At 72.6% G+C, this 55122-nt stretch carries 54 protein-coding genes and 1 pseudogene (2 of these 55 cut by a window edge); 27 read left to right on the top strand and 28 right to left on the bottom strand.

What is annotated here, in order from left to right:
* Positions 1 to 94: the 3' end of a PAS domain-containing protein gene (locus HEP81_RS21440; protein ID WP_037653499.1), read on the top strand. It extends 1307 nt beyond the left edge of the window; only the last 94 of its 1401 coding nucleotides appear in the window; its start codon lies beyond the left edge, outside the window; its stop codon occupies positions 92 to 94.
* Positions 95 to 280: 186 nt separating this feature from the next.
* On the opposite strand, the gene HEP81_RS21445 is transcribed toward HEP81_RS21440, so the two are convergent.
* Positions 281 to 1036 carry an SIS domain-containing protein gene (locus tag HEP81_RS21445; RefSeq protein ID WP_037662231.1) on the bottom strand — a complete coding sequence of 252 codons (756 nt, stop codon included), beginning with the start codon at positions 1034 to 1036 and terminating at the stop codon, positions 281 to 283.
* A 217-nt stretch (positions 1037 to 1253) separates the two neighbouring features.
* On the opposite strand from HEP81_RS21445, the gene HEP81_RS21450 reads away from it, so the two are divergent.
* Complete coding sequence (locus HEP81_RS21450) at positions 1254 to 1946, top strand: iron-dependent transcriptional repressor DtxR (protein WP_037662230.1); 693 nt, start codon at positions 1254 to 1256, stop codon at positions 1944 to 1946.
* Between the two features lie 270 nt (positions 1947 to 2216).
* Here the strand turns inward: HEP81_RS21450 and HEP81_RS21455 are convergent, their stop codons facing one another.
* Both HEP81_RS21455 and HEP81_RS21460 read right to left on the bottom strand, forming a co-directional pair.
* Positions 2217 to 3770, bottom strand: a complete 1554-nt coding sequence (locus tag HEP81_RS21455) for an ArnT family glycosyltransferase (RefSeq protein ID WP_243279505.1) — start codon at positions 3768 to 3770, stop codon at positions 2217 to 2219.
* A 62-nt stretch (positions 3771 to 3832) separates the two neighbouring features.
* Complete coding sequence (locus HEP81_RS21460; protein WP_037662227.1) at positions 3833 to 4240, bottom strand: hypothetical protein; 408 nt, start codon at positions 4238 to 4240, stop codon at positions 3833 to 3835.
* Positions 4241 to 4348: 108 nt separating this feature from the next.
* Here HEP81_RS21460 and sigJ point away from each other — a divergent pair, with 108 nt between their 5' ends.
* Positions 4349 to 5254, top strand: coding sequence for an RNA polymerase sigma factor SigJ (gene sigJ / locus HEP81_RS21465; RefSeq protein ID WP_037662226.1), 906 nt, complete (start codon positions 4349 to 4351; stop codon positions 5252 to 5254).
* A 12-nt stretch (positions 5255 to 5266) separates the two neighbouring features.
* Here the strand turns inward: sigJ and HEP81_RS21470 are convergent, their stop codons facing one another.
* The 3 genes from HEP81_RS21470 to HEP81_RS21480 are packed head-to-tail and all read right to left on the bottom strand — an operon-like array spanning position 5267 to position 8333.
* Complete coding sequence (locus HEP81_RS21470) at positions 5267 to 6856, bottom strand: hypothetical protein (RefSeq protein ID WP_051850581.1); 1590 nt, start codon at positions 6854 to 6856, stop codon at positions 5267 to 5269.
* Positions 6853 to 7629 carry an ABC transporter ATP-binding protein gene (locus tag HEP81_RS21475; RefSeq protein ID WP_037662224.1) on the bottom strand — a complete coding sequence of 259 codons (777 nt, stop codon included), beginning with the start codon at positions 7627 to 7629 and terminating at the stop codon, positions 6853 to 6855. The genes HEP81_RS21470 and HEP81_RS21475 overlap by 4 nt, the downstream gene beginning before the upstream one ends.
* A gap of 38 nt (positions 7630 to 7667) precedes the next feature.
* On the bottom strand, positions 7668 to 8333 hold the full coding sequence (locus HEP81_RS21480) for a bifunctional DNA primase/polymerase (RefSeq protein WP_037662223.1): 666 nt from the start codon (positions 8331 to 8333) through the stop codon (positions 7668 to 7670).
* A 258-nt stretch (positions 8334 to 8591) separates the two neighbouring features.
* On the opposite strand from HEP81_RS21480, the gene HEP81_RS21485 reads away from it, so the two are divergent.
* Both HEP81_RS21485 and HEP81_RS21490 read left to right on the top strand, forming a co-directional pair.
* Positions 8592 to 9977 (top strand): NsdA family TPR-like regulatory protein, encoded by a 1386-nt coding sequence (locus tag HEP81_RS21485; protein ID WP_037662222.1) that lies wholly within the window; start codon positions 8592 to 8594, stop codon positions 9975 to 9977.
* Between the two features lie 201 nt (positions 9978 to 10178).
* Positions 10179 to 11708 (top strand): hypothetical protein, encoded by a 1530-nt coding sequence (locus HEP81_RS21490; RefSeq protein ID WP_037662220.1) that lies wholly within the window; start codon positions 10179 to 10181, stop codon positions 11706 to 11708.
* A 55-nt stretch (positions 11709 to 11763) separates the two neighbouring features.
* Here the strand turns inward: HEP81_RS21490 and HEP81_RS21495 are convergent, their stop codons facing one another.
* Positions 11764 to 13104, bottom strand: coding sequence for an ABC transporter substrate-binding protein (locus tag HEP81_RS21495; RefSeq protein ID WP_078967679.1), 1341 nt, complete (start codon positions 13102 to 13104; stop codon positions 11764 to 11766).
* Between the two features lie 117 nt (positions 13105 to 13221).
* On the opposite strand from HEP81_RS21495, the gene HEP81_RS21500 reads away from it, so the two are divergent.
* Together HEP81_RS21500 and purU are read left to right on the top strand one after the other, a co-directional pair.
* Positions 13222 to 13722 carry an SCO4402 family protein gene (locus HEP81_RS21500; RefSeq protein ID WP_078967678.1) on the top strand — a complete coding sequence of 167 codons (501 nt, stop codon included), beginning with the start codon at positions 13222 to 13224 and terminating at the stop codon, positions 13720 to 13722.
* A 126-nt stretch (positions 13723 to 13848) separates the two neighbouring features.
* On the top strand, positions 13849 to 14730 hold the full coding sequence (gene purU / locus HEP81_RS21505) for a formyltetrahydrofolate deformylase (protein WP_037662215.1): 882 nt from the start codon (positions 13849 to 13851) through the stop codon (positions 14728 to 14730).
* Between the two features lie 55 nt (positions 14731 to 14785).
* On the opposite strand, the gene HEP81_RS21510 is transcribed toward purU, so the two are convergent.
* On the bottom strand, positions 14786 to 15301 hold the full coding sequence (locus HEP81_RS21510; protein WP_037662213.1) for an EF-hand domain-containing protein: 516 nt from the start codon (positions 15299 to 15301) through the stop codon (positions 14786 to 14788).
* Between the two features lie 168 nt (positions 15302 to 15469).
* Entirely contained in the window at positions 15470 to 15844 is a 375-nt protein-coding gene (locus HEP81_RS21515; RefSeq protein ID WP_037662211.1) for an STAS domain-containing protein, read from the bottom strand.
* Positions 15845 to 16194: 350 nt separating this feature from the next.
* On the opposite strand from HEP81_RS21515, the gene HEP81_RS21520 reads away from it, so the two are divergent.
* Both HEP81_RS21520 and HEP81_RS21525 read left to right on the top strand, forming a co-directional pair.
* Positions 16195 to 16806 carry an RNA polymerase sigma factor gene (locus tag HEP81_RS21520; RefSeq protein ID WP_037662209.1) on the top strand — a complete coding sequence of 204 codons (612 nt, stop codon included), beginning with the start codon at positions 16195 to 16197 and terminating at the stop codon, positions 16804 to 16806.
* Complete coding sequence (locus HEP81_RS21525) at positions 16803 to 18053, top strand: maleylpyruvate isomerase mycothiol-dependent enzyme family protein (protein WP_172636932.1); 1251 nt, start codon at positions 16803 to 16805, stop codon at positions 18051 to 18053. Before HEP81_RS21520 ends, HEP81_RS21525 begins: the two co-directional genes overlap by 4 nt.
* 61 nt (positions 18054 to 18114) lie before the next feature.
* Here HEP81_RS21525 and HEP81_RS42170 read toward each other — a convergent pair whose 3' ends face one another.
* From HEP81_RS42170 to HEP81_RS21545, 4 genes are all read right to left on the bottom strand, one after another.
* A complete protein-coding gene (locus HEP81_RS42170; protein ID WP_078967677.1) occupies positions 18115 to 18357 on the bottom strand; it encodes a DUF397 domain-containing protein in 243 nt (80 codons plus the stop codon).
* An 89-nt stretch (positions 18358 to 18446) separates the two neighbouring features.
* On the bottom strand, positions 18447 to 19298 hold the full coding sequence (locus tag HEP81_RS21535; protein ID WP_037662203.1) for a helix-turn-helix domain-containing protein: 852 nt from the start codon (positions 19296 to 19298) through the stop codon (positions 18447 to 18449).
* Between the two features lie 22 nt (positions 19299 to 19320).
* Complete coding sequence (locus tag HEP81_RS21540; protein WP_037662201.1) at positions 19321 to 19854, bottom strand: DUF6879 family protein; 534 nt, start codon at positions 19852 to 19854, stop codon at positions 19321 to 19323.
* Positions 19829 to 20086, bottom strand: a complete 258-nt coding sequence (locus HEP81_RS21545) for a hypothetical protein (protein ID WP_037662238.1) — start codon at positions 20084 to 20086, stop codon at positions 19829 to 19831. The genes HEP81_RS21540 and HEP81_RS21545 overlap by 26 nt, the downstream gene beginning before the upstream one ends.
* 166 nt (positions 20087 to 20252) lie before the next feature.
* On the opposite strand from HEP81_RS21545, the gene HEP81_RS21550 reads away from it, so the two are divergent.
* Positions 20253 to 21155: a D-alanine--D-alanine ligase gene (locus tag HEP81_RS21550; RefSeq protein ID WP_051850579.1), complete on the top strand. Its 903-nt coding sequence runs from the start codon at positions 20253 to 20255 to the stop codon at positions 21153 to 21155.
* 1 nt (position 21156) lies between these two features.
* Here the strand turns inward: HEP81_RS21550 and HEP81_RS21555 are convergent, their stop codons facing one another.
* Positions 21157 to 22680, bottom strand: coding sequence for a class I adenylate-forming enzyme family protein (locus tag HEP81_RS21555; protein ID WP_398738252.1), 1524 nt, complete (start codon positions 22678 to 22680; stop codon positions 21157 to 21159).
* Positions 22681 to 22787: 107 nt separating this feature from the next.
* Here HEP81_RS21555 and HEP81_RS21560 point away from each other — a divergent pair, with 107 nt between their 5' ends.
* The 4 genes from HEP81_RS21560 (at position 22788) to HEP81_RS21575 (ending at position 27031) form a co-directional block, all read left to right on the top strand.
* Positions 22788 to 23984, top strand: a complete 1197-nt coding sequence (locus HEP81_RS21560) for an amidohydrolase family protein (protein WP_037662195.1) — start codon at positions 22788 to 22790, stop codon at positions 23982 to 23984.
* On the top strand, positions 23984 to 25117 hold the full coding sequence (locus HEP81_RS21565; RefSeq protein WP_037662193.1) for an acyl-CoA dehydrogenase family protein: 1134 nt from the start codon (positions 23984 to 23986) through the stop codon (positions 25115 to 25117). The genes HEP81_RS21560 and HEP81_RS21565 overlap by 1 nt, the downstream gene beginning before the upstream one ends.
* A 2-nt stretch (positions 25118 to 25119) precedes the next feature.
* A complete protein-coding gene (locus tag HEP81_RS21570; protein WP_037662190.1) occupies positions 25120 to 26016 on the top strand; it encodes an acyl-CoA dehydrogenase family protein in 897 nt (298 codons plus the stop codon).
* Positions 26017 to 26557: 541 nt separating this feature from the next.
* Entirely contained in the window at positions 26558 to 27031 is a 474-nt protein-coding gene (locus HEP81_RS21575; RefSeq protein WP_037662188.1) for an ATP-binding protein, read from the top strand.
* A 309-nt stretch (positions 27032 to 27340) separates the two neighbouring features.
* Here the strand turns inward: HEP81_RS21575 and HEP81_RS21580 are convergent, their stop codons facing one another.
* Positions 27341 to 28267, bottom strand: a complete 927-nt coding sequence (locus tag HEP81_RS21580; RefSeq protein WP_037662187.1) for a cyclase family protein — start codon at positions 28265 to 28267, stop codon at positions 27341 to 27343.
* Positions 28268 to 28353: 86 nt separating this feature from the next.
* Here HEP81_RS21580 and HEP81_RS21585 point away from each other — a divergent pair, with 86 nt between their 5' ends.
* From HEP81_RS21585 to HEP81_RS21595, 3 genes are all read left to right on the top strand, one after another.
* Positions 28354 to 29268 carry an SDR family NAD(P)-dependent oxidoreductase gene (locus HEP81_RS21585; protein WP_037662185.1) on the top strand — a complete coding sequence of 305 codons (915 nt, stop codon included), beginning with the start codon at positions 28354 to 28356 and terminating at the stop codon, positions 29266 to 29268.
* 115 nt (positions 29269 to 29383) lie between these two features.
* On the top strand, positions 29384 to 30526 hold the full coding sequence (locus HEP81_RS21590; protein WP_037662183.1) for an acyl-CoA dehydrogenase family protein: 1143 nt from the start codon (positions 29384 to 29386) through the stop codon (positions 30524 to 30526).
* Positions 30526 to 31578, top strand: a complete 1053-nt coding sequence (locus HEP81_RS21595; protein ID WP_037662179.1) for a Zn-dependent alcohol dehydrogenase — start codon at positions 30526 to 30528, stop codon at positions 31576 to 31578. Before HEP81_RS21590 ends, HEP81_RS21595 begins: the two co-directional genes overlap by 1 nt.
* Before the next feature lie 187 nt (positions 31579 to 31765).
* Here the strand turns inward: HEP81_RS21595 and HEP81_RS21600 are convergent, their stop codons facing one another.
* Positions 31766 to 32782 (bottom strand): GlxA family transcriptional regulator, encoded by a 1017-nt coding sequence (locus HEP81_RS21600; protein ID WP_037662176.1) that lies wholly within the window; start codon positions 32780 to 32782, stop codon positions 31766 to 31768.
* A 53-nt stretch (positions 32783 to 32835) separates the two neighbouring features.
* Between HEP81_RS21600 and HEP81_RS21605 the strand changes: the two genes are divergently transcribed.
* Entirely contained in the window at positions 32836 to 34173 is a 1338-nt protein-coding gene (locus HEP81_RS21605) for an MFS transporter (protein ID WP_421673935.1), read from the top strand.
* Positions 34174 to 34175: 2 nt separating this feature from the next.
* Here HEP81_RS21605 and HEP81_RS21610 read toward each other — a convergent pair whose 3' ends face one another.
* The 5 genes from HEP81_RS21610 to HEP81_RS21630 all read right to left on the bottom strand — a co-directional run bounded on the left by HEP81_RS21610 (position 34176) and on the right by HEP81_RS21630 (position 39909).
* Entirely contained in the window at positions 34176 to 34772 is a 597-nt protein-coding gene (locus HEP81_RS21610) for a flavin reductase family protein (RefSeq protein ID WP_037662175.1), read from the bottom strand.
* Between the two features lie 51 nt (positions 34773 to 34823).
* On the bottom strand, positions 34824 to 35555 hold the full coding sequence (locus tag HEP81_RS21615; protein WP_037662173.1) for a DUF6348 family protein: 732 nt from the start codon (positions 35553 to 35555) through the stop codon (positions 34824 to 34826).
* A gap of 43 nt (positions 35556 to 35598) precedes the next feature.
* The gene (locus HEP81_RS21620; RefSeq protein WP_190276022.1) at positions 35599 to 36387 is read right to left on the bottom strand and encodes an enoyl-CoA hydratase/isomerase family protein; all 789 of its coding nucleotides are present in this window, start codon (positions 36385 to 36387) and stop codon (positions 35599 to 35601) included.
* A complete protein-coding gene (locus tag HEP81_RS21625; protein ID WP_037662170.1) occupies positions 36384 to 38603 on the bottom strand; it encodes an acetate--CoA ligase family protein in 2220 nt (739 codons plus the stop codon). Before HEP81_RS21625 ends, HEP81_RS21620 begins: the two co-directional genes overlap by 4 nt.
* Before the next feature lie 106 nt (positions 38604 to 38709).
* Entirely contained in the window at positions 38710 to 39909 is a 1200-nt protein-coding gene (locus HEP81_RS21630) for a flavin-containing monooxygenase (protein ID WP_037662167.1), read from the bottom strand.
* A 146-nt stretch (positions 39910 to 40055) separates the two neighbouring features.
* Here HEP81_RS21630 and HEP81_RS21635 point away from each other — a divergent pair, with 146 nt between their 5' ends.
* Together HEP81_RS21635 and HEP81_RS21640 are read left to right on the top strand one after the other, a co-directional pair.
* Positions 40056 to 40463 carry a Zn-ribbon domain-containing OB-fold protein gene (locus HEP81_RS21635; RefSeq protein ID WP_037662165.1) on the top strand — a complete coding sequence of 136 codons (408 nt, stop codon included), beginning with the start codon at positions 40056 to 40058 and terminating at the stop codon, positions 40461 to 40463.
* A gap of 15 nt (positions 40464 to 40478) precedes the next feature.
* Positions 40479 to 41342 (top strand): GNAT family N-acetyltransferase, encoded by an 864-nt coding sequence (locus HEP81_RS21640; RefSeq protein WP_037662163.1) that lies wholly within the window; start codon positions 40479 to 40481, stop codon positions 41340 to 41342.
* Between the two features lie 6 nt (positions 41343 to 41348).
* Here the strand turns inward: HEP81_RS21640 and HEP81_RS21645 are convergent, their stop codons facing one another.
* Entirely contained in the window at positions 41349 to 42017 is a 669-nt protein-coding gene (locus HEP81_RS21645) for a pyridoxine/pyridoxamine 5'-phosphate oxidase (protein WP_037662154.1), read from the bottom strand.
* A 162-nt stretch (positions 42018 to 42179) separates the two neighbouring features.
* Between HEP81_RS21645 and HEP81_RS21650 the strand changes: the two genes are divergently transcribed.
* A complete protein-coding gene (locus HEP81_RS21650; protein WP_243279509.1) occupies positions 42180 to 43154 on the top strand; it encodes a magnesium transporter CorA family protein in 975 nt (324 codons plus the stop codon).
* A 15-nt stretch (positions 43155 to 43169) separates the two neighbouring features.
* Here HEP81_RS21650 and HEP81_RS21655 read toward each other — a convergent pair whose 3' ends face one another.
* Positions 43170 to 44339: a thiolase C-terminal domain-containing protein gene (locus HEP81_RS21655; protein WP_037662152.1), complete on the bottom strand. Its 1170-nt coding sequence runs from the start codon at positions 44337 to 44339 to the stop codon at positions 43170 to 43172.
* A gap of 95 nt (positions 44340 to 44434) precedes the next feature.
* Here HEP81_RS21655 and HEP81_RS21660 point away from each other — a divergent pair, with 95 nt between their 5' ends.
* Entirely contained in the window at positions 44435 to 45637 is a 1203-nt protein-coding gene (locus HEP81_RS21660) for an acyl-CoA dehydrogenase family protein (RefSeq protein WP_037662151.1), read from the top strand.
* Positions 45638 to 45762: 125 nt separating this feature from the next.
* Positions 45763 to 46239, top strand: coding sequence for a nitroreductase family deazaflavin-dependent oxidoreductase (locus HEP81_RS21665; protein ID WP_243279511.1), 477 nt, complete (start codon positions 45763 to 45765; stop codon positions 46237 to 46239).
* A gap of 12 nt (positions 46240 to 46251) precedes the next feature.
* Here HEP81_RS21665 and HEP81_RS21670 read toward each other — a convergent pair whose 3' ends face one another.
* Positions 46252 to 46869, bottom strand: coding sequence for a LysE family translocator (locus HEP81_RS21670; RefSeq protein WP_037657811.1), 618 nt, complete (start codon positions 46867 to 46869; stop codon positions 46252 to 46254).
* 82 nt (positions 46870 to 46951) lie between these two features.
* Between HEP81_RS21670 and HEP81_RS21675 the strand changes: the two genes are divergently transcribed.
* A complete protein-coding gene (locus HEP81_RS21675; protein WP_037657809.1) occupies positions 46952 to 47404 on the top strand; it encodes an Lrp/AsnC family transcriptional regulator in 453 nt (150 codons plus the stop codon).
* A gap of 126 nt (positions 47405 to 47530) precedes the next feature.
* Here HEP81_RS21675 and HEP81_RS21680 read toward each other — a convergent pair whose 3' ends face one another.
* Positions 47531 to 48166, bottom strand: coding sequence for a TetR family transcriptional regulator (locus HEP81_RS21680; protein WP_037657807.1), 636 nt, complete (start codon positions 48164 to 48166; stop codon positions 47531 to 47533).
* A 350-nt stretch (positions 48167 to 48516) separates the two neighbouring features.
* Between HEP81_RS21680 and kbpA the strand changes: the two are divergent.
* Positions 48517 to 49209, top strand: a pseudogene (kbpA, locus tag HEP81_RS21685) (AfsK-binding protein KbpA); the annotation flags it as partial.
* A 148-nt stretch (positions 49210 to 49357) separates the two neighbouring features.
* Complete coding sequence (afsK, locus tag HEP81_RS21690) at positions 49358 to 51733, top strand: protein serine/threonine kinase AfsK (protein ID WP_037657804.1); 2376 nt, start codon at positions 49358 to 49360, stop codon at positions 51731 to 51733.
* Positions 51734 to 51970: 237 nt separating this feature from the next.
* Here the strand turns inward: afsK and HEP81_RS21695 are convergent, their stop codons facing one another.
* From HEP81_RS21695 to HEP81_RS21705, 3 genes are read right to left on the bottom strand one after another with little or no spacing between them, the layout of a single operon-like run.
* Positions 51971 to 52756 carry an enoyl-CoA hydratase/isomerase family protein gene (locus tag HEP81_RS21695; protein ID WP_037657802.1) on the bottom strand — a complete coding sequence of 262 codons (786 nt, stop codon included), beginning with the start codon at positions 52754 to 52756 and terminating at the stop codon, positions 51971 to 51973.
* Positions 52741 to 53148, bottom strand: a complete 408-nt coding sequence (locus HEP81_RS21700) for a Zn-ribbon domain-containing OB-fold protein (RefSeq protein WP_037657849.1) — start codon at positions 53146 to 53148, stop codon at positions 52741 to 52743. Before HEP81_RS21700 ends, HEP81_RS21695 begins: the two co-directional genes overlap by 16 nt.
* A gap of 6 nt (positions 53149 to 53154) precedes the next feature.
* A complete protein-coding gene (locus HEP81_RS21705; protein ID WP_037657800.1) occupies positions 53155 to 54309 on the bottom strand; it encodes a lipid-transfer protein in 1155 nt (384 codons plus the stop codon).
* A gap of 115 nt (positions 54310 to 54424) precedes the next feature.
* On the opposite strand from HEP81_RS21705, the gene HEP81_RS21710 reads away from it, so the two are divergent.
* Positions 54425 to 55122, top strand: partial view of a FadD3 family acyl-CoA ligase gene (locus HEP81_RS21710; RefSeq protein ID WP_051850294.1) — the start only. 913 nt of this gene lie beyond the right edge of the window; 698 of the gene's 1611 nt are visible here — the first part of the coding sequence; its start codon is at positions 54425 to 54427; its stop codon lies beyond the right edge, outside the window.

The following is a 55122-nucleotide window of genomic DNA, read 5'->3' on the forward strand; positions in this document are numbered from 1 at the left end:
CCCCTTCGAGCGCTCGGACGCGTCGTACGCCGAGGACGTGGCGCTGCGGATAGCGGCGGCACTGGACCTCGCGGGGGCGACGCGGGAGCGCTAGGGCCTGTCTGACCATTCCCGTCTGCCGCGCGATGCCATGCACGCACTCTCGCGGCACCGGGCGCAGACCCGAGTACGTCCAGTACGAGGGCCTACGCCCGGCACCCCGAGAGCACGCACCTGACGCCGCGCGGCCGCCCTCCGGGCGACGACGGGAATTGTCAGACAGGCCCTTAGGGCGGTCGGGTCAGCGGCGGTAGAAGATCCGGTCGCCGTACTCGTCCATCACCCGGTTGTTCCAGTCGTGGCCGCCGTCCACGTTCCCCGAGCGCAGCAGCGGGGGTTCGATGCCGCGGTCGGCGAGGGTGGCGGCGGTGGTGGCGAGGACGGCCTGCATCAGTGCCGTGGTGACCACGGTGGAGGCGGGCGCGAAGGGGGCCGGGATGGTGTCCAGGGTCAGCTCAGCGTCGCCGACCGCGATCTTCGAGTCGAGGACGAGATCGCAGTGGTCCTTCAGGAACGTGCCGGAGGAGTGCCGGGACGTCGTCTGCGCCGCGTACGCCACCGAGGTCACACCGATCACCTTGATGCCGAGGGCGCGGGCGCGCTGGGCCATCTCGACGGGCAGCGCGTTGCGTCCCGACAGGGAGATGATCACGAGGGCGTCGCCGGAGCGCAGCGGCGAGGTGTCGAGCACGGCGCTCGCGAGCCCGTCGACGCGTTCGAGCGCGGAGCCGAGGGTGGCCGGGGTGACGTCCACGCCCACCACGCCGGGGACGGTGAGCAGGTTCATCAGGGCGAGTCCGCCCGCGCGGTAGACGACGTCCTGCGCGGCGAGCGAGGAGTGCCCGGCGCCGAAGGCGAACAGCCGGCCGCCGCTTTCGACGGTGTCGGCGAGCAGGGTCCCGGCGGACTCGATCGCCTCCGCCTCTTCCTCCCTGAGCCGTTGCAGGAGGTTGATGGCGGCGTCGAAGAACAGGTCGGCAGGCGTGCCGTCGCTCATGCGGTGCCCCTTCGCAGCGTCTGTGTCGCGGATCACGGTGCGGTCTGGACCAGTGCGGTGTCAATACAGCGTTGCCCATTCCGCCGCCGGGGCCCGTCGGCACGCCCCGAATCCGCCCCGTTCCCCCGGTGCCACCCGCTTGTCAGTGGGATCCGGCAGAATTGGGTTGAGGCCAGCGCACGCGCCAGGTGCCGGCAGAGGTAATCGAGGGGCACGTATGTCCGGACTGATCGACACCACGGAGATGTATCTCCGCACCATCCTCGAACTGGAGGAGGAAGGCGTCGTCCCCATGCGCGCCCGGATCGCGGAGCGGCTCGACCAGAGCGGGCCGACGGTGAGCCAGACGGTGGCGCGGATGGAGCGGGACGGCCTGGTCGCCGTCGCCAGCGACCGCCATCTGGAGCTGACCGGCGAGGGTCGCAGGCTCGCCACCCGGGTGATGCGCAAGCACCGCCTCGCCGAGTGCCTGCTGGTCGATGTGATCGGCCTGGAGTGGGAGCAGGTGCACGCGGAGGCCTGCCGCTGGGAGCATGTGATGAGCGAGGCCGTCGAGCGCCGCGTCATGGAGCTGCTGCGCCACCCGACCGAGTCGCCGTACGGCAACCCGATCCCGGGCCTTGAGGAGCTGGGCGAGAAGGACGGCGCCGATCCGTTCCTGGACGAGGGCATGGTCTCGCTCGCCGACCTGGACGCGGGCACCGACGGCAAGACCGTCGTCGTGCGCCGTATCGGCGAGCCCATCCAGATGGACGCGCAGCTGATGTACACCCTGCGCCGGGCCGGAGTGCAGCCCGGTTCCGTGGTGAGCGTGACCGAGTCGGCGGGCGGGGTGCTGGTCGGCAGCGGCGGCGAGGCTGCCGAGCTGGAGGCCGACATCGCCTCCCACGTGTTCGTCGCCAAGCGCTGAGCCGCACCGGGCCCCCCGGACGGCAGAGGGCCCCGGCGCCTTTCGGCACCGGGGCCTGTCCTCCCCTGCGCTGACCCGGAGCCCCGAGCTCCCAGGGTCAGTCCCCCTCGGACCGTTTTTCCCCGAGCGGTCCGCCTCCCGCCAGAAAGATCCCCGCCGCGACGGCGATCATTCCTGACGCGGTGTCACTCGAATGAGCGGTGTTGTCCGCAGGGGCAGTATTTTCGAACGCCCATTCGTAAAAACGGTGCGCCGGGATGTGGTGGGCGCTCACGCGTACATCCGCAGCTCCGGCCAGATCTCCCCCCACGCCCGCCGCGGCCCCTCGCACACATACACATGCCCGCCCCGCTCGATGTTCGGCGCGCCCCCGGGATCGGACAGCGTCGCCACCTCCCGTACGTCCCGGAAGTACCGGCGCAGCCTGGCCTCGTACCCCGGGAGATACCGGGGGCCGGGCGCGATCGCCACCACCGTCGTGGCGTGCGCGTCGCCGGGGCCCCACCACCAGTCGGTGTTCTGTGAGCCCACGGCCGTCGGCAGCCCGGTGCCGCGCCCCAGTTCATTGACGGCGCCCGCCTCGCCGTAGTCCGCCGCGAAGATCACCGCGTGCGCGCGCCGCTCGGCCGGCAGCCCGGTCCACACCTGCCGCACGGTCCCCACCAGCCGGGGCCAGCCCTGGGTCTCCCCGGAGATCGGACTGATGCCGTACGTCCAGGCCACGTCGGACGGCGGCAGCACCGGCAGCACGATCACGGCGGACACCGCGGTCGACACGGCGGTGCCGAGCACCAGGCCGCGCAGCCGCTCCCGGCCGGCGTACAGCGTCCCGTCGAGCACCACCGCGCCGGCCGCGAGCAGGCACACGTACAGCCCGGCCAGGTAGTACACCTGCGCCCCGGTCGTCACCGCGAACAGCACGAACAGCACGCCGTACGCGAGCGCCAGGCATCGCCACAGCGGCCGCTCGGACCGCCACAGGAACCGCAGCCCGGCCACCCACACCACGATCATCGCCAGACAGGACATGCCGAGCTGGCCCACGACCCAGGTGACGATGTTCCCCGGCCCGCCGTGCTCGGCGTTCAGCGCCCGCGTCATCTCGAACATGGCCCAGCCGTGCCGCGACTGCCACCACAGATCGGGCAGCACCGGCACTACGGCGATCAGCGCGCCCCACAGCAGCCGGCGGTCGGCCGCGGTCCGCCGGGCCGGGCCGAGCAGCACCGCCGCCAGCAGGACGGCCCCGAAGATCGCCGCGAGATGGTTGAACTCCGCGCCGACCCCGACCAGCGCCCCCGCGGCGAGCCACCACCGGGTGTCGCCGGTACGGCCGATCCGCACCACCACCAGTGCGATCGCCGCCCACGCCAGCGTCTCGTACGACGTGGTGTTGGCGATGTGCGCGCTGCCCAGCAGCACCGGCATGGTGGCCGTCGCGACCGCCGCGAGCAGCTGCGGGCGCCGGGCGCCGCCGAACTCCCGCGCGGTCAGGGCGCCCACCACCACCGTGCCCGCCGCGGCCAGCGCGGGGAACAGCCGCAGGCCCGTCGCCGAGACCCCGAACAGCTCCAGCGAGACCCTGGCCAGCAGCGGCGCCAGCACCGGCTGGTCCACATAGCTCGCCTGGAGGTGCCGGGCGCAGTCGAGGAAGTACAGCTCGTCACGGTGGAGGCCGTAGCGCGCGGAGAACGCCATCAGCAGCGCGAACACCGCTGCCGCGACGCCGTACACCCGCCGGTCCAGCGGCGCGGGCCGCCCGCCGTCCATCTCGCCCTTGTCGCCCTCGTCGTCCGCAGGTCTGGTGACCGCCGCGTCCGTCATCCCCGACACCCCCGTCCCGGATCCCGGCCAGGCCGTCCGCGCGGCTCCGGGCCGCACGTACCTTACGCACCCCGGCCGTGCGGGACGAGGCCGGGGCGCGCCGGGCCCCACTGCCGGGCCAGCGCCAGCACGCTCAGCGCGAACATCAGGACACCGAGCGGGACATGGACCGACGGGACGTGCGCGATACCGAGCACGACCTGGACCGAGGCGAGGACGAGGAAGCCGGTCGCGTGCCAGATGGACCGGGGCGAGCCGCCGCCCGGCTTCCACGCCAGCACCGCCGCGAGCACGTACAGCATCGCCGCGCCGTACATCACCCGGGCGCCGATGCCGTGCACCGCATGCCCGTACGACACCGTCAGCAGCAGCCCGGCGGAGACCGCCTGGCAGAAGATGGTCAGGGTCTGAAGGGCGATCGCGAACCGCAGAAACGACTGAGTCCGCTGTGCTGTCGGCTGGTCGGCCATGTCACGCTCCCCTTGTCCGCCCGTGGGCAGTGGATCGGTGGATCGATAAGGTCCGATCAGCCCGACGACACGGGCCCGCGAAAGGTAAGGCGAGGAGGCGGTCGGGGGATGGGCGCGACGGGGGCGGACACCGACGGGACAGCCGGTGAGCGGCGCCAACTGCTCAACATGGCCTACCGGTTGCTCGGCTCACTGACCGAGGCCGAGGACGCCGTACAGGAGGCGTACGCGCGCTGGTACGCGCTGCCGGGCGCCCGGCGTGCCGAGATCCTGAACCCGGGCGCCTGGCTGACGACGGTGACCGGCCGCGTCTGCCTGGACGTGCTCGGCTCCGCGCGGGCCCGCCGCGAACGCTATGTCGGCGCCTGGCTGCCCGACCCCCTGCCGGGCCGCGACGGGAGCGGCCCGCAGGGCGGCACCGACCCCGCCGACCAGATCGTCCTGGACGAGTCGGTGACCATGGCCTTCCTCGTCATCCTGGAGTCGATGACGCCCGCCGAGCGGGTGGCGTTCGTCCTGCACGACGTCTTCCGGTACCCCTTCGCCCGGATCGCCGAGGTCCTCGGCCGCACCCCCGGCGCCTGCAAGCAGCTGGCCGCCTCCGCCCGGCGCCGGGTGGACGCCGCCCGGCCCCCCGAGCCGACGGCCGGGCTCGCCGAGGCGGTACGGCATGTCAAGGAGGCGTGGGAGGCCAAGAACGTCACGGCCCTCGTCGGCCTCCTCGACCCGGCCGCCGTGCTGACCGCCGACGGCGGCGGCCTGGCCGGAGCCGCGCTGCGCCCCGTCGAGGGCGGCGCGCACATCGCCCGGTACATGGTCGCGATCGCCGACCGGGCCCCCGGCCTCGAACTCCTGGAGTGTTCGGTCAACGGCACCCCGGGCCTGGTGGCCCGGCGCGCCGGGATCGTGCTGACCGTCGCCTCGTTCGAGATCAGCGGCGGCCGGGTGTCCCGGATCTGGGTCGTTCGCAACCCGGAGAAGCTGGGGCCGTGGACGCGGGACGAGCGGCCGTAGCACCGGCGGCGCTCACCCCTTGCTGACCGCCGCCAGGATCTCCGGCAGCCGCCCCGCCGCCCGCGGTGCCGCCAGCCGCAGCCCCAGCAGCGCGACCCCGGCGCCGTAGACCGCCCCGACGGGCAGCAGCAGCCAGGTGCGCCCGACGCCGTCCGCGCCCTGGGCCAGCCATACGGTCAGGGCGATGTAGGGGGCGCACAGGACGGCGGCGGTGAGCATCCCGCCGAAGATGCTGATCCAGGCGAGACCCGCCTGCCCGGGTACGACGCTCTTGAGGCCCTCCTGCGGGATGGAGTACGGGAACCGCGCCGACGCCCACGCCCCGGCCGCCAGCATCGCCCCGAGCAGCGCCAGGGACATCCCCAGCACCCGCGGCAGCATCGGCCAGGCGTCCAGCAGGGCGACGTTCAGCACTGTGACGAGCGCGGCGTAGGGGAGCGTGATCAGCAGCAGCGCGAGGGCCCGGCCGCGCAGTTCCTCGTACGCCTCCCGGGGTGAGGAGATGGTCAGGGCCACCATCCAGAAGGCGGAGGTGTCCTGCCCGAACTGGTTGTACATCTGGAGGCCGAGCATCCCGGCGGCGAAGCACGCGAAGTAGACCGAACCGGTGTGCTGGAGCGCGTAGAACACCGGGATGAGCAGCCCGACCGCCAGCGAGGTCACCCAGGCGGCCTTGGTCTTCGGATCCCGCCACACATAGCGCAGGGTGCGCTCCATGACCGCGCCGGTGCGCCCGGCGGGCAGCAGCCGCGTGCGCCCGCCCGTGCGCCTGCTCTCCGCGCGCCCGCCGTCGGCGGCCTGGAGCGTGGACCCGTCCGGCGTGGTCATCAGCCTGGTCATGCTCCGCGCCCAGCCGACGACCAGCGCCACCAAGGCCGCGGCGGTGAGCGCCAGTTGGGCGAGCGCGATGCCGTACGACCCCTCGCTCGCCGAGCGCACCGCCGCCACCGCGGACGCGGGCGGGACCCAGGACAACACGTCCGCGACCGGCCGCAGCTGCCCGAGGCCGCCCGAACCCAGGCGCCGCGCGGCGAAGTTGACCAGCTGACTGCCGATGGCGATCACCAGTCCGCTGAGCACGGCCAGATCGCGGCCCTTGCGGCTGGTGAGCAGCCGTACGTTGGCGGCGGCCACGGCCCGCGCGAGCGCCACGCACACCAGCAGCGCGAGCACCAGCGCGACGACCGCGGTGGCCCAGCCCACCGCGCCCCGCGCCGGCACCAGCACACAGCCGAGCAGCAACAGCAGGGTGACCAGCGGGCCGACGCCGACCAGGGAGGACACCAGCAGCGCGCGCATCAGCGGCAGCGGCCGCAGCGGCAGCATCACCAGCCGGGTCGGATCCAGCGTCTCGTCGCCGGTCGGGAAGAACAGCGGCAGGAAGGCCCAGCCCAGGGCCAGTACGGCCGTGGCGGTCACGGAGACCACCTCGCCGTGCGGCTGCCGGCTGAGCAGGACCATGCCCGGCAGCTGGGCGAGCGCGAACAGCAGCGCGAGGACGCTGGAGACGATGAACGCGTCCCGCCGCCCCCGCGACTGCCGCAGCCCGCCCCGCAGCAGCGACAGCTTCAGACGTACGACGGTGCCGGTGAGGTTCGTCATCGGGGCGCCCCGCCGCCCAGCCAGTCCAGATCGGACCCGGCCTGCCGGCCGTTCGCCCCGACCAGCTCCAGGAACGCGTCCTGGAGCGTGGGGTGTGCGCCGCGCACCTCGGCGAGCGGCCCGGCGGCGCGGATCCGGCCGGCCGCCAGCACCGCGACCCAGTCGCACAGCGACTCGACCAGCTCCATGACATGGGAGGAGAAGACGACCGTGGCGCCGGAGGCCGTGTACCGCTCCAGGACGCCCCGGATGGTCTGCGCGGACACCGGGTCCACACCCTCGAACGGCTCGTCCAGGAACAGCACTTCCGGGTTGTGCAGCAGGGCCGCGGCGAGACCGATCTTCTTGCGCATGCCGGTCGAGTAGTCGACGACCAGCTTGTGCTGGGAGCCGGCCAGGTCGAGCACGTCCAGCAGCTGGGTGGCCCGCTTGTCCACCTCGGCCCCGGGCAGCCCGCGCAACCGGCCGGTGTAGCCGAGGAGTTCGCGGCCCGACAGCCGCTCGAACAGCCGTAGCCCCTCGGGCAGCACCCCGATCCGCGCCTTCACGGCCACCGGGTCCCGCCAGACGTCGTGCCCGACGACCTCCACGGTGCCCTCGTCCGGCCGCAGCAGCCCGGTCACCATGGACAACGTGGTCGTCTTCCCGGCTCCGTTCGGCCCCACCAGCCCGATGAACTTCCCCGCGGGCAGCTCCAGATCGATCCCCCCGACGGCCACCTGCTCCCCGAACCGCTTCCAGAGCCCCCGTATACGTACCGCGGCATTGGTCATGCGATGAAGCCTACGGCGGCCCGTTCGGCGCCGACCCGCTACCGGTCCCTGCCGCACGCGTACGCGAGGGCCGAGATCAGCTCCTCCACATCCGGCAGCCACCGGTTCGCCGGCGTCGGCCGCCGCGCCCACTGCACCGCCCCGCGCCCCCCGAACCGCGTGGGCGGCGCCGCCACATACGCCCCCTCGCCCAGCGCCACCAGATCGAGCGAGGCGGGCACCCACCCCGAATTCCGCACCAGTTCGGGCACTTTCGCCGAACCGCCCGGCAGCACGAAGAACTGCATCCGCCGGTCGGGAGAGAGCGCGACCGGCCCGAGCGTCAGCGACATCCGCTCCAGGCGGGCCAGCGCCAGGAACCCCGCGGTCTCCGGGACGGACAGCGCGTCGAACGTGCGCCCCGTCGGCAACAGCACCGCCGCCGTCGGCTGCTTCTGCCACAGCCGCCGTACCACCGTCGCGCTCCCCGTCGCCTGGGTCGCCCAGTCGGGGCGCGCGGGGTGCGCACCCGGCGCAGAGCAGGAATCCTCGCCGCACGAGCAGCGGGGCACGCCGCGGACGGCTTCCAGCCAGGTCCCCGGGACCACGTCCCAGTGCCGTTCCTCGGCGTAGCGCACGGCGGTCTCCTGCGGCGAATCCCCGCGCTGCTGCGGAATCTGCCCGGCAATCTGACTGTCTTCGGCGGCCGCGATCGTCTCTTCCACGTCCCACTCAACTCCCGCACCCACCTGGAGTTACGGCCCTTGCCCCGCGGGGGGGAGGAGCATCGCCTTCCCGTCCGGGGCGCATGGGTGCACCGGTGGGGGCGCGCGGTAGGAGGCGGGGCGTGAGTTGGGTAGCCAGGAGTGGGGTTGGCATCAGCCGGTACCCGGCAAACCGCACATGTCACGCATTGACGGTATGTCAGCTGGGCAGTGATCTTTCCGAAAGGTCACGCTCCAGGGGTTCGCAGGGGGTAGCACATGGCCGCAAGGCCTCTCGTCGCGAGGCAGCCGAACGAACGGTTGCAGGCACTCATCCAGGAAGCGGGGTGCTCCAACGCCGGACTTGCCCGGCGGGTCAACATGTGCGGCGCCGAGCACGGCCTCGATCTGCGCTACGACAAGACGTCCGTGGCCCGCTGGCTGCGCGGCCAGCAGCCCCGGGGCCGGGCGCCGGCCATCATCGCGGAGGCCCTCGGCCGCAAGCTGGGGCGCACGGTCACGATCGACGAGATCGGCATGGCCAACGGCAAGAACCTCGCCTCCGGGGTCGGCCTCCAGTTCTCGCCGACGGTGCTGGGCGCCATCGAGCAGGTCTGCGAGCTGTGGCGCAGCGACGTGGGGCGCCGGGACTTCCTCTCCGGCTCCTCGGTCGCCGCGTCCGCGCTGGTCGAGCCCAGCCGCGACTGGCTGATCTCCGCGCCGGACGCCCAGGTGGCCCGGCAGGCGGGCCCGCGCGTGGGCCAGTCCGACGTGGCGGCCGTCCGGTCCATGACCCAGGCCCTCACCGACCTGGACCACCAGTTCGGCAGCGGACATGTGCGCCCGGTCCTGGTGCACTACCTGAACAGCGTCGTCTCCGGACTGCTCGCCGGCTCGTACCGCGAGTCGACCGGACGCGAACTCTTCGCCGCAGTCGCCCGGTTGACCGAACTCGCCGGATACATGGCCGTGGACACCGGCCAACCCGGCCTGGCCCAGCGGTACTACATCCAGTCGCTGCGCCTCGCCCAGGCCGCCGGTGACCGCGGCTACGGCGGATATGTGCTGGCCGCGTCCATGAGCCATCTCGCCGCCCAGCTCGGAAACCCGCGCGAGATCGCCCAGTTGGCGCGCGCCGCCCAGGAGGGCGCACGCGGGCATGCGACCCCCCGGGTGGAGGCGATGTTCCACGCGGCCGAGGCGCGCGGGCACGCGCTGCTCGGGGACGGGCGCGCGGCGGGCGCCGCGACCGCGCGCGCGGTCTCCGCGATGGAGCAGTGCGACGACGACTCCGGGGACGACCCGGTGTGGATCCGGCACTTCGACGGGGCCTATCTGGCCGACGAGTTGGCGCACTGCCACCGGGACCTCGGCCAGCCCGAGCAGTCCGCGCGCTACGCCGAGCAGTCCCTGGCCGGACACCCCGAGTCCCGGGCGCGTCGGCGTGCGATCGGCTATGTGCTGCTCGCCACCGCCCAGGTGCAGCAGCGCGAGGTCGAACAGGCCTGCGCCACCGGCATGAAGGCGGTGGAACTGCTGGAGACGCTGCGCTCGAACCGGGGCGCGGAGTATCTGGAAGACCTCCAGCAGCGCCTCGAACCCTTCCGGGACGAGGCGGTCGTACGGGAATTCGGGGCCCGGCTGGATCTTCAGCAGGCCGCGTGAACACCGGCCCCGCGCAGATGTGAACATGTGGCGAACACCACCCCGGCGCACACCGGGTGCCATATACAGCGTCGCGTGGGGCCGTTCCGTTACTGCCGTCACGGGTGGGCGGGCCGCGGACCGAGGGACGTGGCAAGGGGCTCCGGGGACCCGGTAGCGTGGCCCGACGATTCACAAGGTCCCCCATTGGTAGGAGTCCCGGTGACGCAGAGTGGACAGGGCGAGGAGCTCTCGGCGCAGCCCGCGCGCGAAGGCATCGTGCTGCCCTCCGACGGAGGAGAGCCCCTGCTGCCGGGCATGAACGCCACGCCCGCCGGCGGGCAGGCCTGGGGCGGATCCTGGGGGCCCGAGCAGCAGACGCCCCCGCCCGGAGCGCAGGGCGGCCAGGGCTGGCCCCCGGCGCCCGCTCAGCAGTGGGGCGACCACGGCGGCCAGGGCGGCCGGCCCCCGTCCGGCGCGGGCCCGCTGCCCCCGGAGGGCGCACCGGCCCCCTCGTACGGCGGGCAGCAGCAGGCGTCGTACGGCGGTCACGGCGGTCAGCAGCCGGGGTACGGGGCGCAGGACCCGTACCAGCAGGGCCAGCAGCAGCCCCAGCAGCCGCTGCAGCAGGCGCACCAGCCGCAGCACCAGCAGCCGCCGTACCCGGCCCCCGGCCACGCGGCCCCGCTGCCCCCGGCCGCGGACAACGCCACCCACTATCTGCCGCCGGTCCCCGCCGCGCCCGCCGACGAGGGCGCCACGCAGTACATACCGCCGGTGACCGCCGGGGCGCTGCCGCCCGAGTCGCCCAGTGAGCAGACCCGCTACCTCGGGGGCAACCAGCAGCCCCCGCCCGCGTCGCCCGACGCCGAGGCCACCCAGTACATCCCGCCGTACCAGGCCCAGGGCCAGGATCCGGCGCAGGGCCAGGGCGGGGACCGCCAGCCGCCCGCCGAGTTCGACAACCTCTTCCGCGGCGGCCCGGCCGCTGACGCCCCGGCCGGCTCCACCCAGCAGCTCCCGCGCGTCGACCAGCCGGCCGCCTACCAGCCCTCGTACGACGGCCCCCCGTCGCCGTACACCCGCCATGACGACGGGCAGGACGAGCGGCCCCGGCGCCGCCCGTCGAAGGTGCCCCTGATCGCGGCCGTCGGCGTCGGCATCGTCGTGCTCGGTGTGGGCGCGGGCGCGCTGCTCAGCAAGGGCGGTGGCTCCTCGGACAGCGCGGACGACAACAAGACGGGGGCCGTCACCTCCGCGGCCCCGCAGAGCTCCGCGCCCGCCGCCGACCCGGCGCGCGCCCAGGCGGTCGAGCTGGACAAGGTGCTCGCCGACAGCGGCAGCAGCCGGGCCACGGTGATCAAGTCGGTGGCCGACGTCAAGCAGTGCGCGAGCCTGGACGGCGCCGCCACCAATCTGCGCAGCGCGGCCGGCCAGCGCAGCCAGCTGGTCACCCGGCTCGGCAAGCTCAGCGTGGACAAGCTGCCGAACAACGCCGCCCTGACGGCCGCCCTGACCAAGGCGTGGCAGGCCTCGGCCGCGGCCGACAACCACTACGCGGCCTGGGCCGACCAGGTCAAGGGCGGCGGCAAGAAGACCTGCCACAAGGGCCACGCGAAGACCACCGACGAGGCGCAGGCGGGCAACCGCGAGAGCGGCACCGCGAGCCAGCAGAAGGTCAAGGCGGCGGCGCTGTGGAACGCCATCGCCGTGAAGTACGGACTGACCCAGCGCCAGCCCACCCAGCTCTGACCGCCCTGGCTCCGGGGAAGGCGGGCGTGGGCTCTGGAGAACGCGGGCGTGGGGCCTACTCCACGTCCGCGTTCTCCAGCGTGCCGGTCATGTCGGCGGTGCCGTCGATCCCGCCGACGCCCTCGCGGGCCGCGACCAGCTCGCCGTTCTGCACCACCTGGAGGGTGACGTCGGCGTTCACCATCCGCGGGAAGCCGACCGAGGCCAGCTTGCCCTCGTAGGGCCAGCGCAGGGTGGGCGTGAGGCCCCCGGTGGAGACCGCCAGGCCGCCGTCCAGCGTCTTGCGCACCGAGTCGGCGCGCACCTCGCCGGCGCCGATCTTCTCCAGTACGGCCTTCAGCACGGTGTAGGCGATCCAGGTGGTCTGCACCCCGGCGTCCGCGGGGTCGATGCGGTTGTCGCCGAACGCCTCCTTGTCGATCACCTGCCTCATCTGCTTCCAGCGGGCGTCGTTCGCGGGCGGGTACCAGCCGGTGACGTACGCCCCCTCGTACGGCCCCGAGGAGCCGCCGGTCGCGTTGATCATCGTCTGGTCGACGCTGCCCAGCACCGTGCCGAGCCGCACCGCCGGGTAGTCCGCGCGCTCGCGCCTGAAGGAGTCCATGAAGGTGTCCGTGCGGTCGCCGAGCGCGGGCACCACGCAGCCCTTCTTCAGCGTGTCGCCGGCCGCGTACCGCAGCGCCTTGTCGGACGGGGTGCCGTACGCGGTGAGGTCCTCCGCCACGAGCTGGTCCTGTGCCTGGGGGTGCCCGCCCGCCTTCAGGCCGGAGTCGAGCAGGGCGGGCAGCTCGTCGCCGGCGATGCTGTCGGGGCGGACCAGCGAGACCGGGCCGCAGCTTCCCGACAGCGCCCGGCCGAGACCGGCGAGCAGCGCGGGCTGACCGCCGTTGACCGGGTACGACATCATCCCGGTGAACTCGTCGGTGGTGACGCCGTAGCCCCCGATGTAGGGGATGCCGGCGCTCTCCAGCGGCGCGAGGAAGGAGTCGCCGAACTGGCTGTAGGAGCCGACGACGGCGACCACGTCCTCGTCGGCCGCGCGCCGGGCGCACTTGGCGGCGTCCACGCTGTTGTTGTGGTCGTTGCAGGTCAGGACCTGGATCTTGCGGCCGCCGACGCCGCCCTGGGAGTTGATCCACTTGGCGTAGGCGAGGGCCATCGCCGGCATGCCCGGTTTGTTGGTGGCGCCGGTGTCCTGCGGCGCCCAGGTCATGACCTTGACGGTGTCCGCGGCGCCGGTGACGGACGGGAGGACCCCGCATCCTGCGGTGAGCGCGGCACACACGGCCAGCGCGCCCAGGGACAGGGCGGACGCCCTGCCGGGGCGGCCGGAAGGGGCCGTGGGGGAGGCGGAGGGAAGGGGGGACGTGCGGGTGGTGCGGGGCCTGCCGGTCATGAACCCGCACGATTCCCTCACACCGCTAACCCGGGAGTGATCCACGGTCGACGGAAGGTGACTCCCGGGTGAATTGCGGGGGTCGATGCGGCGCGCGGGCCGATGAACGTACGATCGGTGACCGTGCAAGGTTCGGAGAACTCTTCCCGTCGCGGCCGTCGCTCCTCCACCATGGGCGGCATGCCTCTGAACGACATGCCGTGGTGGCGCTGGCGCACACATGTGCGATCGGCTCTGCACATGCTCTCCGACCCCGTCTTCCAGCGGGACGTCTGGCTGGCCGGCGTCGACGGCTACGGCGACGTCACCGACGCCGTGTACCGGCTGGTGGAGGACACCTGGCTGGACAACTGGTCGGCGGAGAAATACGTGGGCACGATCTTCCGCGACTCGCAGGAGGCGGCGCTCGTCGACACCGCCGTGCTGCGGGTGCTGCGGATCATGCACCAGGTCGGCCCGGACGCGCCGGTCTCCGCCTACGTCGACCATCCGGGCTGGCCGGAGGCCGTGCGCGCGGCGAGGGACGCGCATGTGCGGATGGCGGCGAGCGACGGCGAGGAGCCGGACACCCCGCCGAAGAGCCTGGAAGTGCTGCGGATCGTGACGCGGTCCGCCTGATCGGGGCTCGGTCCGCGTGATCGGGGCCCGTCCGCGTGACCGTGGCTCGGTCCGCGTGACCGTGGCCTGGTCCGTTCAGCGGACGCCGACCCCGTCGCCGGGGCCGTGTGTGGGACCCTGAGTCGCATGAACGAGCAGTCCGCGCCCGCCGCCGCCCCGGCCGACCAGTACGTCCTCACCCTGTCCTGCCCGGACAAGAAGGGGATCGTGCACGCCGTGTCCAGCTATCTGTTCATGACCGGCTGCAACATCGAGGACAGCCAGCAGTTCGGCGACCACGACACGGGCCTGTTCTTCATGCGCGTCCACTTCACGGCCGAGGAGCCGGTCACCGTGGACAAGCTGCGCGCGAGCTTCGCCGCGATCGGTGACTCCTTCCGCATGGACTGGCAGATCAACCGGGCCGACGAGAAGATGCGCATCCTGCTGATGGTCAGCAAGTTCGGGCACTGCCTGAACGACCTGCTGTTCCGGGCCCGGATCGGCGCGCTGCCGGTGGAGATCGTCGGCGTGGTCTCCAACCACACGGAGTTCGAGGAGCTGGTCGGCTCCTACAACGTTCCGTTCCACCACATCCCGGTCACCAAGGACACCAAGGCGGAGGGCGAGGGCCGGCTGCTCGACCTCGTCCGCGAGGAGCGGGTCGAGCTGGTGGTGCTCGCGCGCTACATGCAGGTGCTCTCGGACGATCTGTGCAAGCAGCTCAGCGGCCGGATCATCAACATCCACCACTCCTTCCTGCCGAGCTTCAAGGGCGCCAAGCCGTACCACCAGGCGCACGCCCGGGGCGTCAAGCTGATCGGCGCCACCGCGCACTATGTGACGGCCGACCTCGACGAGGGGCCGATCATCGAGCAGGAGGTCGAGCGGGTCGGGCACGGGGTGACCCCGGACCAGCTGGTGGCGATCGGCCGGGACGTGGAGTGCCAGGCGCTCGCGCGCGCGGTGAAGTGGCACGCGGAGCGCCGGATCCTGCTGAACGGGCGCCGTACGGTCGTCTTCGCCTGAGCCGAGCCGTCTTCGTCTGACCCCTTGACCGGTTACCGGGCCGCTGTTCGTAGTCTCACTGCTCGGCGATGGTGAAGTAGCGCGCGAACGCCGGTACGACGTCCCGCTCGTCGATCTCGCCGTCGCCGTCGGTGTCCAGGGCCGCGGCGACGGTCCCGGCGATCTCCTGGGGCACCTGGCACACCCGCAGCAGCCGCGCGGTGTCCTCGACGGTGACCCGGCCGTCGCCGTCGGCGTCCGCGACGGCCAGCGCCGCGTGCAGGAAGGGGCGGGCGATCTCGGCGAACCGGTCGGGGTTGTCGCGCAGCCGCTTGACCGCGCCGCCGACGAACTCCTGGCGGGTGATGCGCTGATCCCCGTCGCGGTCCGCGATCCCGGCCATGCCCTGCCAGAACGCCTCGGCACCGGCGTACAGCGCCTGGCCCTTGTCGGAGCGCGCGGTCACGGCGAACTCGGTGAGCAGCGCCTTGGCCACCGAGTTGAAGTCCTCGCGGGCGATGAATCCATTGCCGTCCTGGTCGAAGGTGGCGAACCGGGCGGCGATCCTGCGCTCGTACTCGGTGCTGACCATGTCTGTTCGTGCCGCCTTACGTGCGTGGGGGGTGATCTGGTGTTACTCGCACGGAGCGTACGGCGTGGGTGACGGCAAAGTGACGGAAAACAGTGGGTTGTGCCAAGACTGGGGGAATTCCGCGACACGGCCGACGAGGACGTGGTCGGGCGCGCCGGGCACGGTGGCTCAGGCCGACAGGGGATCCGCTTCGTCGGTCGTGGCGGCGTCGAGGTCCGGGTGGCAGTCGAAGAGGCGGCGCACACCGAGCGCGCCGAGCACCCGGTTGACGTGTGAGCCCTCCTCGGCGCCCCGGTCGGGCAGGATCAGCCGCAGCTGGCCCTGGCAGGAGCGGATCAGCCGGCGGGCGGCGATGAGCACGCCGACGCCGCTGGAGTCGCAGAAGAAGACGTCGGAGAGGTCCACGACCAGGCTGTGGTGGCCCTCGGCCACGACGTCGTGCACGCGTTGGCGCAGCACCGGCGAGGTCATGAGGTCCAGCTCGCCGCGCACTTGGAGCACGGCCCATTCGCCTTTTTCGACGCCGGTCACATTGAATGCCACGGCCCAGCCCCTCCGCTCGCGGGTTCTCCCGGAACCGCCCGGAACCGGAAGCCGTTCCTACGTTTCATTCCGCGCGGCTGCCCAGCCGCGTTTCCCTGAAACTCAATGCGGCAAACAGCACGTGATCGATTAGGGGCTTGTTTCAGTCACTAGCGATCCGCTTCGATCAGATATACACGTACCGTCTGTGGGGAAAGTGTGAAGGGGGCACTATCACCTGCGGCGCTCCCGCGGTGCGCTTTGACACAAAGAGACGTGCCTTGTCGGTGGTGCCGACTACATTCGGGACAACGGACGCACGGTCGCACGGACACCGGCGGGCCGGACGACGGGCGAGGGGAGGGGACCCCATGGCCAAGATGGACGCGCCACCACGCTGGGACCGCAAGATGCAGCAGCGGCTCGCCCGCGGTGAGGCGGCCGCCCTGGGTGAGGCGTACGACCGGTTCGCCTCCCTGGTGCACAGCCTGGCCCACCGTGTCCTCGGCGACGAGAAGGCCGCCGACGCCGTCACCCGCGAGGTCTTCGCCCATATCTGGGAACACCCCGAGACGTACGACCCGAAGCGGGGCCCGCTGCGCACCTGGATCGCGGCGGTGACGCACCGGGTGGCCGTCCAGCGCCTGCGCGACCGGGAGGAGCGGAGGCGGGACGAGGGACCGGACGGCGCCGAGGACCTGCTGGGCGGCGAGGAGGATCTGATGGGCGGCGAGGAGGACCTGGAGAGCAAGGTGCGCCGTGCCTCCGTGGCCGCCCGCGCCGACTACATCGTGCACTCCATGCCGGTCCCGCTGCGCCGCGCTCTCGAACTGGCGTACTTCCAGCGCCGCGACTACCGCCAGACCGCCGCCGACCTCGGCGTCACCGAGGACGAGGCGCGCCGCCGGCTCCGCCTCGGCCTGCAACTGCTGTCCACCGCCCATGACGCGGGGGCGCCCCCGGGTTACGGCGGTGCGGCATGAGCGGCGCGGAGGAGTTCCGGGTGGAGTTCGGGGAGCCCCGTGAGCGGCGGATACCGACGCCCCGCGCCTCCGTGGAGGACGGCGGCCGCCCGCTGCCCGATCCCGCCGGCCGGGGCGAGGACGTGTCCGTGCCGCTCGTTCTGCCGCACGACGTGCTGAAGTCGCTGCTCGGCGCGTGGGCGCTGGCCGCGTGCTCGGCGGCGGAGACGGACGCGGTGGAGCACCACCTGGGCGACTGCGGTGCCTGTGCCGACGAGGCCCGTCGGCTGCGCGAGGCGGTCGGCCTGCTGCACCAGCCCGAGACCCTCGACCTGGACCCGGCGCTGCGCACCCGCGTCCTGGACGCCTGCCTCGACCGCCGGCCACCGCGCATCCCGGTACCGGAGTGGGCCGCGCCGTACGACGCGGAGACCGCCCGCCTGGACGCGCTGCTCCAGGACTTCGGCGACGCGGAATGGCATGCGCCGGTGCGGCTGCGGTGGTTCGAGGACGACGCCCAGACGACCCGCCGTACGACCGTCGCGGGTGTGATCGCGCACCTCCTGGCGGTCGACGGGGTGATCGCGACGGCACTCGGCCTGGACGACCCGCTCGGCCACGCGCCCGGGGCGGCGGGCCCGTCGGTCCGCACCGAGGCGTACTGGCGGTCCACACCCTTCCCGCAGACCCGCGCGGTCCACGCGCCCTGGCGCGAGCAGACCCACGCCCTGGTGCGGACGGTCTCCTTCACCGGAGGCAGCGCACGCGGACTCACCGTCCCCTACGGCGGCTTCGAACTCCCCCTGCACGACGCGATGCTGGACCGCGCGTTCGGCTGCTGGGTGCACGCGGAGGACATCGCGGACGCGGTCGACTATCCGTACCGCCCGCCGGCTCCGCGCCACCTGAACAAGATGATCGACCTCGCCGTGCGCCTCCTCCCGGGCGCCCTGGCCGCCCGCCGCCGCTCCGGCCTCTCCACCCCGCCCCGCACCATCCGCCACTTGACCCCCGCCGGCCACCCCGGCCGCACCCTCCGCCTGGAGATCGAGGGCCCCGCCGGCGGCAACTGGCTGATCCCCCTCGACTCCCCGTCCGCCACCCCCTCCACCGACTGGGAGGTCGCCCACGTCGCCCTGGACTCCGTCGAGTTCTGCCACCTGGCCGCGGGCCACCTCCTCCCGGAGGAAGCGGCGGCGGGCCAACTCGGCGACAAGGAGGCGATCAGGGATGTGCTGTATGCGACGGCGTCGTTGAGCAGGATGTGACACAGGAAAGGGCGCCCGGCGGAGTACGTGCCGCCGGGCGCCCTTCGCTGTTCTGCGCGTCCTACGAGAACTGGTGGAGGAAGTCCATCCAGGTCTCGTGGGAGAAGGTGAGGAGGGGGCCGTCGTCCTGCTTGCTGTCACGGACGGCCCGGCCGGCGGGGGCTGCGGAGATCCTCGGGGAGAAGGGCTGAGCCCTGCGCCACCGAGGCTCCGACGCCCGCTGGTGCCCCTGGGCCAAACGCAACCGCGCGGCCAACCACCGGCTGCCGATCCTGTGCGACGAGGCGTGCTGGCAGAGCACCACGCATCCCTACCGACCACATTGGGAAACCGCCGACAACGTGGTACGGCCGTACGTGCTCAAGCATTGAGGACGTACGACCGGCACCGGCGTCAGCCCAGCGCGTCGATCGCCTTCACGATCAGGGCACGTGCCTCGGCGCCGTAGACGGCCATGCTCCGGAGCTGCTCGAACGCCTTTACATAGAGCGCGATCTCGGAGGGCTGGGTGATGTTCACCTCGGCGGAGACCAGCTCTACAGAGGCGAGGGTGTCATCGTGCACGTGGAACGTTTCCTTCGGCCACATCGAGCGCTCACGGGTGGCTGTCGGAACGATGCCGAACGACACCTGCGGGAGCGCGCCGGCGGTGAGGAGATAGCCGAGCTGGGCGGCCATCGCCTCGGCGTTGCCGAGTTGGTAGTAGAGAACCGCTTCCTCAATGAGGAACACGTACCGGTGGCCGGGCTCATGGATCACCTGTGACCGGCGCACACGTGCCGCGGCAGCCTCCATGGCGTCGTTGGGCACTTCGCGGAAGCGGGCGTCGATGCTCAGCAGAGCCTGTGCGTACCCCTCGGTCTGGAGAAGCCCCGGGACGAGGGTCGGGGAGTACACGCGCAGCAACTCGGTTGACCGGTAGAGCTCGACGTAGCTGTCCTGGAGCCTGGCCAGTCCCGCCCGCACCCGCTGCTGCCACTCGCGGTACAGGGACTCCGCGTGCTGTGAGGCGGCGATCAGATCGGCCGCCTGGTCCGTGGCGCCGCTCGCACGACACCACAGGCGGATATCGGTCGGAGAGGGAGGTGTGCGGGCGTTTTCGATGCGCGACGTCTTGGCGTGGTGCCAACCGCACTCGTTGGCCAGCTCGGTGACCGTCAGGCCTGCACTCCTCCTCAGATCACGCAGTCGCCGGGCCACGTTCTGGCGGGCGGCTTGCGCGGAGGAGGATGGAGACGTGGTCATGAACTGGCCAACGACACTTCTGTCAGTGGATCTCGTAGATCTCGTGGGGGACGGCGCGTTCCCAGACTGCCTCGAAGGCGTCCGAACACTGCTTGACGATACCCGGCTCGGAACGCAACTCCAATGGCGGGTCGGCCCATTCGCCCACGCCGGTGAAGTGATTGAAGAGAACCTGCGTCCCGTCGAAGATCCACAGATCCGCGCCCGGCAGCATCAGATCGACCGCGCGCGGGCGCGCCAACCACCGCACCTGCTCGCCGGCCACAATGTTGACCACCGTGCCCGCATGCTCATAACGGATGTAGTCGGTGACCGGCTCGGAGACGACGCGTGCACGTCGTACGACCACGCCCCGGGCGACTGCACGGGAGATCAGGTCCACCCAGGGCGACCAGTACTCCGAGGCGGGGTCAAGGTCCCTGTGGCCCGTGTCGAGCCACGCGTTGAAGTCGTCGGCCTCGTCGCCGACCGCGTACTGGTCACGCATTTCGAGGTGGACCGCCGAGTGCTGGACGGCCTCCATCAGTTCGTCAAAGCTGGGCACGTTCTGCGGCATCGCAGGCCCCCCTCAGCATCGGCACCAGGCGGGCCGGAATCCGGATCACGCTCTCATGGTCGGGAATGCCTTTCGCGTGCCCAGGCGCGGTGTTCTGCACGCACTGCCCTCGCGTCGCTTCGTCGGCCGTGTAGCTCTGGATCACGATGTCCGCGTTGGCCTCGTCCACCCACACGGTAGGTGATCCGCTCTGCCCGGTGTTCGGGTCGACACCGATGAACTCTAAGCGCATGACCATCTCCAATACTGCTCCTCGTGCGCCGATGTGCATCAACTTCCCTGTCTCGCAGGAAGGTTGTCAAGGTCAAGAATCGGCTACATCACTCGTTGGGTGGGTTGTATGCACATTGGCGCACATCGCTGGCCGCATCGCTCACCGTCTCTCTAACGTGAGCGTCATGAGACGGGCTGCCGACCGCGGCTTCAACCACCGCCAGGCGCTGACCGAGGAGTGGCTCCGAACCCGGGTTCTCACCCGTGTGTCCGGCGTACGATTCCTCCCCTACCAGGTGCGGCAGATGAGCCGCGAGCACCTCCCCGTGATGCTTCGCCGGGAGGGCAGAAAGGGCACGGCCCGCATCGCCGTGGATCTGGTGAAGGTCTCCGCGCGGTGGCGCTGCCTGCCCTTCCACTACTTCCGCTACGGCGCATACGGACGTGGGATGTCCGCGGAGGCGGTGCGCGCGTTCCTGCCGGAGACCGTCCTGTTCCATCGGCTTCTGCCCCATGTGAACCGGGACACCGTCGCCCTGGACGACAAGACGTCCTGCAAGAGGATCCTGGCCTCGGCGGGCATCCCGCAGCCGGAGTTGATCGCGAGTGGCGACCGCCGCATCGGAACCACCGCTGACGGCGAGGCGGTATCACTGACGGACGTCCTCAACCTCGCTCGTGGCTCCGGGCGCGTGGTGGTCAAACCCGCCCGCTATTCCAGCGGGGGATCGGGCGTCGTCATCGTGCGGCCCGGCGAGGACGGCTTCGACCTCTCGACCTACGCGCATCAGTGGGGCACATGGCTGGTGGAGCGGCATGTCCCGCAACACCGCGATCTGGTCATGCTGAACCCCTGTGCGGCGGAGGCGAGCTGTTCTTCGAAAACCCTGCCCAGGACTTCAAGCCCCCTTCCGGCACCCTGGTCGCCTTCCCCGCCACCCGCGACCACATCCACGGCGTTCGCCCGATCACGAGGGGCGAGCGCGTCACCCTTGTCGTACGCACGGATGCTGAAGTGGCTGGAGCGCGCTAAGACAACGGTCTCGAAAGACGTGAGGGTGCGGAGCTGTCGCAGATCGGCACCCTGAATTACGACGGTTCGAACCGCTCGCGCAATTTGTGCTTGAGTACCTTCCGCAGCGTCTCGTTCCGCGGCAGCTCCGCCACCACCTCCAGCCGCTCGGGAAGCTTGTGCGTGGCCAAGCCGTGCGTGCGGAGGTATGACACGACCTCCGGCAAGGTCAACTCTGATGCGCCCGGACGGCGTTCCAGTACCGCGCACACCAACTCACCCCGCTCCGCGTCCGGCAGACCTATCACCGCCACGTCCCCCACCCCTGGATGTCCGTGCAGCAGGTCCTCGATCTCCTTCGCGGAGATGTTCTCGCCCTTGCGGATGATCACGTCCTTGGCGCGGCCGGTGAGGACGAGGTGGCCGGTGGGGGTGAGGTGGCCGAGGTCGCCGGTGGGGAGGTAGCCGTCGGGGGTGAAGGGGGAGTCGGAGGCGCCGAGGTAGCCGTGGCAGACGGCCTCGCCGCGCAGGTGGATCTCGCCGTCCACGATGCGGATGTCCATGCCCGCGGGTGGGCGGCCCTCCGTCGTGGCCAGGTTGGCGGGGGTGTCCGCGGGGTCGCCCATGGTGATCATCGGGGCCTCGGTCATGCCGTAGCCGTGGGTGAGCTGGACGCCCAGTTCGCGGACCACCTGGTGGTAGAGCTCGGGCGGCTTGGGGGCGCCGCCGCCCGCGAGGAGGCGGAGGGTGGGGATCAGACGGGTGCCGGGCCGCTTGCGCTGTTCCGTGAGGAAGAGGGAGTAGAAGGCGGTGGAGCCGCCGGCCACCGTCACCCCGTGGCGGCGGTACTCCGGCAGGGAGTCCGGGAGCGCGAAGTGTTCCAGGAGCAGCGCCGGGACGCCGTACAGCAGCAGCATCACCAGGTAGTCCGCGCCGCCCACGTGCGCGTAGGGGAAGGCGATCGAGCCGACGTCGTCCGGGCGCAGCCGCAGCGCGTGGGCCAGGCAGGAGCCCGCCGCGATCAGGGAGCGGTCGGAGTGCAGGACGCCCTTGGGGGCGGAGGTGGTGCCCGAGGTCCAGTAGATCCAGCGGACCTGGGTGCCGGAGGGGGGTGGGGAGGGGAGGGTGGAAGGGTCGCCGGTGGGGAGGGTGTCGTAGGCCGGGAAGACGCCGGGGGCGCCCAGGCGGTGGGCCATCGCCGTGTGGTCGTGGCCGCGCCACACCCCCGGGACCGCGAAGAACGAAGCCCCCGAGCGCCGTAGCGCGAAGGCCACCTCGCGGTCCCGGTAGAAGGGGATCAGCGGGGACTGGACGGCGCCGAGGCGGGCCAGTGCCAGGGACAGTACGGCCGTTTCGATACGGGTCGGCAGCTGCCAGACCACCACCGTGCCGGGGCACACCCCCATGGCGTACAGGCCCGCCGCCACCCGCTCCGCCCGCGCGCACAGTTCGCCGAAGGTCAGCGAGCGGGACGACTGGAGGAAGACCGGGCGGTCGGGGGTGAGGGCGGCTCGGCGGGCGGCCAGCTCCCACAGGGTGCGGGCACAACTCAGGGATAGTGCGGTCTCGTTCACGGATGCCAGAGGGGACGGGGCTTCCATGGTCGTCGCCTGCCTTGCCGCCCGGGACAGTTTACTGACGGGGTGTCAGGTATGTGGCATGCTAGCTGACGTAGCGTCAGACAGGACCGGTCCGGCGGAGGGGAACCATGGCGAGCGAACTGCCCCGCATCATCAGCGTCGACGACCACGTGATCGAGCCCGCCCACCTCTTCGAGACCTGGCTGCCGGCGAGGTACCGGGAGCGGGGGCCGCAGCCGCTCACCGCCGGGATCGGTGAACTCGCCTATGTGGGCGGGAAGTACCAGATCTCCATGGATCCCGAGGGGCCCGCGACGGACTGGTGGATCTATGAGGACCTGAAGTTCCCGTACAAGCGCAACATCGCCGCCGTCGGCTTCGACCGCGACGAGATGACCCTGGAGGGGATCACCCGGGAGCAGATGCGACAGGGGTGCTGGGATCCCACGGCGCGGCTGGCGGACATGGATCTCAACCATGTGGAGGGGAGCCTGTGCTTCCCCACCTTCCCCCGCTTCTGCGGGCAGACCTTCGCCGAGGCGCACGACAAGGAGGTCGCCCTCGCCTGTGTGCGCGCCTACAACGACTGGATGGTGGAGGAGTGGTGCGGCGACAGCGGGGGGCGGCTCATCCCGCTGTGCCTGATCCCCTTGTGGGACGTGGAGTTGGCGGTCGGGGAGATACGGCGGAACGCCGCGCGCGGGGTGCGGGCCGTCACCTTCTCCGAGATCCCGACGCACCTCGGGCTGCCGTCCATCCACACCGGCTACTGGGATCCGTTCTTCGCCGTCTGCCAGGACACCGGCACGGTCGTCAACATGCACATCGGCAGCAGCTCCCAGATGCCCGCCGCCTCCCCTGACGCCCCGCCCGCCGTCCAGGCCTCCCTCAGCTTCAACAACGCGATGGCCTCGATGATGGACTACCTCTTCAGCGGGGTCCTGGTGCGCTTCCCGAAGCTCAAACTCGCGTACTCCGAAGGGCAGATGGGGTGGGTGCCGTACGCCCTGGAGCGCGCCGACGACGTGTGGGCCGAGCACCGGGCCTGGGGCGGGGTGCGCGATCTGGTGCCCGAGCCCCCGTCGACGTACTACTACCGCCAGATCTACTGCTGCTTCTTCCGCGACAAGCACGGCGTGGCCTCGATCGACGTCGTCGGCCGTGACAACGCCACCTTCGAGACCGACTATCCGCACGTCGACTCGACCTTCCCGCACACCGAGGAGGTCGCCCTCGACCATGTGCGCGGCCTGGACGAGGAGACCGTGTACAAGCTGATGCGCGGCAACGCCATCCGCATGCTCGGCCTCGACCTGGACCGGTGATGGACCTCTCCGACACCCCGCAGGAGGCGCGGTTCCGGGCGCGGCTGCGGGAGTGGCTCGCCGAGGTGCTGCCCGCCCTGCCGCCGAAGCCGGACCCCGCCGACTGGCCGGGGCGGCGCGCCTACGACCTCGGGTGGCAGCGGAGGCTGTACGACGCCGGGTACGCCGACGTCCACTGGGACGCCTCCCCGGCGCTGCGGATGATCTTCCTGGAGGAGTCGGAGAAGGCGGGCGCGCCCTATGTCGGGGCGAACTTCGTCGGGCTGCTGCACGCCGGTCCGACCGTCGCCGCCGAGGGCACCGAGGCCCAGCGGGCCCGCTGGCTACCGCCGATCCTGCGCGGCGAGGAGGTGTGGTGCCAGGGGTTCAGCGAACCGGACGCCGGCTCCGACCTCGCGGCGCTGCGCACCCGCGCCCGCCGGGACGGCGACGACTACGTGGTCACCGGCAGCAAGATCTGGACCTCGCACGCGGAGGTCGCCGACTGGTGCGAACTCCTCGTCCGCACCGACCCGGACGCGCCCCGCCATCGGGGCATCACCTGGCTCGCGATGCCGATGGACGCCGAGGGGATCACCGTACGGCCGCTGCGCACGCTCGCCGGGTCCGCCGAGTTCGCCGAGGTGTTCCTGGACGAGGTGCGGGTACCGGCCGCCAACCGGGTCGGCGCGGAGAACGACGGCTGGCGCGTCACCATGGTCACCCTCTCCTTCGAGCGCGGCACCGCCTTCGTGGGGGAGGTCGTCGCCTGCCGCCGCGTCCTTCGCCAACTGGCGCGTACGGCAGGGGAGAACGGCCGCTGGGACGACCCCGCGCTGCGCCGCAGGCTCGGCCGGCTCGACGGCGAGTTCCGCGCGCTGTGGCGGCTGACCCAGTGGAACGTCAGCGAGGCGGCGGCCGGCGGGGGAGTGCCGGGGGTCGGCGGTTCCGTCTTCAAGCTGCGGTACTCGGGGGCACGGCAGGAGCTGTACGACACCGCCGCGGCCGTCCTCGGTCCGGACGCCCTCGACCTGGACCGGCCGTGGGTGCTCGACCGGCTGTCCTCGCTGTCGTACACGATCGCGGCCGGCACCTCGCAGATCCAGCGCAACATCGTGGCCGAGCGGATGCTGGGGCTGCCGAAGGGGAGATGAGGGTGCGGTTCCAACTGAGCGCAGATCAGATTGAGTTGAAGAAGGGAGTACGGGGGCTGCTGGAGCGGCGGTTTCCCCGGGAGGCGCTGCGTGCGGCCGTCGACGCCCCCGGACGGCTCGACCGGGAGCTGTTTCGGGCGCTCGGGGCGGCCGGGTTCTTCGCGCTCACGCTGCCGGAGGCGGCGGGCGGGGTGGGGCTCGGGCGCCCCGAGGCCGTGCTCGCCTTCGAGGAGGCCGGGCGGGCGCTGCTGCCGGGCCCGTTGGTGGCCACGCACCTCGCGGCCGGCGCCGTGGCGGGCGCGGCGGACGGGGAGACGGTCGTGGCCGCCGTCGACGGGCGGCTGGTGGAGTGGCTGGACGCGGCCGATGTCGTACGGGGGGACGTCACCGGAGCCGTACCGCTGCGGTCGGTCGATCCGCTGACCCCTCTGCACCGGGTCCCGCACGCGGCCGCCGCCGATCCACTCGCCGCCGACTCTCCCGCCGCCGATCCCCTCGCCGTCCTCCTCACCGCGGCCGAACAACTGGGCAGTGCCGTACGGCTGAGCGAACTGGCGGTGCAACACGCCCGGACCCGCGAGCAGTTCGGGCGGCCGATCGGGGCGTTCCAGGCCGTCCAGCATCTGTGCGCGGACCTCCTGGTGCGCGCCGAGACCGCGCGGGCCGCCGTCTACGCGGCCGCCGTCACCGGGGACCCGGGCGACATCGCGGCCGCCCGGCTGCTCGCCGACGAGGCCGCCGTGCGCGGTGCCCGGGACTGCCTCCAGGTGCACGGCGGTATGGGCTTCACCTGGGAGGCGGACGTGCATCTGCATCTGAAACGGGCGTGGGTGCGTGCGCAGCGCAAGGGAGATATCACGGAGAGTGAGGAGTTGCTTGCCGCGAGATTGCTCGCCTGAGCGTTGCTGCCCTGCGCCGGAAGCGAAGCCATGGCCCAAGATGTCGCGGATCGTGGCCTCTCGGAATCACAGAGCGTTGATACCGGGTTGTGTCCTTCGTGAGGGCTCGTCACGGCCCGGAGTCGATGGGTGCTCCGGTACCTTGTGTGGGATGCGAGTGGCTGCGAACGCGGGCGATGCCGGCGGTGCCCTTGGGGCGGCGCCGGGACATCCGATGCGCGCCGCTGCTCGCGGGGTGGACCGGGGCAAGGCCCCCGGCTGTTCGACTCCCCGCCGCAAGCGTCGCACAGTATGCCCTACGCGTACTCCTTCGCGAGGGAATATGCCCGAAGCGCTTGTTGGGGTGACTGTACGTCAACCATGCTGTGAGGCAAGGAGATCACGTTCCGTGACCCTTGCTCTGGCTGTTGTCCAGGCCATGCAGGAAATGGCTACGATCGTGGCCCTCGTGATCGTCGTCACGGCTCGCGCCGGGGCGGTTCGGTGGCGCGGGGTCGCGGTCTCGCCGGTTCGGATGGTGTGAGCGGTGCAGGTGCTTCAAGTGCAGCTGGAGATCCGGCCCGACCCCGCAGAGGTGGGGCGTGCCAGGAAGTGGGCCCGCTCGCGGCTCGACGGGCTGGGCATAGCGGCCGACGAGCCGGTGGCCGAGACGCTGGTCCTGCTCGTCTCGGAGCTGGTGACCAATGCCGTGGTGCACACCGGCCGTCCGGCGGTCCTCAGGCTCTCCCTGCCGGGCGCCCACGCCCCCGCCGCGCCCTCGCCCACGGTGCGCGTGGAGGTCACCGACACCTGCTCGCGCGCCCCTGTGCCGCGCTGCGTCGGCGGTGACGCCACCGGCGGCCGGGGCCTCGCCCTCGTGGACTGCCTCGCCGACCGCTGGGGCTGGAGCCGCGAGGGTGGCGGCAAGAGCATCTGGTGCGAGGTGGACGGCGGCGCGCGCCGCGAGGAGAGCGCGGCGGTGGCGTACGGGGGCGGTCCCACCGCGTACGAGGATTTCGCCTTCGAAGCGGTGTGACCCCGGGGCGTCGCGGTGCGCCGGGGGATGCCTCCGTGCGCGGGCGTCGTGAACCGGCCGCATGTCCTGAATTGCCACCCCGGCATTGACGATCCGTGCTCGGCTGAACACGCTGGTGTGCGTCGATTCGCCGTGAGGGGACGGCGAGGGCCGGGCGGCGGCCAGGGGTCCTCGCCGAGAGCGGGTCGCACCGGACGGCGGCGCGGGCGTGCGGCGCAGGGGGGCGACCGCGCCGCCAACCGGCCCGCCGCCACCGTGCGTTGACTATCACGCGTCGACCATCACGCGCCGATCGTCACGCGTTGACCCTCAGAGGAGCGCCACCGGGGCCACCGGCGATCCCGTCGCGCCGACGAACGGTTCGGGCATCGCCGACAGCAGGAACGCGTACCGCCCACTTTCTCCACAGGCTGTGGACAACTCTTCCAGGTTCCAGTTCTGGCCCTGGAGCATCCCCATCTCCACCAGATGCAGTGCGTGCACCGGCAGCCATAGATTGTCGATCTCGGGCGGAAAGATCTCAAATGTGAGCGTGTCGTTGGCGACGGCGGCGACATCGCGGGCGTGGAACCACTCCGGCGTACGGATCGAAAGGCCGGGGGACGGATAGCCGTACCCGTGCCGGTCGCCGCCGAGATACACCCGCACCTGGCCGGTGCGCACCAGCACGATGTCACCGGCGCGCACCCGCACCCCGCCGAACTCCTCCGCCCGCGCCAACTCCTCCGGCGTGACCGCGTGCCCCCCGGCCAGCCGCGCCACGCCCAGTGCCGCCGCCACGTCCAGCAGCACACCGCGCGAGACGACCGGCCGTACCTTGTCGATCCCGGCGAACTCGGCGCCGCCGTGCGCGGTCACGGTGGCCGCGGGGCGGCCGTTGTAGAGCCGGCCGCCGTGCGAGACATGGGGCAGCGCGTCCCAGTGCGTGCCCGCCTGGAGGCCCAGGGTCGCGGCGTCGTCGCTGCACGCCACCGTGCCGGGCCCGAACAGCTCCTGGTTGAGCTGTGTCATCGCGTGCAGCGGATTCACCCGGCCGGGGATCACCCCCGTCTGCACGCCGTCATGGATGAGGGGCAGCGCGAGCGGGATACGACGGCCCGCGCGCACCTCGGCGACGGCGCCGCGCACCACCTCGTCGGTGATCAGGTTGAGCGTGCCGATCTCGTCCTCGGCGCCCCAGCGCCCCCAGTTGTTCACGCGCTCGGCGATCTCGTGGAACTCCTGCGGCAGTGCCATCCGGTGCCTCCCCGGGGCTTGTGTCCGCGCGTGAGCCGCGCCATAGAATCTAACGGACCGTCAGAAACCGCGGGAAGGGGCCGGGCGTGGGGAACTTCTTGGCAGGCAAGGTCGTCGCCGTCACGGGTGCGGGGCGGGGGATCGGCCGGGCGGTCGCGCTCGCGGCGGCGAGGGAGGGGGCGCGGGTCGTCGTCAACGACTACGGCGTCGCCACGGACGGCACCGCGCCCAGCAGCGAGGTCGCCGAGGCCGTGGTGAAGGAGATCGAGGCGGCGGGCGGGGAGGCGGTCGCGGTCGCCGACGACATCTCCACGATGGCGGGCGGACAGCGGGTCGTGGACACGGCGGTGGGCGCGTTCGGGCGGCTCGACGGGGTGGTGTGCGTCGCCGGGATCCTGCGCGAGCGGATGCTGTTCAACATGACCGAGGAGGAGTGGGACCCGGTCATCGCGACCCATCTCAAGGGCACGTTCACCGTCTTCCGGGCGGCCGCCGCGGTGATGCGGCGGCAGCGGTCCGGGACGCTGATCGGATTCACCAGCGGGAACCACCAGGGCTCCGTGTCCCAGGCCAACTACAGCGCGGCCAAGGGCGGGATCATCTCGCTGGTCCGCAGCGCGGCGCTGGGGCTGCACAAGTACGGGGTGACGGCGAACGCGGTGGCGCCGGTGGCGCGGACGCGGATGTCGGCGAACGTGCCCATGGAGCTGGCCGGGATGGGGTCGGCGGAGGATGTGGCGGCGCTGGTGGTGTATCTGCTCTCGGACCGGGCGGCGCAGGAGGGGATCACCGGGCAGGTGTACTCGGTGGCGGGGGCGAAGATCGCGGTGTGGGCCCAGCCGTGTGAGCTGCGCTCGGCTTATGCCGAGGGTGGGTCCTGGACGCCGGAGCGGATAGCGGAGTTCTTGCCGGGGGCGGTGGGGGTGGATCCGATGCCGATGCTGTCCCAGCTTTCGGGGATGGAGGAGGCGGCGAGGTCCCGGTCTCGGCCGAACGCCTAGTGGCTCGGGGGTGGTGGAGCATCGGCGGGTGCGGGTGCTTGGTGGTTGAGCGCGCAGTTCCCCGCGCCCCTTCAGGGCGCCTCAAGCAGCCGGATCGTCAGCGGAGGCGGGTCGTATGGATTTCGGGTTCAGTGAAGAGGACGAAGCCTTTCGAGGTGAGGCACGGGAGTGGCTCGCGGGCCATGTCGATCCGGTGGTCGGCCGCAGGGACTGGGAACGGACCCTCGGTAAAGACGGCTGGATCGGGCTCGGTTGGGGGGAGGGTGGGTTCGGCAACCGGACCGGGTCGCTCACCGAGCAGGTCGTCTGGGCCGAGGAGTACGCGCGGTCCGGTGCGCCGGCCAGGGCGGGGCACATCGGGGAGAATCTGTTCGCGCCGACGCTGATCAGGTACGGGACCGAGGAGCAGAAGCGGCGCTTCCTGCCGCCCGTCGCGGCCGGGGAAGAGCTCTGGTGCCAGGGGTACAGCGAGCCCGGCGCCGGTTCCGATCTCGCGGCGGTGCGGACGAAGGCCGTACGCGAAGGGGACCACCACCGGGTCACCGGGCAGAAGATCTGGACCTCCCTCGCCCGGGAGGCCGACTGGTGCTTCGTGCTGGCGCGCACCGAGGAGGGGTCGCGGCGGCATCACGGGCTGAGTTTCCTGCTCGTGCCGATGGACCAGCCGGGCCGCATCGAGGTGCGGCCGATCCGGCAGCTGACCGGGACCAGTGACTTCAACGAGGTCTTCTTCGACGGCGCCAGGGCGGAGCATGTCGTCGGCGCGGAGGGCGACGGATGGCGCGTGGCGATGAGCCTGCTCGGCCTCGAGCGGGGGGTGTCCACGCTGGCCCAACAGATCGGCTTCGCGGAGGAGTTGCGGGGGGTCGTGGAGACGGCCGTACGCTGCGGTGCCGTGTGCGACCCCCTGATCCGGGACCGGCTCGTGCGGCAGTGGGCCGAGCTGCGCACCATGCGCTGGCACGCCCTGCGCACCCTGGGCGGGGCGAACGAGCCCGCCGCGCCCAGCGTCGCTAAGCTGCTGTGGGCCAACTGGCACCAACGGCTGGGAGAGTTGGCCGTACAGGTGCGGGGCGCGCAGGCGGCCGCGGGGCCCAGCGAGTGGTCGGCCGAGGAGCCGTACCGGATCGACGCGGACCAGCATCTGTTCCTCTTCTCCCGGGCCGACACCATCTACGGCGGCTCGGACCAGATCCAGCGCACGATCATCGCCGAGCGCGTGCTCGGTCTGCCCAGGGAGTCGAAGGGGGTCGGGTGATGCGGGGTGTGGTGTTCGACGGCCGGCGGGTGCGGGTCGTGGACGATCTGGCGGTACGGGAGCCGGGGCCGGGCGAGGTGCTGGTCGCGATCGCGGCGGCGGGGCTGTGCCACAGCGATCTGTCGGTGGTGGACGGCACCATCCCGTTCCCGGTGCCGGTGGTGCTCGGGCACGAGGGCGCCGGTGTGGTGGAGGCGGTCGGCGCGGGGGTCACCCATGTCAGGCCGGGCGACCATGTGGCCCTGTCCACGCTCGCCAACTGCGGCACCTGCCCGGAGTGCGACCGGGGCCGCCCGACGATGTGCCGGCAGGCGCTCGGGCGCCCTGAGCGGCCCTTCACCCTGGCGGGGGCGGAGCCCGTCCATCAGTTCGCCGCCAACTCCGCCTTCGCGGAGCGCACCGTGGTCCGGGCCGTCCAGGCGGTCCGCATCCCCGGCGACATCCCCCTGGAGTCGGCCGCGCTGATCGGCTGCGGGGTGCTCACCGGGGTGGGCGCCGTACTGAACCGGGCCCGGGTGCGGTGCGGGGACAGCGTCGTCGTCATCGGCACCGGCGGCATCGGCCTGAATGTGCTCCAGGGGGCGCGGCTCGCGGGCGCCCTGCGGATCGTGGCCGTGGACGCCAACCCGGCGAAGGCGGCGATGGCCCGGGAGTTCGGCGCGACCGACTTCCTGACCTCGGTGGACGCGGTGCGGGAGCTGCTGCCGACGGGGGCCGACCATGTCTTCGAGTGCGTCGGCCGGGTGGAGCTGATCCGGCAGGCCGTCGACCTCCTCGACCGGCACGGCCAGGCGATCCTCCTCGGTGTGCCCCCGGCCGCCGCCGAGGCGTCCTTCCGCGTCTCCACCCTCTACCTGGACAAGTCGATCCTGGGCTGCCGCTACGGCTCCGCCCGCCCCCAGCACGACATCGCCCTGTACGCCGACCTGTACCGCCAAGGCCGTCTGCTGCTCGACGAGTTGGTGACCGCGGTCTACCCGGTGGAGGACTTCGAGAAGGCCCGGACGGACGCCAAGGCGGGACGGGTGGCACGGGCGGTGCTCACGTTCTGAGCCGGCGGGTGCCGGTCGGCCTGATCACGGTACGCGGCGGCGCGCGCCGCGACGCGAGGCCGGCCGGTTGGCGGACTTGCTTCCGCTCGCCGGATCGGAGAGCTCGCAGTTCGTCCGCCCACTGCGCAGGTGCGAGGCGATGGCGCTCTCCTTCGGCTGCGGCCGAGGACCTTCCGCCGCAGGGCACTCACTCGGACACGGCGAGCGCCCTGAACGTCCGCCGATAAGCCGTCGGGGTCACGCCCAGCGCCTGCTGCATGTGCTGGCGCATCGACTGTGCCGTGCCGAAGCCCGAGGTGCGGGCCACCTGGTCCATGGAGAGGTCGGTGGACTCCAGCAACTGGCGCGCCCGTTCGACCCGTTGGCGGCTGAGCCACTGGCCGGGGCTGACGCCGACCTCCTCGCGGAAGCGGCGGGTGAAGGTGCGTACCGACATGGCCTCCTGCTCGGCCAGGTCGCGCAGCTGGATCGGTTCGTGCAGCCGGGCCAGTGCCCAGGCGCGGGCGCCGGTGGTGGTGGCGAGCTGGGGGTCGGGCACCGGGCGCTCTATGTACTGGGCCTGGCCGCCGTCGCGATGCGGCGGGACGACCATCCGCCGGGCCACGTCATTGGCGACGGCCGTGCCGAAGTCGCGGCGGACCATGTGCAGGCACAGATCGATCCCGGCGGCCACCCCGGCCGAGGTCAGCACGTCCCCGTCGTCGATGAACAGCACGTCCGCGTCCACCTCGATCCTCGGGAACAGCCGCTGGAAATGCTCCGCCTCGGCCCAGTGGGTGGTCGCCGGGCGGCCGTCGAGATATCCGGCGGCGGCGAGGACGTACACCCCGGTGCAGATGGAGGCGAGCCGGGTGCCGGGCCGGATCAGGGCGAGCGCGGCGGCCAGTTCCTCGGTCAGCCGGCCCTCCTCGAAGACCGGGCCCAGCTCGTACGACGCCGGGACGATCACCGTGTCGGCGCGGGCCAGCGCCTCGGGGCCGTGCGGCACCTGGACGGCGAAGTCGGCGTCCGTCTCCACCGGGCCCGGGGGCCGTACCGAGCAGGTGAACACCTCGTACAGCGGCCGGCCCCGGGCGTCCCTGGGGCGGCCGAAGACGCGGTGCGGGATGCCCAGCTCGAAGGGGAGCAGGCCGTCCAGGGCGAGGACGGCGACCCGGTGCGGGCGGTATTCCTCGGTGGCGTGCGCGGCCCGATCGATACTCATGGCCCGATCCTAGCGAATGCTGTCCTTCGGGCCACTCGATGCACGGGAAGGAAATGCGGACGCTGTATGACGTGATTCAGACAAACCCCGCCGCCGTCCCCACCCAGGCCGCCCCGCCCGATCCGCGCCCGGCGCGCACCCGACTGCACCGCGCCTGGTTCGTCGCGGCCGTCACCTTCGTCACGATCACCGGCGCGGCCGCCTTCCGCTCCCTGCCCAGTCTGCTGATCGACCCGCTGCACCAGGAGTTCGGCTGGTCGCACGGCACGATCGGCGCGGCCGTCTCCCTCAATCTCGCGCTCTACGGCGTGACCGCGCCGTTCGCCGCCGCGCTGATGGACCGCTTCGGCATCCGGCGGGTGGTCGCGGTGGCGCTGACCGTGATCGCGATCGGCTCCGGGCTGACCGTGTGGATGACGGCGGCCTGGCAGCTGTGGCTGTGCTGGGGGCTGCTCGTCGGGCTCGGCACCGGCTCGATGGCCCTGGCCTTCGCGGCGACGGTCACCAACCGCTGGTTCACGGCGCGCCGGGGCCTGGTCACCGGCATCCTGACCGCCGCGTCCGCCTCCGGTCAGCTGGTCTTCCTGCCGCTGCTGTCCTGGATGGTCGAGCACCACGGCTGGCGGCCCGCCGCCGTGACCGTCTCCCTCGCCGCCCTGGCCGTGGTGCCCTTCGTCTGGCTGCTGCTGCACGACCACCCGGCGGACGTCGGGCAGAACCCCTACGGGTCCGCGGAGTTCCTGCCGAAGCCGCCCCCGGCGACGGGCGCGGCCCGGCGCACCCTCAAGGTCCTGTCGACCTCCGTGCGCACCGGCACCTTCTGGCTCCTCGCCGGTACCTTCGCGATCTGCGGCGCCTCCACCAACGGCCTGATCCAGACCCACTTCGTGCCCGCCGAGCACGACCACGGCATGCCGGTGACGACCGCGGCCTCGCTGCTCGCGGTGATCGGGGTGTTCGACGTCGTCGGCACCATCGCCTCCGGCTGGTTCACCGACCGCTTCGAACCCCGCCGCCTGCTGGCCGTCTACTACGCCCTGCGCGGACTGTCCCTGGTCTTCCTGCCGATGCTGCTGGCCCCCTCGGTCCATCCGCCGATGCTGTTCTTCATCGTCTTCTACGGCCTCGACTGGGTGGCCACCGTCCCGCCCACGCTCGCCCTGTGCCGTGAGCAGTTCGGCGAGGACAGCGCGATCGTCTTCGGCTGGGTGCTGGCCTCCCACCAGATCGGCGCCGCGCTCGTGGCCTACCTCGGCGGTCTCGCCCGTGATGTCTTCGGCTCCTACGATCTCGTCTGGTACGCCTCGGGCACGCTGTGCGCGGCGGCGGCGCTGATGTCCCTGGTGATCCGCAGGGTCCGCCCGCCCGAGCCGGCCCTCGCCACCGGCTGACCCTAGGGGGCGAGCCGTCCGAACTCGCCCCGGTGGAAGAGGAGCGGGGCCGGCGGGTTGTCCGTGGTGCCGAGGGCGTCGACCCGGCCGGTCACGATCAGATGGTCGCCGCCGGGGTGGACCGCGTGGACGGCGCAGTCGATCCAGGCGGTGGCGCCCAGGAGTGTGGGGGAGCCCGTACGGGGCGCGGGGGTGTGCGGGACGCCCGCGAACTTGTCGGCGCCGCGCACCGCGAAGGCCCGGCACACATCGGCCTGGTCGGCGCCGAGGATGTTGACGCAGAAGACGCCGGCGCGGGCGATGCGGGGCCAGGTGGTGGACGTACGGGCCACCATGAAGCAGACCAGGGGCGGGTCGAGGGAGAGTGAGGAGAAGGACTGGCAGGCGAAACCTGCCGGGCCGCTCTCGCCCTCGGCGGCCGGTGCCGTGATGACCGTGACCCCGCTCGCGAAGGTGCCGAGGACGCGGCGGAACTCGCCCCGGTCCACCGGCGCCCGCTCGTCCGCCCGCACACAGCGCAGCTTCGGGCGCGGCAGCGGATCCACCGGGTGCAGGCCCAGATAGCGGACGGCTGCGGCTGCGGCTCCTGCGTGTCCCATCACCCCTCCATTGAAGCTGACAGAGCGTCAGACAGGAAGGGGCGCGAAGGGTCAGGACGGGTGGACGAGGACCGCGTAGGTGCGCGCGTACGAGCCGCCCGGGGGCGGGCGCGGCCGGTCCGCGGTCAGCAGCGCCGCCGAAGCCGCCTCGCTGGTAGCGCCGTTGATGCGGACCTCGGCCGTGTCCTTGCCGTGGAAGGTGCCGAAGAAGAGCTTGACGCCGATCGGCCCCTGGCGGGGCAGGCCGTCCGCGGTCAGGGCCGGGGCGATCAGCGGCAGGAGCGCCCGGTCGGCAGCCCATCGCTGGACAGAGCTGTGCTCGGGCCCGGCTCCCCAGCCGACGATGCCGCCCTGGAACGCGTGCCGGCCGGGAAAGCCGTCCGGATCCTCGGCAGGGAAGTGGGCGCCGTGCCGCCCGCGTTGCCCCAGCGTCTCCAGTACGGCCGCGCCGGTGGTCGTGGCCCACATCTGCACGGCCCGTTCGAGCTTCGCCTCGGGCGTGGGCCCGAATCCGGAGACGCGGTACGGCAGTGAGGTCTGCTCCGGGCGGTCGGTGTCCAGCACGAAGGTGAGGTCCATATGCCCCTCGGACCCCTCGTGGTCATGACCGAGTACGACGGCCACCCGGCCCGACCTCCGCACCCGGTTCCCGGCGACCTCCCAGGCCGCCCCGCCGAGTCCGCCGAGCCGCTCCGCCACCAGCCTCAGCGCCAGCGACTCCTTCGGGCCGATCGGCTCCTTCGCGACCGGCCCGTCCTTCTTGCGCCAAGGTCCCCATCCCATGGCGCGACGCCTAGGGCAGGGGGCGGTGAGGTCGTCGGGGGCCTCAGCGCCCGAGGAACTCGGGCCCTCTTCGCTCCGCGAACGCGCGCAGCCCCTCCCCGGCGTCCTGCGTCGTCAGGTTGATCTCCTGGGCCCATGCCTCCGCGGCGAAGGCGGCCGGGCGGTCGCTGTCGAGGGAGGAGTTGAGGAGGTGCTTGGTGAGGGCGAGGGCGCGGGTCGGGCCGGTGGCCAGGCGGGTGGCCCAGTCGCGGGCCGTCTTCGCCAACTCCCTTTCCGGGAGGGCGCGGTTGACGAGGCCGAGCCGCTCCGCCTCCGGTGCGGACAGCGCGTCCCCGAAGAACATCAGCTCCTTCGCGCGCTGGAGACCGGTCAGCCGGGGCAGGAGGTAGGCCCCGCCCGCGTCCGGTACGAGTCCGCGCCGTACGAAGACCTCGACGAAACGGGCCGACTCGGCGGCCAGGACCAGATCGCAGGCGAGGGCGAGATGCGCGCCGAGGCCCGCCGCCGTGCCGTTGACCGCCGCGATCACGGGCTTCTCGCAGTCGAGGACGGCGGCGATCAGGCGCTGGGCGCCGGTGCGCAGCGTGCGGGCGACGTCGCCGGGGATCCGGGGGGAGGGGGAGTCCGCCCCGGAGCGCAGGTCGGCGCCCGCGCAGAAGCCCCGGCCGGTGCCGGTGAGGAGCACCGCGCGCACGGACGGGTCGGCGGACGCCTCGGCCAGCAGGTCGACGACGCGGTCGCGCAGCGCGGGGGTGAGGGCGTTCAGGGTCTCGGGGCGGTTCAGGGTGAGGTACGAGACATGGTCGCGGACCTCGTGCTCCACCCCGGTCATCGGCACACCACCAGCGCGTCCAGCGCCACCGCGCCCTGGCCCCGGGGCAGCACCATCAGCGGGTTGATGTCCAACTCGGCGATTTGATCGCCCAGTTCGAGGGCCATGCGCTGGACGCGCAGGATCACCTCCACCAGGGCGTCCACATCGGCGGGCGGCCGCCCCCGGACGCCGTCCAGGAGGGCCCGGCCGCGCAGATCCCCGAGCAGGGCGTGGGCCTGGTCCTCGCCGAACGGGGGCACGCGTACGGCGGTGTCGCGCAGCACCTCGACCAGGACGCCCCCGAGCCCGGCGGTCACGGTCGGCCCGAACAGCTCGTCATGGGTGACCCCGACGACCATCTCCACGCCCCGCTCGACCATCTGGCAGACCAGGATGCCGTCCAGCGGGACGCCCTCGTAGCGCGCGATGTCGTTGAACTCGCGGTAGGCGTCGCGCACTTGGCTGGCGGAGGTGAGGCCGATGCGCACCAGGCCCAGCTCGGTCTTGTGGGCGAGCCGGTCGCCGGAGGCCTTCATCACCACCGGGTAGCCGATCTGGGCCGCCGCGCGCACGGCCGCCGCGGCGCTGGTCACCAGCTGTTCGCGGGGTACCCGGATGCCGTAGGCGCGCAGCAGCTGCTTGGCCGCGTGCTCGCTGAGCTGCCGCCCGGGGCTCATCAGGGCGGCCGCCTTGCGGAACGAGGGGGAGGGGGTGCGCGGGGCCTCGTCGAAGGGGGAGCGGTAGGAGGCGGTGAAGCGGTGGTGGTCGAGCCAGGCCCGCACCGCCCGCAGACAGTTGCCGACGGTACGGAAGGTGGCGACCCGGGAGGAGCCGAGCAGGACGTCCCGGTACGCCGGCTCGGTGCCGACCGGCGATCCCCAGACGACGCAGACCAGCTTGTCCGTCTCCTCCGCCGCGTCCACCAGATCGCGCACCAGCCTGTCGCTGAGCGGTGGGAAGGGGCCGGTGACCGGGCAGATCAGGGTGCCGATCGAGGGGTCGGCGAGCAGCGCGTCGATGATCTTACGGCCGCGTGCGTCGCCGACCGGATGGCCGCCGTTGTCCACGGGGTTGGCGACGCCGAGGTACTCCGGTATCCACTGGTGCAGCTCGGCCTGCTTCGCCGCGCAGAGGGCCGGCAGGGTCAGCCCGGCGGCCGTGGCGAGGTCGGCCACATGGGCGCCGGTGCCGCCGGAGATGGAGTAGACGGCGACGCCCTCGGCGAGCGGGGGCCTGGCCCGCGCCAACAGGGCCGCGGTGTCCTGGAGTTCGTCCAGGGCGTCCACGCGGATCACGCCGTACTGGCGCATGGCCGCGTCCACCACGTCGTCGGCGCCGGTGAGCTTGCCGGTGTGCGAGGCGGCCGTACGGGCACCGGTCTCGGTGCGGCCCACCTTCACCGCGACCACCGGCACGCCCCGGCGGGCGGCGCGGTCGGCGGCCAGCAGGAAGGCGCGGCCGTCCTTGAGGCCCTCCAGGTACGCGGCGATGGCGCCGACCTCGGGCTGCTCGGCGAACCAGGAGATGAAGTCGGCGCTCTCCAGATCGGCCTCATTGCCGGTCGGGGCCCAGTGGGTCAGGCGGATGCCCAGCTCCTGGAGGGCGAAGACGGGGCGGCCCTGGTGGCCGGACTGGGTGATCAGCGCGATCGCCGGCCCGGTCAGGTCGTCCCGGAAGCGCTCGAAGGCGTTCAGATTGGTGTTCGGGCCGAGCAGCCGCAGCCCGGAGCGACGCGCGGCCTCCGCGAGCCGTCGCTGGGCCGCGGCGCCCGCCTCACCGGTCTCCGCGAAGCCGGACGCGAAGGCGACGGCGAACTTCACCTTCGCCTCGGCGAGTTCACCGATCACCGGGAGCGGGTCGGCGATCAACAGGACGGCCAGGTCGACCTGTTCGGGCAGCGCGGCGACGGACGGGGCGCAGGGGATGCCGAAGACGTCCGGGCGGGCCGGATGCACGGGGTGCACCCGGGCGCCGACGCGCTCGGCCCAGTCCAGCAGCTGCCGGGTCATGCCGGTGTTGGGGCGGCCCGCCGCGTCGGAGGCGCCGATCACGGCGACGGACTGCGGACGGAAGAAGCGGCTCAGGTCCGGTACGTCCGCGCGCAGCGGGCGCCCGCCGACGTCCAGGTCGTCCACCCGGCCGTGCACGGCGGGCCCGGGCCGCCGCTCCCCGCAGGCGATGACCCGGGCGCGGCGGGAGTCGGTGGTGAGTGTCCCGTGGGTTGATCCAAGCATCGGTCCGCCCCGCTCCTGTGAGACAGCATGAGACAGCACGTGTGAACTGACGCTGTGTCAGATTAACGAACCGGGCGGATGTCAGGAATGGGGCGGGGAAGGAAAGTTACCGGCGGGTGGGGTGAGCGCGCGCCCCGAGACCCGCCACCCCCTTCGCGATCCGCTCCGCGTCCCGTGCCAGTTCGCGCAGCATCCCGCTGATCGGGTTGGTGTATCCGGTGAAGTACAGGCCCGGGGCGGACTTCGGTGTCCGGCCGCCCCGTACCACCGGCTTTCCGTCCGCGCCGAGGACCTCCAGGTGGCCGACCAGGCCGTCGAGGCCACGCACGTACCCGGTCGCCGCGATCACCGCCTCCGGCTCTATCCGGGAGCCGTCCGCGAGGACCACCTTCCCGGACTCGAAGGACTCCACGGCCGCGACGATCTCCACCTTGCCGCGCCGCACCGCGTCCAGCAGGCCCACGTCCTGCACCGGTATCGCGCCCTGCTTCACCCTGCTGTACAGGCCGGTGTCCGGGCGGGGCAGCCCCTGTGCGGACAGGTCGGGCAGGGTCAGCCTGGCCTGCTGCCGGGACAGCCGGTCCACCAGGCGCACCGGCAGCCGCCGTACCAGCACGCCCGTGTACTGCGCGGGCCAGCCGAGGGTGGAGCGGCGCACGATGTGCGGGACGGTGCGCACCGCGAGCCGCACCCGCGCGGCCCCGCCCTCCACCAGGTCCACGGCTATCTCGGCGCCGGTGTTGCCGGCCCCGACCACCAGCACGTCCCGCCCTGCGTACGGCTCCGCGTTGCGGTAGGCGCCGGCGTGCAGCAGCTCGCCGCCGTACGACTGACGGCCCGGCCAGTCGGGGATGCGCGGGGTGTGGTTGTAGCCGGTGGCGACGACCACCGCGCTGCCGGTCAGCTCCCGGCCGCCGGACGCGTGCAGCAGCCAGCCGGTGCCGCCCTCGGCCCGCTCGACGCGATGCACCTCGACGCCGGTGACGATCTCCAGCTCATGGTGCTCGGCGTACTTCTCCAGATAGCGCACCAGGTCGTCGCGGGACACCCAGCGGCCGAAGCGGCGCGGGATCTTCAGGCCCGGCAGCGCGGACAGCCGGCGGGTGGTGTGCAGATGGAGCCGGTCGTAGTGGCGCCGCCAGGACGCGCCGACCGCGTCGGACTTCTCCAGGACCACCGTCCGTATGCCGCGCGCCCGCAGCGCGTACGCGGCGGCGAGACCGCCGGGACCTGCGCCGATGACGTACACCGGGTGCTCGGCGGGGGTCGGTGAAGGGCGTGTGGGGGTGGGGCGGGAGACAGCCATGAGCGGGAGCGTAATCATCCACCCGCTTGATGGGTCTCGGTCAAGACCGGAATTGGTTCCGGATTGATCACGGATGTGCGGAGTGTGTACGCGGATGGTGGGCGAAGGGGTCGGCAGGGCGGTAGTTCTGACGTAGCGTCAGGTGCATGGATCCGAGCAGCGATGGTCCGCGTCCCGACCTCCCCGAGGCCGATGCCTTCACCCGTCCCTACTGGGCGGCCGCCGCCGACGGCCGTCTCCTGATCCGCCGTTGTGCCGCCTGCGGCCGCGCCCACCACTATCCGCGCGAGTTCTGCCCGCACTGCTGGAGCGAGGACGTCGCCTGGGAGCAGGCAACCGGCCGCGCCACCCTCTACACCTGGTCCACGGTCCACCGCAATGACCTGCCCCCCTTCTCCGACCGCACCCCGTACATCGCCGCCGTGGTCGACCTCGCGGAGGGGCCGCGGATGATGACACAGGTGGTGGACGCCGGGGAGGCGGAGCTGTCGGCGGGGATGCCGCTGCGGGTGGCGTTCACGGACGGTAAACCGGTTTTCCGGCCCGGGAGTTGACCCGATCATGAGCCCATGCATCCCGAGTCCTGGCAGCTGACCGACGACCTCGACGACTTCCTCGCCCGCGCGGGCGGCTTCCTGCGCTCCCGCCCGGCGCCGCACACCGTGCCCCTGACGGTGACCGACACGCTCCGCAGACACGGACTCCACTACTACGGCAGCGGCACACCCCTCTTCGGCACCCTCGCGGCGCCGGACGGCACGGTGCTGGCGGCACTGACCCGGACGCCTCCGCACGGACTCTGCCTCACCGCCGTCACCCCGGAGCAGGCCGAGGCGCTGGCCGAGCGGCTGGCCGGACTCGGTCACCGGTTCCCCGAGGTGAGCGCCGAGCGGGACTCGGCGGCGGCCTTCGCGGCGGCCTGGCGGCGGCGGACCGGCCGGGAGGCGACCGTGCACCGCCGCCGACGCCTCTACCGGCTCGGCGAGTTGACGCCACCGGAGCCGGCCCCCGAAGGCCGCCCGAGGGTCGCGGGACCGGCCGACCGGGCGCTGCTGCTGCGCTGGTTCGGGGAGTTCGCGCAGGCCGTGGGCGAAGGCCCGGGACGGGACGCGGGGCCGTGGGCGGACGCCCGTCTCTCCTACGGCGGCATCACCCTGTGGGAGGCCGCCGACGGCACGCCGCTGGCCATGGCCGGGGCGACCAGGGAGATCGCGGGACAGGTGCGCGTCGCCCCCGTGTACACCCCGGCCGCGCTGCGCGGCCGCGGATACGCCGGCGCGGTCACCGCCGAGGTGAGCCGGGCCGCGCGCGCCGCCGGAGCGGCCGAGATCCTGCTCTTCACCGACCTGGCCAACCCCACCAGCAACGCCCTCTACCAGCGGCTCGGCTACCGGGAGGTCGCGGACTTCGCGGTGTGGGCCTTCGGGGACTGAGCCCCCTCACGGCCACAGCAGCCCCCTGCTCCACCCGAACCCCGTGCTGCGGTACTCCAGCCGGACATGAGCCCGGTCGGCTGCGCCCTGGAAGAACTCGACCGTGTCCGGGCGCAGCCGGTAGAGCGTCCAGGTGGGGGCGGGCAGCGCGGGGTTCTCCCGGGCCCTGTCCCAGGCGGCCGCCGAGGCCCGGCGCAACTCGTCCGCGGAGGCAAGCTCCTCGCTCTGGTGCCCGGTCAGCGCCGCCGCGAGGGCACCCGTGGAGCGGGCGTGCAGATCCGCCTGGCTCTCCTCCTCCGGTGCCGCCGCGACCGGCCCGCGCACCCGCACCTGGCGGCCCAGCACCGGCCAGTAGAAGGTCAGGGCGGCGTACGGGTGGGCGTCGAGGGCGCGGCCCTTGCGGCTCGTGATGTGGGTGGCGAAGGACCAGCCGTCGGGGTCGGCGCCGTGCAGCATCACGATCCGGGCGTCCGGCCTCCCCTCCGCGTCCACCGTGGCCAGCGTCATCGTGTGCGGCTCCGGCTGCCCGGCGTCCACCGCCTCCGCGAACCAGCTCGTGAACAGCGGCAACGGGGTCGGCGGGGCCGTCTCCGGATCGAACGGCGGCAGCCGGGTCACCTCGGGCGACCAGACGCGCTGGGTCAGGAGCAGGGCGTGGAGATCGTTCTGTGCCATGGGCCCGAGTATCCAAGCCCGCCGGAACATGCCCGCCCCCGGCCACCGCCCGCGCTCACCCGTTCGGTCCGCCCGGCGGCGCACAGGAGGGCATCCGGGTGCGCGGGCGCCGGGGTCCGCCCAGGCTGGGAGCGGGGCCGGACGGGACCGAGAGTGAGGACGATGATCGTAACGGTGGTGGCGATGCCGCAGGGCACCATCGCGCGCACCGACCTGGCGGAGGCCCGGCGCAGGCTCGCCGCCACCCGCTATCTCCTGGTGGACGTGGAGCTGCCGGAGACCGGCCCGGAGGAGGGCGAGCAGCTGGCCCGGCGGCTCGGGCTCGGCGACACGGACCTGGACTGGTTCGGGCGCCCCGGCGAACCCGCCCGCGCCGACTTCCTCGGCGACACCGTCGGCCTGGTGGTCCCCGTCGTCCAGGACGAGCGCGTGACCTACGCCCATGCCGTGGCCGGAGACCGCTACCTCGTCACCGCGCACCGGGGCCCCGCGTTCCTCGCCCCGGAGATCACCGCGCACGTACGGCGGGAGCGGCCCCGGGACGCCGTCGCCCTGCTCTTCCTGGTGCTCCAGTCCGCCCTGGCCACCTTCCGGCGAGCCGCGGTGGCCGCGCTGCTGGAGGTGGAGGAGCTGGAGGACGACATGTTCCAGCAGCGGCGCCCCGAACAGGTCTACCGGCTGTCCCGGCTGCGCCGCCGCTCCGCCCTGCTGCACCACTCGCTGCTGCCCTACCTCCAGGTGGTGGACGAGGTCATCACCCGCCGGATGATGAGCCCCGACTTCCCGCTCGAACGGCAGCGGCTCGCCCGCGAGTTCCAGCATGTGGCCCGCATGGTGCTCACCGACATCGAGACCCTCCAGGAGGCGACCCGCCGGGCGTTCGGCAGCTACTCCTCGCTCGTCGCGGGCGAGCAGAACAACGTGATCAACCGGCTGGCCATCGTGTCCGTGATCTTCCTGCCGCTGTCCTTCCTGACCGGCTTCTTCGGCATGAACTTCGCCTTCCTGACGGACGAGCTGGAGAGCCGCGCGGTCTTCTGGCTGCTCGCGATCGGCCTCCAGATCTGTGTGCTGGGCGGCGCGTTCTACGTCCTGCACCGCACCCGTATCTGGCGGCGGCTGCGGGACGAGGACTGAGCGGGCGCGGCGGGCTCAGCGGCCGAGCACCACCGTGCCGGAGGAGCAGAACCAGCCCCCGGTACCGGACGCGACCGCGAGGGCGGGCAACCGTCCGTCGGCGCGGCGCACCTGGCGCTCCCCGGCCTCGCCGCGCAGCTGCCGTACCGCCTCCACCAGCAGGAACAGGCCGCGCATCCCCGGGTGTTGGGCGGACAGACCGCCGCCGTCCGTGTTCACCGGCAGCTCGCCGCCGCGCACCAGCAGCCGGCCCTTCTCCACGAACGCCCCGCCCTCGCCCTTGGCGCAGAAGCCCAGGTCCTCCAGTGTCACCAGGGTCATATAGGTGAAGGCGTCGTAGATCTCGGCGAGTTCGATCTCGGCGGGGCGCACCCCGGCCCGCTCGAAGGCGAGCCGCCCGCTGACCGCCGCCGGGGACACGGTGAAGTCGGGCCACTCGGACATCGCCGCGTGCGAGACGTGCTCACCGGTGCCGAGCACCCAGACCGGGGCCGTACGGCAGTCCCGTACGACCTCCTCGGCGGCCAGCAGCACCGCCGCGCCGCCGTCCGAGCGCAGACAGCAGTGCAGCTTGGTGAAGGGATCGGCGATCAGCGGGCCCGCCAGCACCTCGTCGACGGTGACCGGTGCCCGGAACATCGCCTCCGGGTTCAGGGCCGCGTTCGCCCGCGCCTGCACCGCGACCTCGGCCAGTTGCTCGATCGTCGTGCCGTACTCGATCATGTGCCGGCGGGCCGCCATCGCGTACTTGGCGATCAGCGTGTGCCCGTACGGCGCCTCGAACTGGAGCGGGCCGCGCGTCCCGAAGGACAACTCCCCGGTGCGGCGGCCCGCCTTGACGTCCGACCGCGCGGTCGAGCCGTAGACCAGCAGCACCGCCCGCGCACGGCCCGCGGCGATCGCGTCCGCCGCGTGCGCCGCCATCACCTCCCAGGTGGAGCCGCCCACCGAGGTGGAGTCCACCCAGGTGGGGCGCAGCCCCAGGTACTCGGCGACCTCCACCGGGGCCAGGGTGCCAAGGCCCGCGGAGGCGAAGCCGTCCACCAGGGACCGGTCCAGACCGGCGTCCGCGAGCGCGCGCCGGGCCGCTTGGGCGTGCAGGGCGTACGGCGTCGCGTCCGGGACCCGGCCGCAGTCGGAGAGCGCCACACCGGCCACGGCGACGTTCCGGCGCGCACGGGTCATGGGAGGCCTCCTGCCCCTGGGCATATCGCTTCGGCCCTCCTAATATGACGGTCCGTCAGATCCTGAGGGAAGAGCCGGACCCGGAAGGGTTGCCCATGGACACCCGTCTCACCGCCGAGCAGGACGAGATCCGCCGGTCCCTGCGCGAACTGCTGCACGTCCGGTGCGGGTCGGCCGAGGTGCGGGCCGCGGTCGACACCCCGGCCGGGTACGACCCGCTGTTGTGGGCCGAGTTGGCCGAGCGGCTCGGGCTGCCGGGCCTCGCGCTGCCCGAGCGGTACGGCGGGGTCGGCTGCTCGGTCACCGAACTGGCCCTCGCCTGCGAGGAGACGGGCCGCGCCCTCGCCCCCTCCCCGCTGTTCGCCACCTGCGTCCTCGCCGCCCCGCTGATCCTCGCCCTCGGCACCGAGGCCCAGCGCGCGCGGCTGCTGTCCCGGATCGCCGCGGGCACCCTCACCGCGGCGCTCGCCGTACCGGGCCCCGACCTCGCCGGCGCGCTGGCCCTGACCGGCGGGAACGGCGGGTACACCGCGGGGGGCGGCCGGGCGGGCGGGGTGCAGGCCGGGCGCGGCCCCGACGGCTGGCGGCTGTACGGGCAGGTGGACCAGGTCCTCGACGGGCACAGCGCCGGGCTGCTGCTGGTCGCCGCGCACACCGGCGGGTACGCCCGCGCGCGGACCCGGCTGTTCCTGGTCGGGGGGGATGCCTCGGGGGTCGTGCGGACCCGGCGGACGGCACTGGACGCGACACGGCCACAGGGGCGGGTGCAACTGCGGCAGGTGCGGGCGGAGTTGCTGGGGCCGGAAGAAGAGGAGGCCGTGGACGTACGGGAGGCGTTCGCGGGGCTCGGGGACCCGGTCGCCGCCGTCCTCGCCGCCGAGGCCGTGGGGGCGGCGGACCGGGTGCTGGAGCGGACGGTGGAGTACGTCGGGCAGCGCGAGCAGTTCGGCCGGCCGGTGGGGTCCTTCCAGGCGGTCAAGCACCGGCTGGCGGAGGTCTATGTGGGGGTGCAGGCGGCACGGTCGGCCGCGTACTACGCCGCCTGGGTGACGGCGGGGGGAGCGGGTGAGGGGTTCGGGGGACCGGCGCTCGCCCAGGCGCTGGAGGCGCTGCGGGCGGCGGCGGCCGAGGGGATCCAGCTGCACGGGGGAATCGGGTTCACCTGGGAGCACGACGCTCACCTGTACTTCAAGCGGGCGGCCGGGGACGAGCTGCTGTTCGGGCCGGGACATCGGCTGCGGGGGCGGGCGGCGGAGCGGGCGGGGTTGTTCGGCGCGGCCGGGAAGGTGGGGGCATGAGGGGCGGGAGGCGCATGAAGGGCGGGAGGGGCGCGCGGGGCGTGGGGCGTGGCGCCGGGTCCGGGGTGGCGGCGGGGGCCGGGGGAGGGGCGCGTGCCGGGGTCGGGGTGCGGGTGGTGCGGAGGGTGTCGGCCAGTCGGGGGTTCGCCCGGGTCGCCCCCTATGTGATCCCGGCGCTCGACCGGGGCGTGCACCGGCTCACCCGGGGGCGCAGGCTGCTCAGTACGGCGATGCTGCCCGGCCTGGTCCTCACCTCCACGGGTGCCCGGAGCGGGCTGCCGCGCAGGACACCGCTGGCGTGCATGCCGGAGGACGGGGCCGGGGGAGGTGCCGGTGCCGCGCGGAGCTGGATCCTCGTCGGGTCCAACTTCGGGCGGCCCGGACATCCCGCCTGGACCCACAATCTGCTCGCCCAGCCGCGGGTGACGATCAGCTGGCGGGGCACGGACGTGACCGTCACCGCCGTACTTCTGGACGGGGAGGAACGGGCGGCGGTGTGGGCGGCGGCCCTCGCGTTCTGGCCTCCGTACGCCGCCTACCAGAGGCGGATCAGCCGGGAGATCAGGCTCTTCCGGCTGACCGAGTGGCCGTCCGGCCGCTGAGCCCCCCTGCGGCTACAGCGTCGCCAGCCGCTCCACCAGCAGGAACGCGCCGATGCCGAGCATGGCCGCGCCCGAGGTGCGGGTCACCGCGCGGGCGGCGGCGGGGCGGGCGCGGAGCAGGGCGCGGGCGAGGACGCCGACCGTGAGGTAGACGGCCGCGCAGCACGCCATGTGGAGCAGGCCGAGGGCCGCGGTCTGTGCGGGTACCGGCAGATGGGCGCCGCGCAGGGTGAGGAACTGGGGGAGCACGGAGAGGTAGAGCAGCAGGCCCTTGGGGTTCAGACCGCTGATGGTGGCCCCGCGCAGGAAGGGGCGCCCCTCGGTGGTCCCGGTCGTACCCGCCTCCGGGGTGGCCGGGCGGCGCAGGACGCCCCAGCCCAGCCACAGCAGATACCCGGCGCCCACCACGGTCAGCGCCGTCAGCAGCCGGGGCGAGCCCGCGACCAGGACCGCGAGACCGGCCGTCGCCAGGGCCGTGTGCAGGGCGTATCCGCAGACCAGGCCCGCCACCGCGCGCGGGACCCGGGCGCCGCGCAGGGCGGTCGCGATGACGTACGCCCAGTCGGCGCCCGGCACGCACACCAGCAGCAGGTCCACGACGAGGAAGGAGAAGAGCAGTCCCGAGTCCATGAAGGGGACATTAGGCGCGATCGCCCCGAAAGTGTTCCTGAAGTTTGCCCATGATCCGTGCTTCTGCGCAAATATCTACTTCATGGACGACGTGGACCGGAAAATCCTTGCCGAGCTCCAGCAGGACGGGCGGCTGACCGTGACCGAGCTGGCCGCGCGGGTGCGGCTCAGCGTCTCGCCGTGCCACCGCCGGCTGCGTGAGCTGGAGCGTTCCGGCGCGATCCAGGGCTACCGCGCGGTGGTGGACGCGACGGCGCTCGGGCTGAACTTCGAGGCGCTGGTCTTCGTGTCCATGCGGCAGGAGGACCGGGACACGGTGGCCGAGTTCGAGCGGGCGGTCGGCGAGCTCGATCATGTGCTGGACGCACAGCGGCTGTTCGGGGAGCCGGACTATCTGCTGCGGGTGGCCACGGCCGACCTCGCGGCGTTCCAGCGGCTGTACGACGAGCGGCTCGCGACGCTGCCCGGGGTGCAGCGGCTGACGTCGACCCTGGTGATGAAGCACGTCGTACGGGACCGGCCGCTCCCGGCGTGAGCCGCCGGCCGCCCCTGCCGTCCCCTGTCACCCCCGACAGCACGGCAGGCGGCGGCTCACGTCGGTGAACCACCGCCTGCAAGACAGGACTTGGCTGTTAACGGGACGCGCTGATCCCTATCAGCGCTATTTCGACGGTTTGCGCCCCGTGACGCCCAGATGGATCAACAGGGCCAGATTGGGCTTCAGTTCGGCCTGCTTGACGCCCCAGGAGGAGAAACCCTTCTGGTGGGCGGCGACCGCGGCGAGCATGGCGACCAGGGAACCGGCCACCGCGGCGGGGTTCACATCCTTGTCCACGCGGCCCTTGGACTGGAGTTCCGCGATCGCGTCGGCGAGCGAGTTGTTCACCGAGTTCAGGATCTTCATACGGATCTTGTAGAACCGTTTGTCCCCTTCGGCGGCACCGAGATCGACCACGCGCAGGATCGCGTCGTGCTTCTTCCAGAAGTCCAGGAAGCCGTCCACGAGTTCCTGCGAGGTCTGCCAGCCGGACTTGCCGGCCCAGGAGCGTCCCTCCAGCAACTCGGTCAATCCGGCGCCCTCGGCGGCCATTTGGTCGGCGATCTCCAGGACGGCACCCTCGACGTCCGGGAAGTACTGGTAGAAGGTCGCGGGCGAAGTGCCCGCCTTCCGGGCGACATCGATGACCTTGACGTCCCGGTACGGGGAGGAGCTGAGCATCTCGCTGAGGCAGTCGAGCAGCTTCTGCCGGGTCGCCTGCCCACGCCTACCGGCCACGCGGCCGTCGACGGTACGCACTTGTCCTGTCATGCCGTCAGCTTACCGAGGGGTGATGGGAGCGCGATTCGGCCGACTGCAAATGGGGTGCGCGGGCCCATCGAGCCTGGTGTGCCTGGTCTGCGCGCTGCGCGACACCCGGTTACTTTGACGACATGGCCGAAAACAGGGCATCCACGAACGAAGAGCCACACGAGGGTGGCAAACCGGCCTCGGCCCCGCCCCCAGCCCCCACCGAGAACCCGTCCCGCACCGAATCTCCCACGGGATCCGCCGCCGGATCCCCGGGCGGACCCCCTGCCGAGGCTCCCCCCGAATCCGCCGCCGAAGCCCGGGCCGAACCCCCCGCCGAGGAGCCGGGCCCCTACCCCGAGGGCACCCCCTGCTGGCTCGACGCGCAGTTGTCCGACGTCGAAGGCGGCAAGCGGTTCTACGGGGAGCTCTTCGGCTGGACCTTCCAGGAGGGGGAGGGCGGCTCCGTGTGGGCCAGGCTGGAGGGGCGGCCGGTGGCGCAGCTGGGGCGGAAGGCGGACGGGCGGATGCCCACCGTCTGGACGGTGTACTTCGCCACGCCGGACATCCAGACGCTCAGCCGGCGGATCACCGCGGCCGGCGGACAGCTGGTCGTGGCGCCGTACCCGGTCGCCGAACTCGGCCGGGCCGCCCTCGTCGCCGACCCCGAGGGCGCGGTGTTCGGGCTGTGGCAGGCGCGCAGGCACCCCGGATTCGGGTTGCGCCACGCACCCGGCACCTTCGTCTGGGCCGAGCTGTACACCCGCGACACCACCGGCGCGAACACCTTCTACGGCGGTCTGTTCCACCATGCCCTGTTCGCCCCCGGCGCCGACCCCGACTTCGGCCGCGCCGACGTCACCGATGTCTTCCCCGCCGAGATGCCCCCGCACATCCTCGCCCACTTCCGCGTCACCGGCCTCGACGAGGCGCTCGGCACCGTCCGGCGGCTCGGTGGACGGGTGCAGGCGCCCCCGTTCGAGGCGTCGTACGGACGGGTGGCCGTCGTCACCGACAATCAAGGGGCGTCGTTCGCCCTGCTGGAGCGGTAGGACATTCCGATTTGTCCCCGGGTTCGCAACCGGCCGCCCGGCCAGGAAGAATCGGGGTCCGTGCCGTCATGGCGGTGCGGTGGTGAGACGCTGCACTTTGGTCGCGTAAAAGGGGCCGGCGCGGCCGGTACGGGGAGGTGGCAGGCAAGTGGATCAGCTGACGCAGCACGATCCGCGGCGGATCGGGCCGTTCGAGGTGCTGGGCCGGCTGGGTGCCGGCGGCATGGGGCTGGTCTATCTCGCGCGCTCGGCGTCCGGTCGACGGGTCGCGATCAAGACGGTGCGCACGGAACTGGCCGAGGACCAGCTGTTCCGCGTCCGCTTCACCCGTGAGGTGGAGGCGGCCCGCGCGGTCTCGGGCTTCTACACGGCCGCCGTGGTCGACGCCGACCCGCGCGCCGCCGTGCCGTGGCTGGCCACCGCCTATGTGCCCGCGCCCTCCCTCGAGGAGATAGTGAACGAGTGCGGGCCGCTGCCCGCGCAGGCCGTGCGCTGGCTCGCCGCGGGTGTCGCCGAGGCCCTCCAGTCCATCCACGGCGCCGGCCTGGTCCACCGCGACCTCAAGCCGTCCAATGTGCTCGTGGTCGAGGACGGCCCCCGGGTGATCGACTTCGGCATCGCGTCCGGCGTCTCGAACACCCGTCTGACGATGACGAACGTCGCCGTCGGCACCCCCGCCTACATGTCCCCGGAGCAGGCCAAGGACTCCCGCAGCGTCACCGGCGCCAGCGATGTCTTCTCGCTCGGCTCCATGCTGGTCTTCGCGGCCACCGGGCACCCGCCCTTCCACGGCGCGAACCCGGTCGAGACCGTGTTCATGCTGCTGCGCGAGGGCCCCGACCTCACCGGTCTGCCGGACGAGCTGCGCCCGCTCATCGAGCTCTGCATGCAGATGGAGGCCCCCGGCCGCCCGTCGCCCGCCGATCTCCAGGCCCAGCTCGCGCCGCATCTCTTCGGTTCCGGCTCGGACGACAGCGGCACCGCCTCCGCCTGGCTGCCCGATCACGCGGTGGCCCTGATCGAGTCCCGCCGCGGCGGCCGCCCGGCCCCCAAGCCCGCCCCGGCGACGACCGCCCACGGACCGCGCCCGACCGGACCCGGGCCGCGCCCCACCGCGGGTCCGGTCGTCCCGCCGCCGCCCGCGTACGACCCGCCGGTCCCGTCGGCCTCCTTCGCGGCCCCGGCCGCCGCCCCCGACACCGGCCCGGTCCGGCTACCCGGCGCCCCGGTCCCGATCGGCCCGGGACCGCGGGTGGCCGATGCCCGCGCCGCCGCCGTCAAGGCGCCCCCGCCGGAGGCCGGACTGGTCGCCAACTGGTCCCGTCCGCGCCCCGGAGTGGCCGGCGCCGACCCCGCCGTACCCGCCGCCCCGGCCGGCCCACCGGAGCAGACGAGCGGCTGGCGCCCCTGGCGTTTCCGCATGTCGAACGATGTCTGGGGCACCCCCTCCGTCGACGGCGACCTCGTCTACGTCACCTCCTTCGAGGTGCACGCCCTCGATGTGGGCACCGGGCGGCGCCGGTTCAAGACGCGGGACGTGGCCTGGTCCATGGCGGTCGCGGACGGGCGGGTGCACGCCTCCGACGGCCCCACCCTGTTCGCCCTGGACGCCCGCGAGGGCACCGATCTGTGGCGGCTGTCCACGGACGCCTGGGTGTACTCCCTCAAGGCCGACCACGGCACCGTCGTCACCGGCACCCGGGGCGGCGGCGTCCAGGCCTGGGAGGCGTCGAACGGGCAGCGGCTGTGGGAGATCAGCGGCTGCCAGACCGACTTCGAGACCGCCGAGGCGGGCCCGCTCGTCCATGACGGCACGGTCTACGTCTGGCAGGACGCCCGGCTGCGCGCGCTGGACGCCCGCACCGGCGACGAGCGCTGGGCGTACCCGATCGGCGACGCGGCCTCCTGCGGCGGTGTCCCGGTCCGGATCACCCCGGCGCCCGACGGCTATGTGTACCTCTCCGCAGGCAGCCGGGTGCTTGCCGTCGATGCGGTCAGCGGCATGGTGCGCTGGCACTTCGAGGCGCCCGCGGTCTTCCTGAGCCCGCCCGCCTTCGCGCCGGGTCCCGCCGTCACCGGCGGCGGTGTCTACCTCGCCGACTACCTCGGCACGGTCTACGCCCTCGACGCCACCGACGGCCGCGACCGCTGGCGCATCGCCACCGAGGCCCGCTCCTCCGTCGAGCCGGTCCTGGTCGCCGCCGGACACGTCCATGTCGGCAGCGGCAAGGGGCTGTACACCCTGGACGCGGTCACCGGCACCCCCAAGTGGCGCTTCCAGGCGGGCGGGGACGTGGTGGGCGCCCCGGCGGTCGCGGAGGGCCGGATCCACTTCGGCTCCACCGACCATCTGCTCTACACCCTCAAGGCCGACGACGGCCGGCTCCGCTGGAAGCTGGCCACCGGCGGCGAGATCACCGGCTCCCCGGTGGTCAGGGACGGCGTGGTGTACGCGTGCAGCAAGGACCGCTGTGTGTACGCGCTGGACGCGGAGAAGGGCACGGGGACGGCTCGTACGGCCTGACACGCGTGACGCGTGACGTGACGGCCGTCGTACCGGTTCACGGAAAGGGCTCCGGACGGCGGCCGTCCCAGGCCCGACGCTACCCGGCGTGCCGGAACCCCGCCAGGTGGTGAACGCCGCTGGGCAGGGCGGTCGTCATGCCCATGCCTACACGGACACGTACGGCGAGGGGGCCGCACAGGTTCGGCCGGCCACTGCGACGCCGACCCGGAGGCGGACCCGGCCGACTGACCCCCCTCACCGCACCCGGAACCCCCGCCGCCGCGCCGCGAACAGCTCCGCCTGCCGGTCGGGCGGGAGGTTGCCGAGGGCGATGAGGTGCGGGGCCTGTGCGAAGGCCGGTGCGCGGGCGGCCTCGCGCGCCGCCCACAGGGCCCGTACGGTCCCCTGCACCCCCGCCGGCGGATACCCGGCGAGCACCTCGGCACAGCGCACGGCGGCCGCCAACGGATCGCCGTCCGCCGCGAGTTCGGACACCAGCCCGATCGCATGCGCCCGCTCGGCGGAGACCCGCTCGGCCGTCCCCATGAGCATCATCCGGGCCGCCTCCCCGTACGGCATCCGCTCGGCCATGAGCATGGACTCGTACGCGCTGACCATGCCGTACGTCGTGTGCGGATCGAAGAACTCCGCCGTGCGGTCCGCGACCACGAACTCGCACTCGCCCAGCAGATAGAAGGCCCCGCCGCACACCATCCCGCGCACCGCCGCGACGACCGGCTTCCACAGCCCGTTCGCCTTCGGTCCGACGCCCAGCAGCGGATCGTCCTGCGCGTACGGCGACGACGGCTGCGGTACGACGCTGTCCCGGTCGATCCCCGTACAGAACGCCCGCTCCCCGGCCCCGGTGAGCACGACGGCTCGCACGGAGTCGTCGAACCTCAACCGACGCCAGGTGTCGCCAAGTTGCCGGACCATCTCCAGATCGATGGCGTTGAGCCGCTCGGGCCGGTCCAGGGTGACGACGGCGACCCCGGTGTCCTCGTCGGTCGCCAGGCGCACGGTGTTCACACGAGCACCCACTGCGGCAGCCCCTCGTGGAACACCGCCCGCACCCGGGCGCCGATCCGAATGCGCCCCGGATCGAGGGAGCCGAGCGGCGCACCGGCCCCGGTGACCAGATTGCCGACCAGCCGGATCCGCGGGGCCTCCGCCAGCTCCACCACGACCACGTTGTACGGCGCCTGTTCCGCGTACGCGGGCAGCAGCGGCGGGTGCGGGACGACGTACGACCACACGCGCCCGCGCCCCGACATGAGCCGCCACTCGCTCGCGAACGACCGGCAGTGCGGGCAGCAGGGGCGGGGCGGGAAGCGGGGCTCGCCGCACTCCCCGCAGGTCTGCACGCGCAGTTCGCCGCGGGCCGCGTACTCCCAGAAGGGCGCGCCGTCGGCGTCGGTGGCCGGCTTCAGCATCATGGCTCAACTCCTCAGCAGCAGCGCGGAGGTGGGGACGCTCTCGCCCGCGGTGACCAGGCAGGTGGCGGCGCCGGGGACCTGCGCGGTGCTGGTGCCGCGCAGTTGCTTCACCCCTTCGGTGATGAGGTTGAAGCCATGCACATAGCCCTCGGAGAGCCCGCCGCCCCCGGTGTTGAGGGGCAGCCGGCCGCCGATCTCCAGGGCGCCCTGCTCGGTGAAGGCGCCGCCCTCTCCTCGCCCGCAGAAGCCATAGCCCTCCAGGGAGAGCGGGACGAGGATGCTGAACCCGTCGTAGATCTGGGCCACGTCCACGTCGTCCGGGGTGAGATCGGCGTGCTTCCACAGATGGCGGGCGGTGGTCCAGGAGGGGCCGGTGAGCGGATCGTCGTTCCAGTAGTTGACCATGCCGTGGTGCTGGGCGGGCAGGCCCTGGGCGGCGGCGTGGACGTACACGGGCCTGCGGCGGCAGTCCCGGGCCCGCTCCCGCCCGACGACGACACACGCCAACGCGCCGTCCGTCTCAAGGCAGTTGTCGAAGAGGCAGAGGGGCTCGCTGATCCACCGGGAGGTCATGTACAGCTCGCGGGTGAGCGGGCGGTCGTACATCACGGCGGCCGGGTTCTGGTTGGCTCGGTTCCGGCAGGCGAGGGCGACGTTGAAGAGGTGGTCGCGGGTGGCGCCGTACTCGTGCATGTACCGGCGCGCCAGCATGGCCGTCTCGTCCGCGGGCCGCAGCAGCCCGAAGGGCCGGGTCCACTGGGCGGGGGTGGGGAGTTGGCCGGTGGCTCCGGTCCACGGCCGGGGCCCGCTGCCGCGTTTGCGGGAGCGCCAGGCGACACCCACGGTGGCCTGTCCGGCGGCGATGGCGGTGGCGAGGTGGGCGACGGTGGCGCAGGAGCCGCCGCCTCCGTAACCCACTTTGCCGAAGTAGGTGAGATCCCCGAACCCCACCGCCTTCGCCAGCTCCACCTCGTCCGTCTCCTCCATCGTGTACGAGGCCAGGGCGTCGACCTCGCCGGGCGCGATCCCGGCGTCGTCCAGCGCGGCGAGCACGGCCCGGCAGGCGAGCGTTCTCTCGTCCTCCGGAAGGTGCTTGGCGAACGCGGTCTGTCCGATCCCGACGATGGCCGTGGCGTCCTTGAGTCCCGTCCCCGCCATGGCGTGGGCCCCCCTTCCCTTAGCTGACAGCCCGTCAGATTACAGCTAATCTGACGCCAAGTCAGCTACCGGGGTCTCGGCAGCTACGGGGATCGCGCGGTCGGGGAGGCCGATCATGGGCGAGTGGCATACCATCCCGGCCCTGGTGCGGTGGTCGGCCGCGCGGTACGCCTCCCAGGAGGCGGTGGTGGAGGGCCGTACCCGCATCACCTACGCCGAGTTGGGCGCCCGGATCGAACGCGCGGCGGCCGCCTGTCTGGCGAGCGGGGTGGCGCCGGGCGACCGGGTGGCCGTGTGGGCCCCCAACTCCCTCGACTGGATCGTCGCGGCGCTGGGCGCGGTGTCGGCGGGCGGGGTCCTGGTGCCGCTGAACACCCGCTTCAAGGGCGGCGAGGCGGTGGACGTGCTGCGCGGGAGCCGGGCGCGGCTGCTGTTCGTGACGGGCCCCTTCCTCGGCACGTCGTACGTCGCGGCGCTGCGCCGCGCGGCGGGCTCCGGCACCGGCTCCGGCCCGCTGCCGGGGGTGCCCTCGCTGCGGGAGGTGGTGGTGCTGTCGGGGGAGGCGCCGCCGGAGTTCCGCACCTGGCGGCAGTTCCTGGCGGCGGGGGAGGGCATCGGCTCGGCCGAAGTCGCTTCTCGTTCCGCTTCGTTGTCCGGCGACTCGGTGTCGGACATCGTCTTCACCTCGGGTACGACGGGCCGTCCCAAGGGCGCGGTGATCACGCACGGCCAGACGCTGCGGGCGTACGAGACCTGGACGGATCTGGCGGGGCTGCGGTCGGCGGACCGCTATCTGATCATCAACCCCTTCTT

Source organism: Streptomyces griseofuscus (genome assembly GCF_014673495.1).
Taxonomy (GTDB): Bacteria; Actinomycetota; Actinomycetes; order Streptomycetales; family Streptomycetaceae; genus Streptomyces; species Streptomyces murinus.

Excerpts from the sequence above, each read along its gene's own strand:
- HEP81_RS21660 (WP_037662151.1), top strand. The coding sequence starts at position 44,435 with ATGGACACCCGTCTCACCGCCGAGCAGGACGAGATCCGCCGGTCCCTG.
- HEP81_RS21600 (WP_037662176.1), bottom strand. The coding sequence starts at position 32,782 with ATGAGTATCGATCGGGCCGCGCACGCCACCGAGGAATACCGCCCGCAC.
- HEP81_RS21450 (WP_037662230.1), top strand. The coding sequence starts at position 1,254 with ATGTCCGGACTGATCGACACCACGGAGATGTATCTCCGCACCATCCTC.
- HEP81_RS21605 (WP_421673935.1), top strand. The coding sequence starts at position 32,836 with ATGCGGACGCTGTATGACGTGATTCAGACAAACCCCGCCGCCGTCCCC.
- HEP81_RS21700 (WP_037657849.1), bottom strand. The coding sequence starts at position 53,148 with ATGCTGAAGCCGGCCACCGACGCCGACGGCGCGCCCTTCTGGGAGTAC.
- HEP81_RS21615 (WP_037662173.1), bottom strand. The coding sequence starts at position 35,555 with ATGGGATGGGGACCTTGGCGCAAGAAGGACGGGCCGGTCGCGAAGGAG.
- HEP81_RS21455 (WP_243279505.1), bottom strand. The coding sequence starts at position 3,770 with ATGACGGACGCGGCGGTCACCAGACCTGCGGACGACGAGGGCGACAAG.
- HEP81_RS21620 (WP_190276022.1), bottom strand. The coding sequence starts at position 36,387 with ATGACCGGGGTGGAGCACGAGGTCCGCGACCATGTCTCGTACCTCACC.
- HEP81_RS21510 (WP_037662213.1), bottom strand. The coding sequence starts at position 15,301 with ATGGTCAGCACCGAGTACGAGCGCAGGATCGCCGCCCGGTTCGCCACC.
- HEP81_RS21550 (WP_051850579.1), top strand. The coding sequence starts at position 20,253 with ATGAGACGGGCTGCCGACCGCGGCTTCAACCACCGCCAGGCGCTGACC.
- HEP81_RS21545 (WP_037662238.1), bottom strand. The coding sequence starts at position 20,086 with ATGCGCTTAGAGTTCATCGGTGTCGACCCGAACACCGGGCAGAGCGGA.
- HEP81_RS21675 (WP_037657809.1), top strand. The coding sequence starts at position 46,952 with ATGGACGACGTGGACCGGAAAATCCTTGCCGAGCTCCAGCAGGACGGG.
- HEP81_RS21705 (WP_037657800.1), bottom strand. The coding sequence starts at position 54,309 with ATGGCGGGGACGGGACTCAAGGACGCCACGGCCATCGTCGGGATCGGA.
- HEP81_RS21645 (WP_037662154.1), bottom strand. The coding sequence starts at position 42,017 with ATGGCACAGAACGATCTCCACGCCCTGCTCCTGACCCAGCGCGTCTGG.
- HEP81_RS21555 (WP_398738252.1), bottom strand. The coding sequence starts at position 22,680 with ATGGAAGCCCCGTCCCCTCTGGCATCCGTGAACGAGACCGCACTATCC.
- HEP81_RS21520 (WP_037662209.1), top strand. The coding sequence starts at position 16,195 with ATGGCCAAGATGGACGCGCCACCACGCTGGGACCGCAAGATGCAGCAG.
- HEP81_RS21640 (WP_037662163.1), top strand. The coding sequence starts at position 40,479 with ATGCATCCCGAGTCCTGGCAGCTGACCGACGACCTCGACGACTTCCTC.
- HEP81_RS21460 (WP_037662227.1), bottom strand. The coding sequence starts at position 4,240 with ATGGCCGACCAGCCGACAGCACAGCGGACTCAGTCGTTTCTGCGGTTC.
- HEP81_RS21590 (WP_037662183.1), top strand. The coding sequence starts at position 29,384 with ATGGATTTCGGGTTCAGTGAAGAGGACGAAGCCTTTCGAGGTGAGGCA.
- HEP81_RS21625 (WP_037662170.1), bottom strand. The coding sequence starts at position 38,603 with ATGCTTGGATCAACCCACGGGACACTCACCACCGACTCCCGCCGCGCC.
- HEP81_RS21560 (WP_037662195.1), top strand. The coding sequence starts at position 22,788 with ATGGCGAGCGAACTGCCCCGCATCATCAGCGTCGACGACCACGTGATC.
- HEP81_RS21595 (WP_037662179.1), top strand. The coding sequence starts at position 30,526 with ATGCGGGGTGTGGTGTTCGACGGCCGGCGGGTGCGGGTCGTGGACGAT.
- HEP81_RS21470 (WP_051850581.1), bottom strand. The coding sequence starts at position 6,856 with ATGACGAACCTCACCGGCACCGTCGTACGTCTGAAGCTGTCGCTGCTG.
- HEP81_RS21655 (WP_037662152.1), bottom strand. The coding sequence starts at position 44,339 with ATGACCCGTGCGCGCCGGAACGTCGCCGTGGCCGGTGTGGCGCTCTCC.
- HEP81_RS21565 (WP_037662193.1), top strand. The coding sequence starts at position 23,984 with ATGGACCTCTCCGACACCCCGCAGGAGGCGCGGTTCCGGGCGCGGCTG.
- purU (WP_037662215.1), top strand. The coding sequence starts at position 13,849 with ATGAACGAGCAGTCCGCGCCCGCCGCCGCCCCGGCCGACCAGTACGTC.
- HEP81_RS21540 (WP_037662201.1), bottom strand. The coding sequence starts at position 19,854 with ATGCCGCAGAACGTGCCCAGCTTTGACGAACTGATGGAGGCCGTCCAG.
- HEP81_RS21495 (WP_078967679.1), bottom strand. The coding sequence starts at position 13,104 with ATGACCGGCAGGCCCCGCACCACCCGCACGTCCCCCCTTCCCTCCGCC.
- HEP81_RS21630 (WP_037662167.1), bottom strand. The coding sequence starts at position 39,909 with ATGGCTGTCTCCCGCCCCACCCCCACACGCCCTTCACCGACCCCCGCC.
- sigJ (WP_037662226.1), top strand. The coding sequence starts at position 4,349 with ATGGGCGCGACGGGGGCGGACACCGACGGGACAGCCGGTGAGCGGCGC.
- HEP81_RS21535 (WP_037662203.1), bottom strand. The coding sequence starts at position 19,298 with ATGACCACGTCTCCATCCTCCTCCGCGCAAGCCGCCCGCCAGAACGTG.
- HEP81_RS21485 (WP_037662222.1), top strand. The coding sequence starts at position 8,592 with ATGGCCGCAAGGCCTCTCGTCGCGAGGCAGCCGAACGAACGGTTGCAG.
- HEP81_RS21525 (WP_172636932.1), top strand. The coding sequence starts at position 16,803 with ATGAGCGGCGCGGAGGAGTTCCGGGTGGAGTTCGGGGAGCCCCGTGAG.
- HEP81_RS21610 (WP_037662175.1), bottom strand. The coding sequence starts at position 34,772 with ATGGGACACGCAGGAGCCGCAGCCGCAGCCGTCCGCTATCTGGGCCTG.
- HEP81_RS21475 (WP_037662224.1), bottom strand. The coding sequence starts at position 7,629 with ATGACCAATGCCGCGGTACGTATACGGGGGCTCTGGAAGCGGTTCGGG.
- HEP81_RS21580 (WP_037662187.1), bottom strand. The coding sequence starts at position 28,267 with ATGGCACTGCCGCAGGAGTTCCACGAGATCGCCGAGCGCGTGAACAAC.
- HEP81_RS21635 (WP_037662165.1), top strand. The coding sequence starts at position 40,056 with ATGGATCCGAGCAGCGATGGTCCGCGTCCCGACCTCCCCGAGGCCGAT.
- HEP81_RS21445 (WP_037662231.1), bottom strand. The coding sequence starts at position 1,036 with ATGAGCGACGGCACGCCTGCCGACCTGTTCTTCGACGCCGCCATCAAC.
- HEP81_RS21670 (WP_037657811.1), bottom strand. The coding sequence starts at position 46,869 with ATGGACTCGGGACTGCTCTTCTCCTTCCTCGTCGTGGACCTGCTGCTG.
- HEP81_RS21650 (WP_243279509.1), top strand. The coding sequence starts at position 42,180 with ATGATCGTAACGGTGGTGGCGATGCCGCAGGGCACCATCGCGCGCACC.